The sequence below is a fragment of the Algoriphagus sp. 10J20-15 genome, assembly GCF_055809615.1.
Genome location: NZ_JBVVUG010000014.1, coordinates 1 through 57,671 on the forward strand (window position 1 = coordinate 1; position 57,671 = coordinate 57,671).

Consider the following 57,671-nt stretch of genomic DNA (forward strand, 5'->3'; position numbering starts at 1 on the left):
TGCTGAGTAGGCAATAGACTGACGAATCTGATCGTAAACACGACCGGTAGAGAAGTTGGCGAAAGTACCTGTGAAAGGAATTTTGCCATTGATAGTCATACCTGCGGCGATGCCCATCATATTTGCTTCTGCGATACCTGTTTGGAAGAATCTTTCCGGGAATTCCTTCTGGAATGCACCCATTTTTAATGATCCGATCAAATCAGCACAAAGGCCCACCACATTAGGGTTTCTACGACCAGCTTCCACGGAAGCCGTCGCCGAATCCGGAACGTGTATCTTTTTTTTCTGTATAGTTGAATTTTAAATCCAATGTCTTTTCCATGTTTTCTTTTCGTTGAATGGTCTAAAAATCGCCTTAATTAAAAATCACCAATTGTTTCTGGCAACTGTCCTAAAGCGTTTGCTAATTGCTCATCACTAGGAGCAATTCCATGCCATTTGTGTGTACCTACCATAAAATCAACTCCAAAGCCCATTTCGGTGTGAAGCAAATTCATAACTGGCTTTCCTTTTCCACTTAGGCTTTTTGCTTTTTCCAGTCCTTCCACTACAGACTTCATGTCATTTCCCTGAAGGGTGTCGATAACTTCCCATCCGAAAGATTCATATTTAGCTCTTAAATCGATTAAGTCCATAATCTCAGCTGTAGGTCCATCGATCTGCTGCCTATTAAGGTCAATAGTAGCGATTAGATTGTCTACTTTCCAGTGAGCAGCATACATAGCCGCTTCCCAAACTTGGCCTTCTTCCTGCTCTCCATCACCCATCAATACAAAGACAGTGCTGTCATCACCATCAATTTTCTTAGCCTGAGCTGCTCCGATTGCTACTGACAATCCTTGTCCCAAAGACCCAGATGCAATTCTGATTCCCGGAAGACCTTCTTCAGTCGCTGGGTGACCTTGAAGTCTTGAATTCAGTTTTCTGAACGTGTCCATTTCCTCAGGAGAAAAATAGCCTGATCGGGAAAGTACAGAATACCATACTGGTGAGATATGTCCATTGGAAAGGAAAAATAGGTCTTCACCTTTGCCTTCCATTTTGAAATTAGGATCGTGATTGAGTTGGTTGAAATAAAGAGCTACAAAGAACTCAGTGCAACCAAGAGATGCTCCTGGGTGCCCGGATTGAACCGCATGAACCATGCGGAGAATGTCTCTACGTACCTGAGATGCGGTACTTTCGAGCTGCTCGATTGTTTGTTTTTCCATTAGGGATATAGGTTTAATTTAGGATTTGTGCTGTGTGATCTTTTGTGTTTACTTTTTCTATGATTTCGGATATCTCTTCCTTCCTCATCTATTACAAAAGTGGTTCGGACAGTACCCATGTAGGTTTTGCCAAAAATATTTTTTTCTTTCCATGTTCCATAAGCTTCGTGTACTTTCAAATCAGTATCGGCGATTAAAGAAAATGGAAGTTCTTGTTTTTCTTTGAATTTAACGTGTGACTTTTCAGCATCTGAGCTTACCCCGAAAACCACATAGCCGGCTTTTTGCAAGGCTTCGTAATTATCTCTTAGGTTGCATGCCTGAGCTGTACATCCTGAGTAGCATCTTTAGGATAGAGAGTACCACTTTTTTTCCTTGATAGTCAGAAAGCTTGATAGTTTCTCCTGTTTCAATTTTAGCTTCAAAATCTGGGGCCATTTGGCCTTTTTCTAAGTTCATATGCTAGTGTTTAGGGCTGAATTTAACCAATTGTTCCTTTCCATTCAGCAGTATTGCCAGCTTTATCGGTAACTTTTAATAAAACTTCCCCCTTGAAGGGTAGATTTTCAAGTTTTTTCTGACCAAATGACCGCTTGTTTGTATTCATACCTCATTAGTACCCATTTGCCATTCACATAGGCTTCATAGGTGTCATCTGACAAATCATCGCGAATGATATATCGAAGTTCGGTGGAATTCACCCTTACCACCTTAATTGTTGGTTTGGTGTTGTCCTGTAAAACAGAGATTTCCCCTAGAGATCTGGAGTTGACACTCAAAGTATCCCCAGTCCAAGTTCCTCCCAAAAATGACTTAGAACCGCCTGAAGTATAGTAGGCATGTGAGCGGTCCTTATTTCCGGATATCTATGAAGATTCCAGTTTATATTCATAGAATTCCAAAGATATTCCCGGCTGTCATTGATTACCAAACGTGGCGAATTGGAAGATCCACTTTGAGAAATTCTCAAAAGAAATCGTCCAAAACTGTTTCGGGACTGAAGTTCACCTGTAAGTTTTGCTCTGAATAGGAGGTCTGCTTTCCGGCAGGAATTATTGCTTTGATCCCCGGTGTAAGAACTTCTGTGCAAATATCAATTTCTTCAGGAATACCAAAATTCATGTCCCAGAGATAGGTTCTACTGTTTTCATCTTGGTATGCTGGAAGCATTTCAAATGAATGTGCACCCACCTGAAATTTAGCCAAACCGCCTTTTGGAGAGATTGGAGCTTTGATTTTCAAGATATTATTAATGTAATCTAGGTGATGCTTTGGAAGGCGCAACTCCATCATTGATGTTTGATTCCCTATCTTGACCGAGCAGGGTGAAATTAATCTGACGCTCATTGCCATAGGCATCCCGAAGCTTGAGTTGATAAGCTTTCTTTACTCCAGGGTCAAGCTCTTAGGTGACCTGTTGAGGAGGATTCAGGTGTAATAAATTTAAATTTTAAATTCTCCTGAAAATATAGCTTGGTATAGCGATTCTGATAAGTATGTTGAAGAAATTGTCTGGTATAGTTGAAATCAACCTTATCTACAGTCAAATTTAAAACGGTTCCTGTGCCATCTGTCAACTCAAAAGTTGGAAAACCATTTCTATTACTTGCACCATCAAGCTGATCATAACTACGGATTTCTATACCTACTTTACCCGTGATCTTTATATCATTTGGTAAACGATAATTAGAACCGCTGGCTACAGGCGTCACTTCCAGCCTGGCAAATTTCCCATTCACTCTAGAGTCTATAGCTAAGGGAACAATGGCTATACTTTGCGGTACTGGTGCCGTATTATCGACTATTTCAGGAAAGCCAAAAGGGAGTGGGTCCATGGCCCTGTCCCAGGCATCTGAATCTCAAAGTGCAGATGTGGACCTCCAGAACCACCTGTGTTTCCGCTATCCGCTATCTTTTGCCCCTGTTTTACAGGAAGTTCTCCCGGCTCAGGATATACTTCTAAGTCAATTGCTTTTGCTTCATACATCTTCTTACGCATGTAATCGCTAAGCTCCTTGTTGAAATTTCGTAAGTGACCGTAAAGTGTGATTTTGCCATTTGGGTGCTTGAGGTAAATCACATTACCATACCCAAATGAAGAGATTTTAATGCGGTGAACCCACCCATCAGCAGCAGCCAAAATAGGAAGACCTTCTTGTCCTCCTGTTTTGAAATCCAAGCCGGTATGGAAGTGATTAGGTCTTAGTTCAGCAAAATTCCCTGATAAGTAATTTCTTGTACCAGGCTTAATGGGGTTTTTGAAATAGCCCTTATCAACTTCCTGAGCATCAAGCTTGAAAGAGGCGGTTAATCCAAGAAATATAAGTGCGTAGCCTAGTTTACTTAACTTCAAAATCCAGCAGCTTTTCTGTCCCTATAAATCCTTCCAATTTGTCTCCGATATGAACAGGCCCGACTCCTGCCGGAGTACCTGTATAGATCAGGTCTCCTGTCTTAAGCATAAAGAATTGAGACACGTATTCTATGATTGTTCCAAAGTCAAACAGCATCAAAGAAGTGTTGCCTTTTTGACGTGTTTCTCCATTGATATTTAGATGAAAATCTATGTTTTTCAAATCTGTAAATTCATTCACTGATTTGAATCCGCCTATAGGTGCCGCGCCATTAAACCCTTTGGCAATCTCCCAAGGCAAACCTTTGGCTTTACATTGATCCTGCAAGTCTCGTGCTGTGAAGTCAATTCCAAAACCAATCTCATTGAAATAACGATGAGCAAATTTCTTCTGGATGAATTTTCCCTGCTTGGAAATCTTCAGAACCAGTTCAGCTTCATGATGGATGTTTTTGGAGAAATCAGGGTAGAAAAAAGGTGCCCCATCCTTTAATAGGGCAGTGTCTGGTTTTAGAAAAACAACTGGATCGCCAGGGGTTTCATTTTTCAATTCCTCTATATGAGCCGCATAATTTCGGCCTATGCAAATGATCTTCATATATAATTAATCTATAGCTTGGAAAGTCATCAAGGTTTGACCGAATTCATTCAACAAGTAAAGTTGGTTGTTTTCCAGTTTATATCCGCGAGTATCTGTCAATGCCTTGGAAATAGCATGTTCAGCACTCATCTCGGGGCAAGCCATTCTCGTAGCCGCGCCGGGACCAAGTAGAAGTTTTTCTCCATCATTTTCCTTGATCTCACCACGTACAGAATTGCAGCCCATGTTTCCTACATAGGTTTTCTCAAGCATTAAACTCAAAGGTTAAAGCTTCTTTGTTTTTGAAACCTGTTGGGTTTTCTATTTCGCCCACTTGAATAATTTTCCAGATGTTAGTCAGGCGCAAAGCGGGGTCAGGATTTTTACTTAATATCTCCACAAGCTCATAAATTTTAGATGAAGCATCCGCGGGAACTGGTGCCTCCCTATCTGTGATTTTTACTTTGATCTGGTAAATATTGCCTGGCTCATAGACCGAACCCTTGAATAGAACTATAGAAAAACTCCCAGGACTCACCCGCGTTAATCTCAGCTCCTTTTTGAATTTGAAAGACAAGACATAGGACCAACTCCAACGCAATCCATTTTAGAAGAATTTATCCACCAAAGTTTCTGTGTTTTCTTCCGCCTGACGCTCACATGCAACTGCTGCCAGAATAGTGCTGATGAATAGAAATAGGATAGTTTTCATGGCTTAAAAGTTTAAATGTATTAGTCTTTGTTTGCAGTCAAAGATTTTCATGCGACAGATTATGTCTTTATTCTTTATTCTTGCTTCTAGCATCTAAAATCTTGATTCTTATGTCTAGATACTTATGTCTAGATACTTATTTCTAATCAACCATAAATAATTCTCTAGTAAATTGAAACTAGCTGTTCAAATAGTTTTTCTGTCCAAAGGCTATACATTTTAGCGCTGGGATGAAGGCCATCTGCAGGAGTATCTCCTGGCTTTCTAAAGCACGATATTGCTCGGTAATGTCAATAGGATACTTCTTCTCCGGCAGATTTTAGCTTTAATGCTATTGTAGGAGTCAATTTCCTGAGCGATCTTACTTTGATCTCTACCACTTTTTTTTGCAAATGGGGTAATTCCCCAATCTGGTATAGACAAAACCACCACATGCTTGGTATTCACAGCCGCAAAACTTATTGCCTTTAAAAGCATGGTTTCAAACTCCTCTTCAAATTTACTTATAGGAAGACCTCGATATTGATTATTTACTCCTATAGAAAGCGTTACCAAATCGTAGGTATTTCCGTCGATATTCTCTGCCTTGATGCCTTTTTCAAGTTCGTCAACTGTCCAGCCTGTGCGGGCGATGACCTTTGGTGAAGCCCACTTCTTGTCAGTTTCGGTATTTAGTTTGGCGATCAATTGGCTTGGATATCGCCCTGTATCGCTTACACCTTCACCTATCGTATAGCTATCGCCCAGCGCCAAATAAGTGAGTTGATCAGAGTTGTCTGTGAGATTTTCAGTCATAGGTTTTTCAGAATCTTCTGGAAGCATATTATTGGAGCTTTTGCAGGAAAATATCCCCAGAATGATAATTGTAAGTAATGTAAACTTCATAGTAAGTCTTCTAATTCTTACTCAAATACGGATTCAAGCAGCGAAATGGTTCCCTTATCTGCATCCATGGCAACTTTTCCGCCTACAGGAATAGTTGCAACTGCTTAGATATGACCAATCATCGCGCCAGTGTAAGCGGGAATGTTCAAAGGTAAGATGTAATCATCCATGACTTGATCTAAGGTAAGAGACCCATAACCACCGCCAGGTCGCAGTCTGAACATTGCCCAAACACAAAACCTTTGAGTTGGTCAGGATACAGTTTGTGAGTTTCAATGTACTCATCATACGGTCCATTTTGTATGGGTCTTCTCCTATATCTTCGATGAAAAGAATTGCGTCTTTGAAATCAGGATAATAAGGAGAGCCCCGAGGTTGCTGTCAAAACAGTAAGATTTCCACCCAGGATTTTTCCTTCTGGAATCCCACCTTTAAGTGTTTGAATTCTATTTGATTTGACCACCAGATCATCACTTTCCCCAGTGGATATGTTTCGAATATTACTTTTTCTTTTTCTATAAATACTTTCTCAAACTGCTCCACGTTGAAGCTATTCCAGGGACACTCGATCCCATGGGGCCATGGAAGGTGATTAAGCCGGTTTGTGCGTGAATCGCACAGTGCAAAGCTGTGATATCTGAATATCCAAGAAGTGGTTTTGGGTTCTTGGCAATTGCTTTATAATCAATCAAAGGCAAAATCCGCGCAGCACCAGAGCCACCACGTATGCAGATAATTGCTTTTACCTCTTTGTCGGCAAACATTTCATTCAAATCTGAAGCTCGTTCTTCATCAGTCCCTGCCAGATGTGGCCGTTTCGGTTTTTGAGGTTTGCTCCGAGTTGCAGCTGAAATCCTAGCGCTTCCAATGCTTCTTCTGCGAAGGTAAACTGCATTCTATCTGCCATAGCAGCAGATGGAGCTATCAAGCCTACTGTATCTCCTTTTTTGATTGCCTTCGGCAAAACCGTTTTGGTGTCATAAGCTGAATGGGCTGAATCCCATGAAACTAATGGGAGTGAGGCTGAAAGTAGTCCTAGGGATTTTAAGAAAGCGCGTTTTTGCATTTGTAAAGGGAGTGTAATTCTGAAACGTGAAAATAAGGCTTTTTTATTTTTAAGTTAAAGTCTCCCGGCCTGGGCACAGAAGCCCAATGAAAATTTAGCAAGTAAAATGGTTGCTGTAATAATTATTGAGGTTATTCTAACCCCGAAGTTTTATTTCTGAGGTAAAATGGATTTAAACCACAGAGTTCACAGAGATTTTCGCAGTGAACGCAATAGATTCAAAAAATCTTTTACCCATCCTTCGTCTATTATTTAAGATCAAGTCTAGAAGCTTTATACTAATTTACGCAAGACAGGTAATTGCTACCTTTTTCCTTGAGTTTGATAATTGTCCATTGTTACTTAATCCCCTTTCCTTTCCAGCATTCCTTTCATCTGCTCAATCATTGGCTTGAGTTCTTTATCGTACTTTTTCACTTTTCTTTTTATTTGCCAATGCATAAAGCCAAGAATGGCTAAAGTTAATGCGAGATGAGAATCCCAATTCGTGTGATGGCATTTTAAGGGTTCCAATAAAATGTAGTAAGAAATATTCAGCGCTAGTATGAGTAGAAAAGTATAGGCATACATGTGCTTTCTTGCTATCTCATAGCGGAAGTTCAGCTTTTTGATCTGGGCCTTCAAATAGTCAGAATTGCTGAATCGTTCGCTGGAGTCATTTTTGCGGACCGTTGACCGGAGAGTCAAGCCCAAAACCCATATCATGGCGAAAGCGATTATATACAAGCTGATTGCTATGCCAATGCTTTCCCTCCATGGCATTGACCAAAAAGAGAACCCCAATTGTGAGAGGTGTGATTAGCATCATGAAAATCATCTCTCTTCTTTGTTTTACTTCAGTTTTTCTCAGCCCTTCCATCAATGAATTGATGTCAAAATCAATAGGCTTCTGAGCCTGCCAAAGCTTTTGTATGTCTTCGAAATTATTTTCCATGGGGATTGAGAAGTTGAGTGAGTGAGGCTTTGATACGGTTTACTTTTACAGCTACATAATTCTCAGTAATTCCTGTGATCTCAGCGATTGTTTTATAGGGTGTGTTCTCCAGTAGCAGCGTTGCAATAACCCGATCAGTTTCGGCCAATGAAGAAATGGCTTCATAGAGTTTTTTGATTTGTAATTCCTGCTCTAGACTGTTGTTTTCTGGTTCGGCAAGATCCATCCCATTTGGTAGCTCAGCTTGTTCGAGCTTCTTTTTCTTTTGCAGAGAAGGTAATGGCAGTATTATAAGCGATTCTAAGAATTCAGGTGCTTAATTCACTTTCCCTTCGAAAGCTATCCAGATGTCTCCAGATCTTGATTAGAATCTCTTGAAATAGGTCGTGAGCCAGTTCTCTATCCTTCACAAAACCCAGGCAAAGACGGAAAATTTTGTCTTTGTGGGTTTTGTAGAGGTTTTCAAATTCCAGATCTTTCCTGTGCTTCATTTGAGGAAATTCTGGATTTCAGCCAAAAACCAATCTGGGTTATCCCACATTATAAAGTGATGAGCAGTTGGAGCCATTTCTATTTGAACATTTTCAGCAAGTTGATATTGCTGTTCAAAATTGGACTTTACTGATTCTGCAGTCATTCCATAATCCTTTCCAGCGTGCCATGCTCCCAAAACAAGAATTGGCGTTTTGAGTGTATTGAGATTCTGTCGGTAATCAGTAATCATCAATTCGTAGATAGCTTGCCCTACAGTAGCCCGGTCACTTTTCATGGACCAATCCACTAGCTGGGGTATTTTAGCTGTAGAGGTAGTCATCATTGCCATACTTGCAGTTTGCTGACTTTCAAAGTCCTCAGGATTGGAGTTCACGATCATAGACTTGGTTTGTTTAGCCATAGGAACCATCATTTCTGCTGTTGCTGCAGGATTCATCGCAGCGGAATAAAAAGGGTAGGAGTCTACTATAATTACTTTTGAAATCAGGTCTGGATGCTCATTTGCAAGTTGAAGGGATAAAAAACCACCCAAACTATGACCTATTAGTTCTACTGGCTGCTCAAGTTGCTGAATGTATTCTGCAATTTCAGATTTTACATTAGGTAAAAAACCATTAGTTAGATTTTCTGCGGGCTGACCAGCGAAACCAGGCAAAGTAAGTACATGACAAGTATTTGTTTTGCTGAGTTCGGCAACTGTTTCCTTCCAAACCTCCCCTGAAGATGCTAGTCCTGGAATTAATATAATAACTGGTCCGGATCCGGATACTTTGCTATCAAAGGAGTTTTGAGAATAGGAGAGGGTTACAAATCCGAAAAAGAGGATGTAAAGAATAAGTGATTTTTTCATGGTGCGAGTTGTTTTATTCTTTAGACCATGGCTTGACTGATTCCTTACAGATTTTGTAAAAAAAAATATGAGCATCCGCAATGATGCCAGTTGCCTTAGATTCTTTGTTTATCTGGTCGGAAGACCGATGACCGAAGACTCCCGTACTAACGGGACAGGCTGAAGTGACCTCAATTATATTTTTGAACAAATTCTAGATTGCTTTTCCCTCTTAACTGGTAGAAAACGAAGCAGAGCAAAAATCCAAAGACAAAAAATGAACTAAACTTTATCCATTATTTGACCTGATACGTTCCATCTCGTAAATCGTAAATCGTAAATCATAAATCCCACATCCCACATCCCAAATCAAATCATATCTCTCAGCATTACCATCACCTTCTCCATTTCCCTTCTCACTTCAGAAGCTTTCCAAGGATAATTGGAATTCATAAAAGCAAAGCAATAAAAACGACCGCTTTTGCCTTTAATAAGTCCTACCAGACTGTGATTATTACTCATCGTACCAGTCTTTGCAAAAACATAGGGCTGCTCAGCTTTGTAACTGTTTTCCAAGGTTCCTGCTTTTCCTCCAGCGGGTAGAAGTTCCAACAGCTGCTGGTCAGGTAGCATTCTATAGATCTTTTCAAAAAGTGCCACCATAGTTCTGGGCGTGAAAAGATCATGACGGCTTAGCCCGGATCCATCTACCCATTGAGGTTGATCGGGAAGATCAAAGAGATAGGTTTTGAGCATGTATTCAATTGCCCTTTCTGTATCCAATCGCTGGAAAAGTCTATCCGAAACCATCAACATGAGTTGCTCTGCAAGAAAATTATCACTTTCCAGCATCATTTCTTTCAGAATAGGGAAAAGAGCAGCCCCACGCAATTCCTGATGGATCAGGGGTAAACTATCCGGCTGATAGACCCATTGTTTTCCAGTTGCATCAGAAGCGAGCTTCATTAATAGCTCAGGAGTGTAAATAAAAGGAATGAATTCCTCTCTAGCCCTGAAATTATTAGGGTTATAGTAGAATTTATTGCTGTGGAAGTCCCGCTCTAATTCCCGAATTGTGCGATTCGTAGGGAATACTTGCTGTTGAAAACTAGGAGGGAAGACGGTAGGGGCATTGCCTACTTTTTTCACCTGAAGCAAATTTCCATAGATCGGCAAAGAACTTCGCTCCGCTGAGTAATTGTAATAATAATCATCCCATTGCCAGCCATAGCCAAAAGCAGGGGACATCATATTTGCATCAGAAAAGATGACTTTATCAAAGGGAGCTATAAGTCTGGCTATTCCGGGATCATCAAACTTTTTGTATTTCCAGCTTGGATCTCCCGAACCCCAAATCTTTATGGTATTCCCTTCAGTTACGTAGCGCAAAGTCTGGGTGCTGTCATTCAGGATAATGAGTGAGGAAAATAAGGTAAAAAGTTTGGTGGTCGAAGCTGGAATAAAGCGTTGATGACTGTTTTTCTCATAAAGCACGACCTGCGAATCCAAATCGTAAAGCATAAATCCGCTGAGATGTCCATTGAAAAAACTGCCTTCTCCTAACGCTGATTCCAATTTTAAATACTGATCGCGGGTGAGCTGCGCAAAAAGACTTGAATTGAATGAAACTATAAGGAGTATTAGAGTAAAGAGTTTACGCATACTTAGTTTTTTGAGGCGGCTACAACTACTAAAATCCATCCACCTATAAATGCAACACCACCGAGTGGGGTAATTGCTCCCAGCCAGGTAATTCCAGTAAGAGAAAGAACATAAAGAGAACCTGAGAAAATAAAAATTCCCACAGCCATTAAGACAGCAGCTAAGCTTAGTTTCTTCCATTCAGGTTTTACCAGAGCTAGTATGCCAATCAGAAAAATAGCGAGCGAGTGATAGAAGTGATATTTTACTGCTGTTTCAAAGGTTTCATTTCTTCCGGTTTCAGCCAGAATTTCTTTCAGCCCATGTGCGCCAAAAGCTCCTATTCCCACAGCTAGCATCCCGAAAATAGCTCCTGTTTGTATGATTTGTTTTCCTGTCATTCTAATTCTTCAAATTCTAAATTCAATGTTCATTATTCGAAATTAAAGCATTACAAGCAAGAATAGAGCATTCCTGAAGTATTTAGAATTAATTACTAAGTCCAGATAAGGTATTTACTGCGTTTATTGAACAACAGAATACTTTAGAGATTTCTAGATTTCATTGAAACCTATTATTTGGATTATGAATCCACATTTGTTCCAGTATGGAGTCAAAAGCAAAAAAGGATATGTTAAACTTTAGAATTCAGGCCGCTTCAGCCTGTCCCGTTAGTGCGGGAGTCTTAGGATACTTGTATTAGGAGTGGCCGAAGTATAGTTTTACCTACCATATAAACAGAGAATTGTGGTGGCTGGCATTATTGCGGATACTAAGGTTGTCCAAATTTATAATTCTATAGTATGTATGATTTGTTACCTTCAAGAAACCAAATAATTATAGTATTTTGCAAACTCAATATTTTGTACGCTCCAGATCCCTATTGGGAATCACGTCAACTGAGCGAAATCGAATTAAAATATGACTATTAATATCGTTACAGATAATCGGGTTTGGTGTTTTAATACTAATCCTCCTGATAGATTATTAACGATTATTACCTTTAATTGGAAGAATGTATTGCGTTGTTAATTCAAACATATTTAAACTACTCAATTAATTGAAGTCTTATTGCGTCACATTAATGTGTTTAATACCTACAAAACTGCTGTAAGATCTAAGATCGAAATTACTGACTAAAGTGATCCTCTTAATATTCGAGGCATTTTTTTTGCCAATGTGTCAAAAAATCAAAGTATTTACGGTTAAATGTTTAAGTTTGCCCAGTTTTTGAGAGAAAAAATTAAAAATGAATATATGAGTAACATCTTCAAGGGTTTGTCATTCTCACTGGTTTTTTTTATGGCCTTTGGCTGTATATCGAATGAGAAAATAATTTACTTGCAGAATTTGGAGAATAATACCCCGATAGAGGATGGGGAATTGATCACGTACGAGATCCCAGACTACAAACTTCAGTACAACGATATTATAGATGTAAATATCCAAACCGTGGATGATTTGCTTCAATTTGGCTATAATAGTAAGCCTCCACAAATGAGTCAACAAATGGGTAATGTCTCTGCGCAAAGCGGAGGGGATATCTACTATATGACGGGTTTTTCAATCGATCAAAATGGCAATATTCGACTTCCGGCAGTTGGAGATGTGCAAGTGAAGGATAAAACTTTAGAAGAAGCCCGAGTGACAATAGAAGAGAATATGCGAAAGTTTGTGAAAAGCGAGCTTTATGTGAAAGTTAAATTGGGAGGTGTGAGATATTCAGCATTGGGCGAATTTAGACGTCCGGGTAAATTCACCGTACTTCAGGACAGAATGACTATTTTTGAAGCGATTGCCAATGCTGGTGATTTAACAACTGTCGCTAAAAGAGATGAGATTTTATTGATTAGACAGTATCCCGAAGGGACTAGATTGCATAGGATTAATCTATTGGATAGACAAATTGTGGCTTCTCCGTTTTATTTTATTCAGCCGAATGATCAGCTCTATGTTGAACCTATGAAGGTAAGAGAAACTGGTACGGGTGAAAACACAGCCCAAACCTTAGCCTTGGTATTTGCAGGGATTTCTTCTGTGGCCTTAATATTAAATTTACTCAAATAAGAATTTATGTACCCGAATACTCCAAATTCTTCCAATTCTGGACAGAATCCTTTTATGGTGCAAAAGGAAGATGAAATTGATTTAAAAGTTTTACTTTTTAATTACCTGCAGTACTGGATTCTGATTTTAGCCTGCATGTTTATTGGTGCAATTGGTGCCTTTTTTTTTAATAAACATGCTACTAATATTTTCAAGGTAGAGTCCAGCATACTTGTAGAGGATGAAGAGCCTGCCTTGGGCATGGATTTATTTGAATCCTCAGGTTTAGGTATGCTTGGAGGCAAGAGTAATATTGAAAATGAAATAGGTATTCTGAAGTCTTTTTCCTTGGCAGAAGAGGCAGTTTCAGAGCTTAACCTCAATGTTCAGTATTATCAGGAAGGATTTGTGACAACAACCCAGATTTATGGGAAATTACCAATTTTAGTTACGGTGGATTGGAAACAGCCACAACTAGTAGGGGGAAGATTTAGATTGGAAGTAATCAATGAGGATTCCTTTGAACTCTCCGTTGAAAATGATGAGTTTAAAATCTATTACCCCAATGATCCTTATTATAAAGTAGTATTAGGAGATCCTGTTTCTTTAGAGAAATCTGTATTCTCATTTGGAGAGGAAATTCAAGGAGAATATTTTTCATTTACAGTTAACCAGATAGCGGCCCTTCCAGGTGATATTATTCAATTTAATTTAGTTGATACACCTTCCCTTGCTCTGTTTTACAGAGAGGAGTTAGCTGTAGCCCCTATTAATAAGCAAGCTTCTATTCTTTCTTTAAGCTTAGAGACTCCAGTTAGACGATTAGGCGAGGATTACATCAATAAGTTGATGGAAATGTACTTGGCGCGGGAGTTAAAGGAAAAGAATAAAGCTTCAGAAAACACTGTAAAATTTATAGATGAGCAACTTTCCGGAATTTCTGATTCTCTGAGGTATTCAGAAAATAAGCTTCAGAAATACAGAACAGAAAATAAGGTTTTTAATCTTTCCGAAGAAGGCTCAGTTGTTTTTGAAAGAATGCAGGAGTTAGAAAAACAAAAGGGGCAAACAGAACTAAGTCTAAAATACTATAATACCCTTCGGGATTATCTTGTCACAAATCAAACAGGTGATATGGTCGCTCCATCGGTAATGGGAGTAACTGACCCCTTATTAAATTCACTTGTGCAAACCTATAGTGAATTGCAGGCTGAGCAGAATAGATTATCTGCAAATTTTACAGAATTAAATCCCACCGTAAGGGAAAATACTGCGAGGATTCAAAATATTAAAAAACAGCTACAGGAAAATGTAAATTCTGCAATTAGCAACACTCAGAATATAATAGCGGATTTGAATTCTCAAATTCGCATGTTGGAGGTGGATGTGAACTCCCTTCCTGAAACAGAGCGTAATCTAATAGGAATTCAACGACAGTTTACCATAAATGAGAATATTTACATTTACCTTCTTGAGAAAAAAGCGGAGGCAGAAATTACCAAAGCTGCTAATATGCCGAAGAATAGTATATTAGATTATGCTAAATCAGGACAAGAACCTGTTGCTCCAAAGCGTTCTCTTAATTTGTTAATTGGCTTAATTTTAGGCTTAATTCTTCCAATTGGCTTTATTACAATTAAGGACTTTTTAAATACAAAGATTGAGGATCCTAAGGAATTGGAAAATCAAATAAAGGTACCTTTGATCGGGATGATCGGGAGAAATAGTTCTGAGGATAACATTCCTGTAATGAATAATCCTAGATCAACTGTTACAGAGTCTTTCCGTTCCTTAAGGGCAGATATGTCCTATTTAAGTCCTCATAGAGATAATTTGACAATTCTATTCACCTCATCGATCTCAGGTGAGGGGAAAACCTTCGTATCCATCAATGTTGCTTCAGTATATGCCTTAATGGGCAAGAAGACTTTATTAATTGGTTTGGATCTTAGAAAACCAAAAATTGCTGAGGATTTTGGATTGGCAAATGATAAAGGGATGAGTACCTGTCTTAGCTCTGATATATCTTGGAGAGATGTAGTCAAGCCTACAGGTCATAAGGATATGTATGTAATTCTATCTGGACCTATACCACCAAATCCAGCGGAATTACTGCTTCAAGATAAGTTTGGGGAAATTATCAAGGAGATTAAAGCCGAGTATGATGTAGTTATTTTTGACTGTCCTCCTGTTGGGCTAGTTTCTGAAACTAAAGAACTCTTTGGCTTTGCTGATATTAGCTTCTATGTGTTCCGTCAAGGGTATTCAATGAAAGGAAATACCCAGATTTTGAATAATCTAGTGGAAAAAGGCGGGGTATCAAAGATTTATGGCATCTTGAATGACATGCATATTGATAAGGGCTACGGTTATGGATATGGTTATGGCTATGGATATGGTTATGGAAATAATTCCTATGGTTACCATGAGGAAGTTCAGCTTCCTTGGTGGAAGCGGGCATTGAAAAGGAAATAATCCTAATTCAAAATTTATAATCTAAAAATCGCAAGCTTTCGTCTGCGATTTTTTTTTAGCGGTTGTTGAGAAATTGCGATATTAGCAGTTACTACAGAGCGAAGTCGAAGTAAAGGTCTCCTGAACGAGTAGGCAATAAATTTTACGATACAGGCAAGATTGCTGATAATCGCCTAAGGCCGGCGCATGGGAATTCAGTAGTTCCTCTGTAAGTGAAGAGATAAACAGGAAAATTAATATTTCCGCTAAAGATTGCTAAAATATATTTCGCCTTTCTAATGTTATCAATGTCTCTATGATTTGGATTCTTTAAATACCCAAGCCATAGAGTGCTGAGATGGGAAGTTGTCCCATTTCTCCTCCCTGTCTTCTTTCTTTATCTTATGATAAGGATGTACTCCCAAAGTATTCTTCGAATAATTTTATTGATAGGACAATGTTTTTTTATTCACTTTGCTTGATTTTTTGTTTAGAAATTTTTGACTATTCATAATGCTGCTCCTAATGAGAAACAGAAGTTATCCTTAGTCTAGTGAATAGCTATTCGCCGAAACACCTTCTATTGAGTAGATTTGGAGATGTTTTTTAATTATGTGACAAATCCCCAGAAGAAATTTAGGTGAAACACATTAAAAATGAAGCCTTTACATATGTGTAGTCAAAAGTAAACTAATTCGACTAAATTAGGGAACTAGTTGGCAGAAGCTGTTAATTAATATTTGACAGGTGCAAAATATTGTAGAATCATTTTGTAATAAATCAATATCAATAGTGTTTTTTTACCTTATTATTTCTCCGTTATAATTTACTGTACCATTCTCAGGATTTTTCAGATGTATAAGAAGTTACATGGCAAAGATAGGTGAGAGTAAATTAAAAAGATTGGGATGAAGATGCCTTCGACAGATTGAAAGCAAAAATGTATCTTTAACTTTCTTAGGTGGGATAAATAGTTATTGATTGGATTATTAGTTCTGTATATTATTGAGAGTAAGGAAGTAATGAATACAATTTCATTTACTGTCTTAAATATCATAATTGTTTTGTAAATGCAGAATATAGGAACTGCAACCCTCTAAGTAGCAATCATGTATGAATTTGATTGGTATTTCGTCTATTGGAGATTGCTGATATTACACCTGATAATGATTGAAATTTTATTCCGAAAAGTTTACTGTATTTATTAGTATTCTGCATAGATTGGATAGAGAGTAATTTAATGGTTTTTATAAGATGTTGATAATTAAAGAGATATGGCTTGGCTAATTTAGACTTGTGAATAAGATAGATTAACATTTTGCCATGTTGGATATTTCTTGCTTATTATAAAATCCTTAATACCTCTGTGGTATGTTATTGCGATATTAAATATAGACTATAATTTTCCTTCCATATGATTAATTTGGATATTCTTCTAAGCACTACAAGTAAGGCATTATCCATTCTCAGCAACTCTAGTGACTTTGAACCTACCGTTGCAAAATTGTTAAAGGAGATTGGTCAGAGTTTGAATCTTGATTGCGCATATGTAATCAGGTATCTCGATGCTTACCAGAACGGCAGGATGTGTTACGATTATGAGTGGTGTAATGCGGGCATTGATTCCCGGCTAGAGGGTGTTAATTCTAAGGTTTTTCTAAGTGGCAAATCAGGCTTAATCAAAGAAAGATTGCTAGCAGATGGATATTTTCATTCTAAAGTTGATCCTAAGTATGATTTTTTTGCTGAAGTACCGGGTGTTAGGAGTATGAATGCTTGTTTATTTATACCCATATTCGTCAATCAGGGGGTTTGGGGTGTACTAGGTTTTGAATATAGCTTTTCGTTTCCTTTCTTTTCTGATAATTCTATCGTGCAACTAAGAGCTTTGGGTGTAAGTTTAGGGTTTTTGATACTGAGTCGCGACAGTAATAAACAACAGTTAGAATGTGAACACAAATATCAGCGAATTATTGAAAATATTAGAGATGTTGTTTTTGTGCTTGATTTGGATTTTAAGATTATCTATCTGAATGGAGGATGGGAAAGGCTGTATGGCTATAGAAAGGAGCATTCCATAGGAAAGTCTATTTTTTTCTATATAGAAAAGACATATATGGATTATTTCCTCAATGAGCTTGAAGTACTTTCCAGAGGGGTAACACTCATGATATCTCTAGACATACCAATTATAACAGCAAATGGAGGATTACGCTGGGTAAGAATTTCTGTCAAAGGCCTAGAAGAGGGGGAAGAAGGACTTTTTGGAACTATACTCGATATTCACCAGAATAAACTTAATACTGAAAAATTGAAGGACAGCAAATCTGCTTTTAATTCACTTTTTCATACTGTTGAAGATGTTATATATATCGGAAATCCGTCTACAAGATCATATAGTTTAGTGTCAAATAAAATTTCAAATTTTGGGTTGAGCCAAGATGATTTTATAAATAATCCTTCCTATTGGTTGCAAATTGTGCATCCGGATGACCGTCCACAAGTAGAGGGATTTATCCGTGATTCTTGGGCCAAAGACAGCCAAAAGTTAGAGTATAGGATAATTAGCACTTTTGGATTAACTCTTTGGATAAATAATAAAACATGGCTGGAATATGATGTGGTCGGTAAGCCATTCCGTTTGCATGGACACCTATCCGATATTACTGTGTCAAAATCAAAAGAATTGGAATTGTTGGAAAGCGAAGCCCGTTTTAAGATTATTTCGGAGAATCTTCCGTTTTCACTTATTATGTGTTCATTGGATAAGCTGGAAGTACTTTATTTCAATGAGTTTTTTCTTAATATGATCTCACAAGGCAACTCCGCCATTCGAAGGGATTTTAATATTGATGATTACCTCTTTCGTCCAGATTCTTCTATTTCCGTGAGGGAGTATATATTGAATCAAGTGGAGATAGATAATCTGGAAGTTCTGGTTCGTGAAGCAAAAGGTGACCACTGGCATACCCTCTCATCCCAAAAACTCCCTTATAAAGGAGAATATGTAGTGACTATAGTACTCCATAATATCCATAAACGAAAGCTTGCTGAAATGGAAAGGATAAGGCTTGAGGAGTTGCTGATTGCATTAGATCAGACACAAATCAACTTTTCTATGGAGATGGAAGTGAGAGAGACATACTCCAAACTTCTATCTACCCTGATTTTTTTCACAAAAAGTGAATATGGATTTTTAGGAGAAATACTTTATGATGAGCAGGGAACCCCATATCTACAATCAAATGCCATTAGAAATTCGGATTGTAATGAGGAAACCCAACGTTTTATAGACAGCCATATTGAAAAAGGTTTTGTCTTTAGAGAGCTTGATAATTTAATAGGTCAGGTGCTGCTTTCTGGCTCACCACTGATTTTAAATGAGGTCGGACACCAGGGTCACTCCAATGCCAAACTTCCAAAGGGGCACCCACAGCTCAAAAGATTTTTAGGAATACCTATTTACAAAGCAGACAAGTTCATAGGTATGGTAGGACTCGCAAATAAGCAGAAATTATACTCTCAGGAGGATATCGATTTCTTGCAGCCATTTATGTCAAGCTACGCAAATTTAATCAGTCTTGTAAATGAAAATAAAAAACGAATTAAAGCTGAAAGCCTTCATAAAAAATCAGAAAACCTTTATAAAATATTATCGGACAATGTAGATGATGTTGTTTCACTACATGACCTTAAGATGAAAACAAGATACGTTTCACCTTCCATTGAAAGAGTCACAGGTTTCCTTCCTCAGGATTTTTTGGATAAAGATTTCTTCAAATACATTAATTTTACTATTCCTAATTCAATTGATTTTGAGAATTATCCAAAATTTGTAATTCCTATTACACATAAAAAAACAGGGAAAACCATTCAGATAGAGATGATGTGGAAACCGCTTTATAATAATCAAGGAAATCTCTATTCATTTTTAGCTACTTCCCGGGATGTCACAGACCGAGAAATGATCCTAGCAAAGCTGAATAATACGCTAGATAAAGAGAAAGAGCTCAGCCAACTTAAATCTAGGTTTATAGCGATGACATCGCACGAATTTAGAACACCATTAGCAACTATTTTCAGTAGTAATGACCTACTTCGGGTTATTCTTAGTCAATTTGATGAGCATGATATTAAAAGCAAAGCCCTAAGACACGTCGATAAAATAAATTCTCAACTTCTTAGGCTTAATCAAATGGTAACTGACGTATTGTTAATGGAGCAGAATTCAGATGGGAGGCTAAACGTCAATTTGAGTTTTTTAAATTTAAATGATATCATCTTAGAAATATTGCGTGAGAATTTTTCATTTGACGAAGGTAAGCCATGTGTCAATTTAGACCTTCCAATTTTATCAGTATTCTTGAAATCTGATCGAACATGGCTATCCTATATCATCAAAAACATTGTGGAGAATGCTCTTAAGTACTCCAAACCAAAAGATAGAATACCTGATCTTAGATTGAAAAAAAAGAGGGATACTTTAGTTTTATTAGTGCAGGATTATGGTATTGGCGTGCCAAAAAAGGAACAGAAATTTATCTTTGATCCTTTTTATAGGTCTTCAAATGCCAGTAGCATCAAGGGAACAGGGCTAGGTCTCAGCATAGTTTATGAATTGGTGCTGAAGTTAGGAGGTAAAATTTACTTCAAAAGTAGAGAAAATTTTGGCACATCTATTTCTATAGTATTTCCCTATGAAAAACAAAATTCTTCTTCTTGACGACGGTAAAAAATTATACGAATCCTATAATAAAATACTTAATAAAAATGGGTTCGAATGCTTCCAACTAAATTATGGTATCAGCATAGCAAAAATGTTACTTGAAAATGCTATAGATATAGTCCTTATTGACTCATCATGCGTTCTTGAAAATCCTCATTTACAAGAAGTTGTGGAGTTTTGTTTGTCTGAGAACCAAAATATTCCTTTTATATTTCTTGGTAGGGATATCAATTCTAGTGAAAAGTTGGACTTCAGTTTCCAACTTGTTTTAAGCTTGCCCATTAAATCGGAACTGCTAGTAAATACTATTCAAAATGTTCTAAACGAAAAGATTAGAAGAGATAAATGGAACAATTATGTTGAAAAAGGATTTATTAATTATACCTGAAAAGCAGTAGTGATCTACACATAAAAAATCGAATGAAGGCTACAGTATGTGGAGAGAATCCACAGAATGGGAGCGAGGACCACAGTTTTCTACTATAACGATAATTTGATTTATGGTATGTGCTTAAATATTTTTGGTTAAATATTAAGCTTTCATTTGTACCAACTTACCAGTGGGAATATCAGTCAAGTTGATTGGAATGGCTTTTTTTTACGAGGCAATTTTTTACTGCATTCATTCTTTGTGTTTCATGGCTTGGAAAACTTTTAAATTAAAATATCCGCAATGATGCCAGTTGCCTTAGATTCTTTGCTTATCTGGTCGGAAGACCGATGACCGAAGACTCCCGCATGTACTTCCCTAAATAGCGTTGACCGTTTGGTTCAACATTTATTTAATTCCATCGGGCAATTATGAGCCAGAGGTTCTTCTCTTGGGTAAACTTCTAAGGGGCTCGATGCCCCTTGGAAGTTTTGTCTTCCTTCGGTATAAATATTCACCGTCGGTCTTTCTTGGGTAGGTAAATCTATCAGTTTTTTGTAAAACTCCATTGGGGTATAGTCCATTTTAAAAGCCCGATGGAGTCTTTTTTCATTGTAATGGTTGACCGCTTTTGTCACTTTTCTCTTCAGGTCATTGACCTCACGGATTACCCACACTTTCAGGTATTCATTTTTGATGATTCCATTGACCCGTTCTGCATAGGGGTTTTCCCAGGCAACTAATCCCATACTGATGTGAATACGTTGTTTGGTCAACAACTTGGTATAGGCATGACTTCCATACTGAGATCCTCGATCTGAGTGGTGAATAGTATTCCAAGGGTGACAGTTCATAATCTGAAAAGCCATCTTCAATGCGCTGATATTCGCTTCAGTGCGCATGTGGTCGCTCACCGCGTATCCGACTATCAATCGGGTGTAAACATCAATAATAAATACTAGATAATAATGCTCACCGTTGAGGTGGAAGTAAGTGATATCACTCTGAATCACCTGGAAAGGGCGATTGACACTCATTCCTTCAATTAGATTGGGATAATATAAGTCTCCACTATAAGTGGTCCGATGGTAGTTTCTGACCCGTTTGACACCATAGCCCAGCTCCAAAAAAAGCTCACAAAATTTATCCCTGCCCATCCAATTGGGGGTTAGGGTACGATTCATCTTTTCAACCCCACACCCGGGGTGCTCTTCCTTGAGCTGGTCGGCTAACACGACCAATTCGGCCAGCTCCAGGTCAAAAGCATCCTGACGCTTTCTAGCCTGCTGGACTGCTTGTTTGCTGACTCCGACAGTCCGATAAAGTTCATTGAGGGAATAGCTCATGACTTCTCGGTTGTCTTGGAACCACCAGAGGGTGGGGTGTTGGAGTTTTTTTTGATGTCGATCGAATACGTTTCTTTGGCCAGATCAATCATCTTTTCCAAGTAATCAATTTTGATTTGCTTCTGGCCTACAGCTCGTTCCAGCTCCTTGACTTTTTCTTCGAGTGCTTTAAGCTTATGGGTTTGACTGTCTTTCATCTCCACGATTCTGATATTTTTCTCATTATAAGTAGAATACTTGTAGATCCACTTGTAAATGGATCTGTTTGAAATACCATTATGCCGCTCCATCTGGGGAACCGACAGCACTCCTTTTTCAAAATCATCTACTATTTTACGCTTGAATTCTTCTGAAAATTCGCGCCTTGAATTGATCCTTTTTCCCGTTTTTAACATTTTTCAAGTAGCTTTAAAACGGTCAACCTATATCAGGGAATGACACTTGTAAAGCTCTTGACTATCCTTCCATTACTTGCAAAATATCATTATGCAAGTGATCAAGAGAAAATGGTTTTACGAGACAGTGATCAAAGTTGTAGCCTTGCAGTTCTTCTTCGGGAAGTAAATCAAATGCGGAGATTGCAATTACCGGAACCTGACTTGTTTTTTTATTTTCCCTAATTATTTTCAGAAATTGATATCCATCCATATAAGGCATTCTGAGGTCAGTCACAATGATATCTGGTAGACCTTGGGTGTTAATCTGATCAATTGCATCAATGCCATTGCTTGCTACCTGCACTTGAAAGTCGTTCACTTCAAGAAACCGTTGGAGCATTAGACGGTTGACCATACTGTCTTCTACAACTAGTATTTTTTTCTTCATGGTTTTATATAGGTTCGAAATAGGTGAAATTTTTATGCTAATTAAAGAAGGCTGGTACGGTCAATAAAAAAGTAAAAAACCCGAATTCCATTCTAGTCTCAGGGATGACACATGTTTCAATTATAATTTGCGTATAGTGACGATTTAAAAAATAGTTGTCCTTTGTATTCATCTCTTCTTACGAACAGGAATTCCTAGGTTGTGTAAACGAAAAGGAAGTACCCTTTAAATGAATAAACCTAAAGATTTAGAGAAAAAATTAAATCATGGTTTAATATTTCAAAAAAAGTGATACTAACACCGCGGTTATATGGGGTAAAACTTAGACATATTTTATAATGAGTGAATTTATCTTTTATTTACTCTTTGAACAACTAAAGTTGAAAAAAATCCAAGTTTTATATTCAATACAACAATCACCCTTTCACGCAGTAATGCTTTGTCGTTCTTAGGGAAATCCTATTCCATCCCAAAAGCAGACATTTCATTTACAAACTGCTTCAAAAACTAAAAATCTATACTTTACAGCTGTTGATACTGACTAAAATGTACTTCTTTTAAGCTTGAATTGCTCTTTATAGAAACTAGTAATTTTTGTTTCTATGGATTAGTATTAATAGCACTTAGGCGATCTGTCCTAATTACTTAATTAGTTCCTCAAGAGTTTCAAGTGCTCATTGATGCGATGGATTGCTTTTCCTTACGAGGTTTGAAATTGGGTTTTTCGAATATGTATAGATTATAGAAATTTATGATTAATTACTTCAGAAAGGTACTTACGGGCTACAAGCGCGTTGAAAAAGTTGTGGATGGAATGGCTGCCACATTTTACTATATGGGACATTTAGTAAGCTTCAGTCCGATTACTATGATTAAGGAACTTCGGATTAAGCAAGTCACAGAGAGATTTATTCAGGTTAATACCAAAGTTTCTATCAAGGAGATTTTAGAACGAATCAAACCTGATTCTGGTCTAGAAGAGGCAAAGATCAAAGTCTACATAAATGAAGGAAGTGATTTTCTTAAAGTTTACAGGTATGTCACTAAATCCGGAAAATTTAATACAAGCTATTATGAATTTTTTATTGACGATGAGCTAGCGGCCGTCTTTTTCAGAAAATATGATTATGGAAGGAGTTTTTCATTTACTATAAATAATATCCAACCAAATATCAAAGTAAATTCAGTAAATCCGAATGAAAAATATCTTATTATAAAAGAAGAGGAGGGTAATTTCGTACTTATAGAATTTTTTGGACACACGCAAGGGTGGGTAATTGTTAAAGAAGATAAAATGAATAGATTGATAGACAATTGGGAGCTGAATTATTCACATAAAGGGGAGCCGGCTTAATCTTTCAACTTTTTCCAGTGCGGATACCTATTTGTAGGTTTTGATTAAAAAATTGTAAATTTCAATACCTTTAAATTGATAACCTGACAATTGGTTGATTTAAACATATTCCGAGGAGCAAAGTTTTGATTTATCTATGGCAAGATCTGGAGGATTCTAATCTAGCAAATAGGACTCAAAGGGATGCTAATTTTAGAGTCACTTTCACTTTTAGATTAGAAGATCATTTAAGAATAAAATAGAGCAAAAAAAAACTGTCCGTCTATGGGTCGCTTTAAGAGTTCTTCTTTATATCTTGTTAGATAACGAGAGACCATGTAAATATTTTGAAACTTACTTAATAAATTTAATTAGAGTTCTCTTTAAAATCAATAATCTTAGCTTTTAGTTCTTTATATATACCTCTTCTAAGTGGGATGGCTGTATTTTCTACGATTAATTCTTTAGAGTTTATTGAATTGGCGTAGGATAAATTGATAATATAGGATTTGTGAACCCGTATAAAACGCTTCTTAGATAAATGGTTCATCACATCTTTCATTATGTCCCGAATAGTAAACTGCTTTTCTATTGTATAAATTTTCGTATATAGACCATCTGCCTTAAGGAATGTAATCTCATCTTCCAATAAGGAAATGATGTGTCCCCTGTCCCGAATTTGTAAGGTGCGCTTTTTGGGGTAAGAAGATTTGTTTTCAAATGATTTGAATGCTAAGTAAAGATTTGACCTCAACCTTTCCTTAGAAAATGGTTTTAAAATATATCCTTCATTGGGAACATTGGCAACCCTTTCTAGAAAATTCAAATCTGAATACGCCGTGATAAATACAGTCGGAATATCCATTGACTTCCTTATTTGCTCAGTCAAATCTATTCCATCCATGCTACCTTCCAATAGAATATCCATTAATATTAAATCGGGCTTATTATATTTAAGGAAATCTATTACTTCAGTGGCACTTTTTAATATATGGACGGTTTCATATCCCAAATGACTAAGAAGATCTTGGATGTTTTCTGCTAATTCATCCTCATTTTCTACAATTAGAATCTTTTTCATTAAATCTACTTTTTAATCCTCATTCGAAGGTATCATGAAAAATTTAAAAATGGGCAGGTATTTACATGAGAAATTAATAAAAATGCAATTACTATAACAATTTGTTAAATTTAACATCATAAATTATTTACTTTCATTTTTAACCGCATATTTATCAACTAAATAAGATTTATATCATGGTTCTTTTTATTTACAAAAATATACGAATTATTGTTTTATGGTTGTATGTTTGATTTTTTTTTGCATATATGTTTATTAGTTAATAATTTGAATAGATTGCTTATGGTAAGTTACAGGGGGCGTTAGATTACTTTAACCTAGACTAATACACTACCTCTTTTATCCAACCTTATATATGGTTGGATTTAGTAATCATTTTGTAATACTGCCGCTCTTTGTAGGCTTGAGTCTTTGTTTGATAGGTGCATTTTTTATCAGACTTTTTATTACTTGGATTCTTTTAGTTTACAATATTTCGCATATTATATACTATATCCTATCATTTAGTTTCGTTTTTCATTTGAATGGCGTAATTGCTGTACGATTTAATTAAAAATCAAAGCTTTTAATGATGTTTAGTGATTGATATGCAGGATCTAACTTAAAGTTATGGGTAATTGATCGTTGAGCTGGTGTATTTTGTTGAAATCAAGACCTCGCATTGAGGCTCTGGGTTTTACTGATCGATAACCAGCTCGCTGTTCAGGTAATTAAATTTTCTGGATTTGCTTTTTCGACCATTCTATGAAGTACTTCTTTTTCTTCTTTAATTTTATAGTAATTATGAATTTTAACTTACTTTTTGTAAAGCCACTATTATTTGAAAAAAGATCAGGAAAAGTGATTTCACTTAAAAAATCAGAAATCTTACCTCCTTGGCGATCTAATTTAATAAACGGTCCCATCTATAATAAACATGATAAGCAGGTTAATACTTGTAATATTCCTTTATACAATGAGAATTTAACAGATACTACATTTTCCATTTCCCCATTGAAGGAAAGAAATTCCAAAATCATGCAATCAAATTTTAGGTATGAAGGTAAACCCATTTGGAGTACAGCAGTTGGTACAAAATTATTCGACACTGGGGGGGGGGCTAATCACAGAACAGATTCGGTAGGTACAATGGATATGCCATACACTTTTTATGATTTCGTAGGTAATGGTTCAAAAGCAGCATCTGGATATATGTGCATTCCGAAGTGTTTTATTCCTATTAGGGATAAGGCAGATTTAGATATTCGCCTACGACCCTTGCCTCTTAACGTGACGTTAGTTTTGACTAGGACCTGGGCTATTGAATATATGAGAACTCTTACTGAATCGGATTACCGCTCACTTGACAATCTAATTGAGATTCTCCATCAAAATCCAGAGGTTCGGGTTGATTTAAAAATTCACACAGATTCTAAACGTGGACACTACTATAATAAGCGAGTGTCTGAGAAAAGGGCTAAACTAATTATTACCTATTTGATCCGAATGGGAATAGATCCTGATAGAATCTATTCCGTTTCGTATGGAGATTCTTATCCTTTAATGCCCTGTGAGCCTATTTGTACGGAAAGGCAATACATTGAAAATAGTAGAACAGAAGTTGTGTTTTTTATAGGAGAATTTCAATATAAACCATACGAATATCCGGATTTTGATATTGGAATGCAGAAAGTAATACACACCGGCTCTAAGGTAACTTTACTAAAAACTGAGAAGCCAATACCTGAATGGGCTTCACTTATAAATCCTTTGAATCGCTCACCACGGCATTTGTTACCTGGGCAGATCCTGAAATTTGTAATAAAGATATTAATGGTGGCCATTTTTATTATTTGGTGACTGGAAGTTTTCCAAATTTGGAAGCTGCCTATGCATGGGCCAATTACCTTAGAGATGATTTTACCAAGGAAGTATATGTACTTCCACCTTCTTCCAAACAACAAAATTTTTTGGTAGCCCTTGATAGGTTTGTTAAACTTGACCAGGCTCTGACAGAAATTAAAGAATTTGGAGAAGTTGCCCCTCATCTAAAAGTTTGGTTGTATTATTTGGAATAGATTTAACTGGTCATATTTAGATAATAGCATTACTTGTTATAGATTTAGTTAGGTGTTTTTATTGCATGTTATTAACATGTTTTGTGTTTGCATTGTTGTTGTTTTTCCCTTTGTTATACTGTTTGTCTTTTGAATATATTTAATATGGAGTTTAAAATGTCCGAAATTCTTATCATTGACGATGATGACACTATTAGGCTGCTGGAAATTAATGCGTTAAGAAGAATGAAGTTCCATGAACCAATCCGCTGCTTTAAAAATGGAAAAGAGGGTTTGGACTTTCTCAAATCTCACCCATTGGATCCGTTTATTGATATCCAACGACTCATTTTATTGGATCTCCATATGCCTATCATGGATGGCTGGGAGTTTCTGGAAGAATTTGATAAATTAAACGATGAGATAAAGTCTTCTTATGATGTTATCATCAGGACTAGTTCTTTCAATGTTGAGGATAGAAATAGAGCACTAAAATCTTTCTATATAAAGGATTTTATGGTTAAGCCCTTAAAATATGAGCTACTCTTACTTACACTAGTCAAACATGGATTTGTTAGATTTTCCCCACTAAATTAATTTTATAGTATATTCATATAGTTAGGAAATGGGTTTGTGTATATTTTTACTGGAGTGACCATCGCTAAAAATTTTTGTGCATGCTGCATTCTTTCTCGATTTAGAAATTTTTATTTTAACTCAATCATATGGGATCTACGCTTATTATTGAGCTTAGCAATTAATTTGTTCTTTATGACTTGTTTAAATATTAACAAAGTCAAATATTAATTATTTATATAGCAATTTATTTACAATTAAATGCTTTTACTCGCTTATTGGGTTTGTATTAATAATATTTAGATATGAGAAATTATGTGTTAGTACAACCTTTTGCTACTATAGCAGAATTCGAAGGTATAGATGTTGAATTTATTCATGCTGGGAAAGTATGTAGATTTAATCCTTTCTTGGTAGTCGAAGATTTTATTACTTCCTTTTATTCTCTGAAAATGAAAGAACGTCTTTTACAGCCATTTCCCCTCGACGTCATGCCCAGGTTTAAGCATCATTTCTTTACTTCAAATGCCAAAATCCAGTGTATTGCCACTTTTTCCCAAAGGGAGATTGTATATAATTCCCAGTTGTTTACTGGGCATACCATATTCACTCCTTTCGAGCAGGTTAACTATTTAAGAGATGGAAGTTTACTTTTCGAGCATTTCAGGTTTAGCAATGAAACACTTCCTTACGAACGGTGTGTTCAGCATTTGGCTTATCTTTCTGAGCTTCGGCTTCCGCGTTCTCAAGAGAGAGTTCTGCTGCAGAATCATATGGGGCAGACTTGCCTTATCGAAAATGGTGATACAATTAAGATCTGGATAATACATAGCTGGCAGGCGATTATGGACATTATTTACTAACATATTCACTAGTTGCTCATTCGTCGTTCTATATACTCTATTAATTCCCTGATCTTTGTGATGGGAATTTCTTACTTTATACTTTTCCCACAACCAAGTTGTTGGGTCGATTCTAGAAAAAGCGTTTCTAGAATAGAATATTAGGCTATTGTTTTCTGACAGGGGTTTTCATAAAGACTGACTATCCGCATAAATGTGGATATTGATATAGGATAAGCTACTGAAACAACTCATGTAATTATCATGTAGAAATAATGCTACCTTGGTTACTATATGCCTTACAGAGAAAATAAATTACTTCCTCCTTTTCAATCTAATTACATTACTCCATTTTTCATTTTATTTACAATTCTCTACAAAAACGAAATAGATTAGGCTCTACTAAGTATGTCCTTTCTCCTAATATCATTAATTTCATCCATTATAATAAAAAGCACATAAGCCCGGTGTAATACCCTAAATAAGACGATGAAGGAACCTGTTTTGCAAAAAAAATAATACCATTGTTTGGCTACAATTTTACTATGAACATATTGAACCATCTGAGTAGGCTTATAGCGGGTTATCATTTCCAATCCCTTAGAGTATCAGGTATAGATGTGAAGTTTAAATTTTACTGTAAAACTGTTCCTTTTGACCCAATTGCTATGCTTAAGGAACTTTATTTCCTGTCTCAATCCTTAGCCTGTTCCAAATTAAGATTGGAAGAGGATTTTCTGGATTTTGCTTTGCATGAACTTGATATTGATCAGGATTTATCAGTTTTTGTAATAGCTTCGTTTCAGGTAGATAGGCAGAAATATAAAATAGTGAAGGCAGGCAAACATGGAGAAGATCCTTGTTGTAGTAAGTATATTTTCTATGCTTCGGACAAAATGATGGCTGTATATCAGTGCACCCATGATTTTGGCAAATCTTTTGATACTCTCTCGTTGAAATTTCTTAGGCAATTCGAAACGATAAATCGGCCAAATCAACGTCTTATCAAAGTTGTTGGTGATTCAGAAAAATGGGTTCTTATCGAGGGAATGGTGAATTCTCAGTTATGGTATATAGTCGATCCTGATTGCATGGAAGATGTGTTACATAGGGTGATATCTACAAATAAGCCTACTATTGACCATAAACACATTCATTAAGGTTGAATACATCTCTATGAAATGATTGTGCTAGACATCTTAGTTCAAGCAACATTTAGGTGAGATGACCGTATTTCGCTGACAATTATGAAAAGTTTAAATCTTACCTTATTAAAAGTAGTAATCATTGAATTTTATTGTGATAAAATTAAAGAATAGTGACAGCCAGTTTTTCCATGCAAATACTTCCTATGCATTATGAAATAAGTTTAAATAGCATAAAAAATTGGAAAATACTAGTCCTTACTGTGTTGATAGAAAGATTCGTAAGTTCATTTTCTCAACTAAAAATCCCTAATTGGCTAGGAGTAGGTTATAGGAAATATCAAACATAAATAATTAAAATTAATATCGAAATTAAGGGTAAAAAGTGAGTACAAAAATTACTCACTTTCTTATCTTTACAGCATGAAACGGGTAAACAAGCCTCATAAACAACTCATAGGCACTTTTTATGTCTTAATATCCAAGAAACCTGGTTTAAATCCGTTTCAGTTTTTCACCAAGCAGCAAGTAATAGCTAAGTCTATTGTAATCGTATAAGTTAGGATATAATATTCTGAGAAACAGATTGATGCCTGTTTCATTTGAAGAATATTAACTTCCTTCATATTACAATTTGGGACTGAAGGGGCGAAGCTGTGTCCGATATGTAATATTTGTCTTTTTTAAATATTCAAATTAATATATGAATCAATTATGAAAATTGCAGTTGTAGGTACAGGCTATGTAGGCTTGGTATCAGGAGCATGTTTTGCAGATGTAGGTATCGAAGTGACCTGCGTAGACATCGATCAGAAAAAAATAGACAACCTTAAGAAAGGCATCATGCCGATCTATGAGCCAGGTTTGGAAGAGGTTGTTGTTAGAAATTTCAAAAGCGGAAGACTTAAATTCAGCACGGATTTGGGCGAAGCCATCCAAGGAGCATCGGTAGCTTTTATAGCTGTGGGTACACCTCCGGGAGAGGATGGATCTGCGGATTTGAAATACGTATTGGCCGTAGCTGATGAGATCGGTTCAAAAATGACTGATTACATAGTTGTAGCTACGAAAAGTACCGTTCCGGTGACTACAGGAGAGAAAGTTCGTGGAGCAATTAAAGGAGCTTTGGATAAAAGAGGTTCTGATTTACCATTTGCGGTAGCTTCCAATCCTGAATTCCTGAAAGAAGGAGCTGCAGTGGAAGACTTTCTTAAGCCGGATAGAATTGTAATTGGAGTGGATGACGAAAGAGCTGAAGAGATTATGAAGCGTTTATACAAGCCATTCCAGCTGAGTGGGGAGAGAATCATCTACATGGATATCCCTTCTGCAGAAATGACCAAGTATGCCGCCAACGCCATGCTGGCTACCAAAATTTCTTTTATGAATGACGTAGCAAATTTATGTGAATTGGTAGGTGCTGACGCAAACATGGTTAGAAAAGGTATTGGATCTGACCCAAGAATCGGCAATAAGTTCATCTACCCAGGAGTAGGATATGGTGGGTCTTGTTTTCCGAAGGATGTGAAAGCAATCATCAAAACGGCCAAGCAGTACGGCTACGACCTAAGAGTGCTACAGGCTGTAGAAGATGTCAATGACGATCAGAAATATGTGCTATCCAAAAAAGTAAAAGCTCACTTCGGAGAGGATTTATCAGGAATGACCTTTGCGATGTGGGGACTAAGCTTCAAGCCAAATACGGACGACATGCGAGAAGCTCCCGCCGGAGTGATCATCGATGAATTGAGAGCAGCCGGAGCAACGGTGAAGGCATACGACCCAGTGGCTATGGAAGAAGCCAAAGAACATTATATCTTTGACAAGGTGACTTATTGCAAAGATGCATATGAAGCTTTGGTGGATGCTGATGCACTTCTTTTGGTTACTGAATGGTCAGAATTCAGAATTCCAAGTTGGGATGTAGTAGGTAGACTATTGAAGAACAAAGTGATATTCGATGGCCGAAATATCTACGACAAAAAGTATCTGAAATCCCTTGGTTTTGAATCTTACGGAATCGGTAGCTAAATAACTGATAACTGACAACTGACAACTGACAACCGACAACCGACAACTGATAACCGACAAATCTTGAAAACATTTAACGTCATCCTTTCCGGCGGAGTTGGCTCCAGACTATGGCCTCTCTCCCGCAAATCCCAACCCAAGCAATATTTGCCAATTTTTGAAGGGAATACGCTTTTTCAAAAGACCATAAGCAGAAATTCCCATTTTTGTGATGAGGTAATGGTGGTAGGTAATTGTGATAATTTCGAATTGTCAAGAAAAGACCTCACTTCCGCTGGGTTATCTACTTATGTAGAGATTATCGAGGCCTGTCCTAGGAATACAGCAGCAGCTATTGCTTTTGCAGCCTTTGCAGCTCAGCCAGAGGATATTCTGTTTGTTACACCTTCTGATCATCTGATAGAGTCTGGAAATAACTACCAGCTGGCAGTAGATAGAGCTATTCAACTGGCCAAAGATGGTTTTATAGTCACCTTTGGATTGAAGCCAACCAAACCTGAAACTGGTTTTGGCTATATAGAGGCAGAAGGAGAAGAGGTAAAGGGATTTCGTGAAAAACCGAATTTGGAAACAGCTGAGGGATTTTTGAAAAGTGGAAACTTCTATTGGAATTCAGGAATGTTCTGTTTTCAGGCAGGAGTATACCTAGAGGAATTGAAAGCCTTTGAACCTGAAGTCTATACTTCTTCAAAAATAGCATTTGATGGAGCGACGGAAGGTAAACTAGATTTTGAACTATCCATGAAGATCCCTTCCATTTCAGTGGATTATGCTGTGATGGAAAATACTAAAAAAATCAAAGTTGTTCCCTCAGAATTTGCTTGGTCAGATATGGGTTCTTTTGAATCTATTTATGATCACTTCAAAAAGCAGGGACATACTGTTGACTCCAAAGGCAATATGGTAATAGGAACGAAGCTTCACACGGAGTTTCTGGGCATGAAAAATACCATGTTGATTCAAACAGCAGATGCTATTTTAGTTCTCAAGAAGGATAATGCACAGGATGTGAAGAAGGTGTTTGAGAGATTGGAGAGGGAGAATCCGGACTTAGTGTGAAAGGTGAAAGCTCAAAGGAAAAAGTTCTTAAATAATGAGTAATGATTTTGCTTTTAAGGAGTTGAAAGTTTGGCAAAAGTCCATTGAGTTTGCTGACTCAATTTTAGATATTATTGAAAATTTAAATTCATCACAAAAGCATTATAGATTAATAGAGCAAATTGAAGCTAGTTCAGTTTCTATCTCTTCAAATATTGCTGAAGGGAAAGGAAGAGACTCAAAAAAAGAATACATAAGGTTTCTTTACATAGCGCGTGGTTCATTATATGAGACTGTTTCTATTCTCACCTTATTTGAAAAAAGGAATTGGATTGCTAAAGAGGTATTAATCAAACTAGAAAATCTGGGAGTAGAGATTGCTTCAATGTTAAAAGGCTTAATAAATGCAATCGCTAAAACCTTTTAACCTTTCACCTTTGACCTCTCATCTTAGGTTTTTTTAAATAATCAAAACAAAGGAAAGTGAACAAAAACACAAAAATATACATCGCTGGACATAGAGGAATGGTCGGTTCGGCTATTTGGAGAGCGTTGGAGGCAAAAGGATTCAGCAATTTGATTGGTAAAACTTCTGCCGAACTAGACCTTAGAAGTCAGACTGCAGTCGCGGATTTTTTTGATATTGAAAAGCCTGAAGTAGTAATTGATGCAGCAGCAAGGGTAGGAGGGATATTGGCAAATAATAATTACCCCTATCAGTTTCTAATGGAGAATATGCAGATTCAGAATAATCTGATTGATTATTCTCTGAAAGCGGATGTACAGAAATTTATATTCTTAGGGTCTTCCTGTATATATCCTAAGATGGCTCAACAGCCACTTAAGGAGGAATATTTACTTTCTGGCCCATTGGAGCCTACAAATGAGTGGTATGCAATTGCAAAAATTACAGGAGTAAAGGCTTGTGAGGCAATTAGAAAGCAATTTGGTAAGGATTATATTTCCCTAATGCCTACCAACCTTTATGGAACGCATGATAATTTTGATTTAACTACATCCCATGTACTTCCAGCAATGATTAGAAAGTTCCATGAGGCTAAACAGTTGCCAGTTGGCTGTGATCAGGTGACAGTTGGCATGAATAGAAAAAGCAATTTAAGTGGGGATTTGCCAGTTACGTTATGGGGAAGTGGAACACCGATGCGTGAATTCTTATTTGTAGAAGATTTGGCCGATGCGGTAGTTTTTGCTTTAGAAAACAAGTTCCAGCGAGAATTTGTACAACGTAGGGACTGGAGTAGATCTGACGATTAAAGAATTAGCAGAATTAATACAAAAAACGGTAGGCCATACTGGAGAAATCATCTGGGATTCAAGCAAACCTGATGGAACACCTAGGAAGCTAATGGATGTATCTAAAATTACTGATGCTGGCTGGAAAGCCAAGGTAGGATTGGAGGAAGGAATCAAGAGAACCTACGAGTGGTTCCTGAGAGTCAAGAGACGTTTAAGCAAGTGAAATTATAGTTAAAAGTTATTCTGACTTCATTTAACAATTAACGCGTAACAATTAACTCTTAACCCTTAACATTTCAACTCTTCTTGAAACTCGCCGTTTTAATCACCTGTCATAATAGAAAAGAAAAGACCAGAAAATGTCTTGAAAATCTATTTACACAAAATCTTCCTTTGGATACTGAGATGCAGGTATTTGTATGTGATGACGGATCAACTGATGGTACAGCTGAGATTATTAAAGCTAATTTTCCAGAAGTAAAAGTTATTTCAGGAACAGGGAATTTATACTGGAATGGGGGAATGAACTTAGCCTGGGAAAAAGCAAGAGAAACTGATGAGTTTGATTTCTTCTTTTGGCTAAATGATGACACCTTCTTATTGCCTGATGCATTTATAAAAATGTTTACATATTCTCAAGAATTAAATCATAAAGCCATTATTTCAGCTGCTTGTGCCAAACCAGGTACAAATGAATATTCCTATGGGGGTCATGGAGATCCCAGTCCTGTAAAACCTAATGGTAACTTGCAAAAACTTAAGTTTATCAACGGGAATTTTGTATTGATACCTAAGATTATTGTAGATCAAATAGGGACTCTTTCCAGCGCATTTACACAGAATTTAGGGGACTTCGATTATGGCTTAAGAGCCCAAAAAGCTGGGTTTTCTTGTTTTTTGTCCAAGGAGTTTATAGCCGAATGTGAATACAATCAAGGAAGGAACTGGGCAGATCCCAAAATAAAACTGGCAGATCGCTGGAAAATTGCCCATAGTATCAAGGGATTAAATATGAGAGAATTTATTTATTTTAAATCCTATCATGAAGGGAATATTATTGGAATAAAAAGTGCAGTTGATACTTATTTAAAACTCCTGGCTCCCCATCAATATGTCTTGCTCAGAAACTTTCTTAGAAAAAAAGTGCTTAAAAGACATTTGTAAAAGCAAATGCTCTTAAATTTTGTATTGCTTAATAATTTAACGAAGAAAAAAGAATCTCCTCAGTGATCTCTGAGTCTTTCAATGATCATTTTGATAAAAATAAATTCATGAAAACTGCATTAATAACTGGTGTCACCGGACAGGATGGGTCTTACTTAGCCGAACTCTTAGTGCAGCAGGGTTATGTGGTCCATGGTATTAAACGTAGAGCATCCTCCTTTAATACCCAAAGAATAGACCACCTTTATCAAGACCAGCACGAGCAGGAAATTAATTTTAAGCTTCATTACGGCGACTTGACGGATTCAATGAATATCATCCGAATCATTCAGGAAGTGCAGCCAGATGAGATTTATAACCTGGGAGCCATGTCTCATGTAAAGGTGTCTTTTGATTCCCCTGAATATGTAGCCAATGTAGATGGTATAGGCGCACTTAGAATTCTGGAAGCAGTGCGTATACTTGGTTTGGAAAAGAAAACCAGAATTTATCAGGCTTCTACCTCGGAATTATATGGAGGAATGCCAGATAATAAAAATTCAGCAGGATTCTATGATGAGAATTCTCCTTTTTACCCTCGCTCACCTTATGGTGTAGCTAAAATTTATGGGTTCTGGATCACAAAAAATTACCGAGAAGCTTATGGTATGTTTGCATGCAATGGAATCCTTTTCAATCATGAGTCGCCTAGAAGAGGAGAGACATTTGTCACTAGAAAAATCACTATGGCTACGGCTGCAATCGCCATAGGTTTACAGGATTGCTTGTACCTAGGTAATTTGGATGCTCTTCGTGACTGGGGGCATGCTAAAGATTATGTAAAAGCTATGTGGTTGATACTTCAGCAAGAGAAGCCGGAAGATTTTGTGATTGCCACCGGAGTAACTACAAAGGTTCGTGACTTTGTTCAAATGTCTTTCGAACATGTAGGTTTCAAAATCCGCTGGGAAGGAGAAGGAGTTAACGAGGTAGGGATACTTGACGCTATTGATGAACAGAAATATTTTTATTCTACTGGACAAAAGTTGACTGTTAATGGTTCAGAATTAAATGTTAAAAGTCCAGGGTCCGATTTAACTTTTAACAAATTAACATTTAACGTTGGTGATACTTTGATAAAAGTGGATCCGACCTACTTCCGCCCTACCGAAGTCGATGTACTCATCGGTGATCCCACAAAATCTAAAACCCAATTAGGCTGGAGGCCTGAATATGATTTGGCAGGCTTGGTAGAAGATATGATGCGCTCTGATATTAAATTAATGCAAAATGATTTACATTTTGTTGTAGGAGGTCACGAGGTATTTAGACAGGCTGAATAACATTTATGTCATTTGAGATATTTTTTACTTCTGCAGTTATAGTTTTACTTGTAGTAGTTTTATACAAAAATTGGATTAGAGCATCACTTGCATTCTTAGCTTCAGTTTTTATACTAATAGTTGCAGGTATTATCCAAATTGAACATTTCCTAGAAGGCTTGGCGAATAAGCAAATCATAATAATTTTTTTACTTATTATTTTGACTGCAGGAATCCAGAAAAATCTTGGAAAAGACTTCTTTTATCGACTGTTCAGTCAAAAACTCAGTGCTCATCAATTTAGAATTCGAATGATGGTCCTAGTTTCAGGACTTTCTAGTGTTTTAAATAACACTCCAGTTGTGGCCTTTATGATCCCTTTTGTTAAAGATTGGGCAGATTCGAATGGGGTTTCTACTTCTAAATTTCTGATACCACTTTCTTTCGCAACAATTTTAGGAGGGATGATTACACTGATCGGTACTTCCACAAATCTGGTTTTAAATGGCTTGATTGTGCAGTCAGGTCTGGAAAGCTTGGAATATCAGGATTTTCTTTTTCTCGGTCTAATTGTAGCGGTGGTAGGACTTCTCTATTTATCCCTATTCTCAGAAGCCTTACTTCCTAGTCATAAGGGGAGTAAAGAGGAAATGATCGGGCATCTAAATGAGTACTTAGTTGAAACAAGGGTTAATAGTACATCCCCTCTTATAGGTAAAACCATTGAAGAAGCAGGATTAAGACATTTGAAAGAATTATTTTTGGTTGAAATAAAAAGAGGAGAAAGAAGTATTTCAGCAGTTTCATCTGATAGAATTATTCATGCTGAGGATATTCTGTTTTTTGCAGGAAATACAAAAGCAATATTGAATTTGATCAATGAGAAGAACGGCCTAGAACTTCCTGAAGAAAGCCATATATATTCCAATGGGTTTAGTGCCCTATCCGAAGCAGTTATCCCTTCCGGTAGTGATTTAATAGGGCAATCAATCAAAACATCAGGCTTTCGAGATAAGTTTAAAGCCTCAATATTGTCTGTTTATAGAAAAGGAGAGAAGGTTACCGGGAATTTGGGGCAGATTCAGTTCAAAGCCGGGGATTTATTATTATTGCTGGGATCTAAAGATATTGATGTCAATTTATCAAATAGGGATATTCTACTACTCTCAAAAACTGGTGAAATTTCAGAACAAGTCACCTTTAGAAGTACGCTCCCTAGTTTTCTATCTGGATTAATATTGCTATTGGGAGTATTTGGAATTATTGATCTTTTCCTCGCTGCATTTATTGGAATCATAATAATGGTAATTATGAAAGTACTTTCAGTGAAAAACATTAAAAGCGCGGTAGATTTGGATTTATTGGTAATTCTAATTTCTGCTTTAGCCGTTGGAGTAGCAATTCAGACCTCAGGTACGGCTAATTATGTAGTAGAATATATAAATAGTATTCTTATAGGAACTTCACCTATAATTTCAATTTCAGTTCTATTTATTCTTACATTAGCGCTTACTTCTTTGATAACTAATGCTGCTGCAGTATCTATTATGTTTCCGATTGCCTATGAAATGGGCATGCAATCAGGACTTCCTTTAACCCCATTCTTTGTAGTGATTGCTTTTGCTGCCTCAGCTGATTTTATGACTCCAATAGGCTATCAAACCAATTTAATGGTAATGGGACCAGGGAATTACAGATTTAAGGATTATACTAGAATCGGTTTCCCCTTAACAATTTTATATTCTATTACCACCTTAGTATTTATTAACTACTATTATTTATAAGATGGAAAATCATATACATCCCACAGTATTTAAAGTATCTGGAATTCAGCGGAAAAAACGTTTAAACCAAACTCCTAAGTTAATCTGGTTCACTGGGCTTTCAGGTTCAGGAAAATCAACCCTAGCAAATGCTGTTGAGTCACAGCTTTTTGAAGATGGGTTTATGACCTATTTGCTTGATGGGGATAATATTAGAACTGGGTTAAACAAAGATTTGGCTTTTTCCGACAAAGACAGGGTTGAAAATATCCGCCGAATCGCAGAAGTCTCAAAATTGATGATGGATGCTGGCTTGTTGGTTGTATCTGCCTTTATTTCACCCTTTCGAGAGGAAAGGGAGATGATAGCAGAATTAGTAGGTAATGAAAATTTCCTTGAGGTATTTGTGGATTGTCCATTAGAAGTTTGCGAAAAAAGAGATGTAAAAGGTCTATATGCCAAAGCTAGGAAGGGAATTATTAAGAATTTTACAGGTATTGATTCTCCTTATGAGCATCCTATAAATCCTGCTGTTCATATTCACTCTGATAAGGAAGAACTTGCTGACTCAGTTAAAAAAGTAATTAAAACAATTTCGGCTAACATTTGCCATTAATTTTATAACCCCGAAAACGAAATTATGGGACAATATTATTTATCACATTTAAAAGAACTAGAGGCTGAGGCCATTTTTATCATTCGGGAAGTGGTTTCGCAATTTGAGAAACCTGCACTTTTATTTTCCGGTGGAAAAGATAGCATTCTCCTTGCTCATTTGGCTAAAAAGGCCTTTTACCCGGCAAAGATTCCTTTTCCTTTGATCCATATTGATACAGGTCATAATTTCCCTGAAACACTGGAGTTTAGGGATGCATTAGTGGAGGCACTAGGAGTGCAACTTGTAGTTGGATCAGTCCAGGAAAGTATTGATAAAGGAAGGGTTAGAGAAGAAACAGGAGTGAATGCAAGTAGAAATGCATTACAGACTGTAACACTCTTAGATACTTTGGAATCTCTAAAGATAGATGCAGCTATGGGTGGTGCCAGAAGAGATGAAGAAAAGGCCAGAGCAAAGGAAAGATTTTTCTCACACCGAGATGAATTCGGTCAGTGGGATCCTAAAAACCAAAGACCTGAACTTTGGAATCTATTCAATGGTAGAAAACATCATGGAGAGCACTTCCGAATCTTTCCTATCTCAAACTGGACTGAAATGGATGTTTGGCAGTATATGAAGGCAGAAAATATAGATTTGCCGTCTTTGTATTTTTCTCATGAAAGAGAATGTGTAGTTAGAGATGAGGTGATTTTGGCAAAGTCAGATTACCTACCTTTAAAGCCAGGTGAAGTAATCCAGAAATTAATAGTTCGCTATAGAACTTGTGGTGACATGCCTATTACAGGAGCAGTACTTTCAGAAGCAAATACGCTAGATCTTATTATTGAGGAAGTTGCAGCTACCCGAACTACTGAGCGTGGTACCAGAGCTGATGATAAAAGAGGCGAAACGGCCATGGAAGATAGAAAGAAGGCGGGGTATTTTTGATCTATTGTACCAAGTACAGTGTACAAAGTACCAAGTATTCAGATTTCTATAAAGAATTAATTCAACCTTTAACTTTTTAACCTTTCACATTCAACAAATTAAAATGTCCATACAAGAAAACAATCAATTACTAAGATTTACCACTGCAGGTTCTGTAGATGATGGAAAAAGTACTTTAATAGGAAGATTATTGTACGATTCAAAGTCAATATTTGAAGATCAAATTGAGGCAGTAAAAACTTCCTCTGAAAAGAAAGGCTTTGACTATGTTGATTTGTCCTTATTGACCGATGGTCTAAAATCTGAAAGAGAACAAGGGATCACCATAGATGTAGCTTATAGATATTTTGCGACTCCAAAGCGGAAATTCATCATTGCCGATACTTCAGGGCATACTCAGTACACTAGAAATATGGTGACTGGAGCTTCTACAGCAAATCTTGCAATAATCCTTGTAGATGCAAGAAAAGGCTTATTGGAGCAGACTTATAGACATTCATTTATTGCTTCCCTATTGAAAATCCCACACGTAGTAGTTTGTGTGAATAAAATGGATTTAGTGGATTATTCAGAGGAAGTGTACAATAAAATCGTGGCTGATTATGAGGCATTCTCAAGTAAGCTAGACATAAAGGATGTTCAATTTGTGCCTATTTCTGCACTTAAAGGAGATAATGTAGTTGATCGATCTGAAAAAATGGATTGGTATGAAGGCTCAACATTATTGTATCATCTTGAGCATGTACATATAGCTTCCGATTTCAATCATATTGATTGCAGGTTCCCTGTTCAGATGGTTATTCGTCCTCATACTTTAGAATTTCAGGATTTTAGAGGATATGCAGGAAGAATTGATGGGGGTATCTTCAAAGCAGGTGATGAGGTAAAAGTTTTGCCATCTGGGTTTACTAGCAAAATCAAATCCATTGAGCTTAATGGAGAGTCTATTGCTGAAGCTTATGCTCCTATGTCTGTGACTATGACATTAGAAGATGAAATAGATATCAGTAGGGGCGATATGATTGTTAGACCAAATAACCAACCAGCTGTTGAGCAGGATTTAGAAGTAATGGTTTGCTGGATGAATCAGAAATCACTTCAAAATAGATCAAAACTAATCGTCAAGCATACCACCAAAGAATGTCAGGCTATGGTAAAAGATATTCAATATAAGGTTGATGTGAATACCTTGCACAGGATTGAGAATATTGAAGAAATAGGCATGAATGAGATTGCCCGAGTATCCATACGTACTGCGCAGCCTATATTTTTTGATTCCTATCGCAAAAACAGAATGACAGGATCTGTAATACTAATCGACCCAAATACCAATGAAACGGTTGGGGCTGGAATGATAATATAAGTAGCAAGATGTTAGACTTAAGTATTAAGTCTATTTCTCATCAAAAATCATAAACTATCTTTCCTAATTTCTCTGTAGTAGGGAGGTATGGAAAGTTTAAATAATACTAAGTGAATACTGAAATCAATATAAAAGAGCTAACTGCTCTGGCAAAAAAAGCTTCTTTAGAAGCTGGAAAAGCCATCCTTGAAATTTATAACTCTGCTGATTTTGGAGTAGAGATGAAAGGAGATAATTCTCCTTTGACTCTTGCGGATCAAGCTGCGCATCAGGTTATTGTTGGTTTTTTGGAGAAAACTGGCTTACCTATTTTATCAGAAGAGGGAAGAGATATTCCCTATGTGGAGCGTAAAAACTGGGAGTATTTCTGGATGGTTGATCCTTTAGATGGTACCAAGGAATTCATAAAGAAAAATGGAGAGTTTACGGTGAATATTGCTTTAATTCACAGTGGTGAGCCAGTTTTAGGGGTAGTATATGCGCCCGTTTTGCAATGGTTGTATTGGGGTAATAGTGAACAAGGGGCCTGGAAGGAAGAAGGCCATAATGAGGCTTTTCAATTAAAGAAGCACGAGTCATCTGAAGTTAAGACTATAGTTGCAAGTAGATCACATTTAAGCCCCGAGACTCAGGAGTTTATTGATAAGTACCCAGGTGTGGAAGTAATCTCTATGGGATCATCTTTAAAATTTTTACTTGTAGCGGAAGGTAAAGCACAAATCTATCCACGTTTTGCCCCTACTATGGAGTGGGATACCGCAGCTGCGCATGGAGTTATTCAAGCTATGAATGGGGTAGTGATGAAATGGCCAGAAAATTCCAGTTTAGAATATAACAAAAAAGACTTGCTTAATCCTTGGTTTATTGTAAAAAGTAAATGAAAAATATATTTAAGGAAGTTGAATTTGGAGTGATTAAAAGTCAGCTTTTTTCTATTTTAATTAAAATAACAAGTGTTTTATTAACCTTTGCATTTATAAAAGTATTTATTTTTGAGTTAGGATCTGAAAATTATGGACAGTATATTTTGTTACACGGATATTTGCTCCTTTTATCCACTGCTTTAGGTACTGGCTTTGGGATGTTAGGTTTAAAAATGAATTCTGTCGGAGTTAAGTTTAATTTAAGCTCTGTAGTTGTATTAATAGTTTCTGTTCTGATTAATGTCTTTATAGCTTGTATAATATTTTTATCTATAAATAGCTTGTTTGATTTATTTAGGGAAGAATTAGTATATTCGATTTTAACTTACACGATTAGTTCCTTTTTTTTTGAAGTAATACGTTCCAAATCTAATGGAAATATTTATATTCTTTTTAAGGATATGAGTAGGTCCATTATCATGATGATATTGATCTGTACTTATCCATCTTATGATGTTATATATTTAATCAATATAAGCTCATTTATCGTAATGGTTTTGGTGATATTTTATTTTATTTTTCAGTTGTACAAATATGGCGCTAATTTTAGTGGTGAGAAGACGTCCTTTTGGAATCAATATAAGCATGGTATATCTCTTTCTTTAAGTAGCAGTATTCAAATCTTGAAGGTATGGATTGAAGTATTTGTTGTAGGAGCATATTTTAATAAATCTGTTGTCGGACTGTATTCCATTCTTCAGAAGTTAGGGCAACTTATAAAGCTCCCTTTGGTAGCCTTGAATGCAGATATTGCCAAAAATATTCTTGTAAGTATATCTTCTAAAAAATTGACTGATACGTTGAAGTCCAAAATAAAAGTCACAAAATATATTGGCTATTTATTTGGTGTAATTGCACTTTGTGTGTTGCCACTATATTTATATCTATATGAATACCAAATTGATTTTCCAAATATAATATTGGGTGTAATTTTAATACTTTCGAATATTGTTAATATCCATTATGGACCAGTTGGGTTGTTTGCACAACTAAGTGACCTTAGAGATTATTATTTGAAGATTACTTTTATTATAGTTTCTTTTTCAATTTTATTGTCTATTTTATTTATTCCTTTAATTGGAATTTACTCTGTTGTTATTTCTAATATATTTACCGCAATAGTTTGGAATCATTTAATCTTTAGAAGGATTCAACTAATGTATAACTTTAAATTTTAATGATGAATATAGGGTTTCTAATTTATGATTCCAAGGTCTGGATCTACATTCTTATCTAAAAAACTTCATGAATATGATGATTTAATAGTTTCTCCAGAAAGTGCTTTTATTTCTAGAATTTTAGATTCGCATTTGGATTTTAATAAAATATCTAATAGCGACATAGTTAATTTCTTGTTTAAAGAGCCACATTTTCAGGAGCTTAATATTGATAAACTTTCTTTGGAACTAGAAATTGAAAATTTAAGATCACAGCAAGTATTAACATATCAGTCTTTAATAAATGGAATTATAGGTATGCTTTCGGCTGAATTTCCTGCTAAATGGATTATTATTAAGCATCCACTATTTGACCATATGGATAAAATGGTTGAGTACTTCCCTAATTGCAAATTTATCCATATCAGTGCGTGATCCAAGAGGTGTTCATAATTCAAAATCAAAATCTATAAATTTGCAAGGCAAAGTTTTTAGTGATAATCCTTTTAAAACTTCACTTAAGTATAATTATAAAATTAGTAAAGCGATTTCCTTTGAGAATTTGCATGAAAATAAAATCCTACATATTAGATACGAAGATTTACTACAAGATCAATCTAAGTATTTGGAGTGCTGTTTGTCTTTTCTTGAATGTTCTAATTCAAAAGCATTAAACAAATCATATTCTAAAGAGATAGGGGATCTTCAAAAACATCTTCACAAAAATGTAAATTCTTCTGCTATAAATGATAGAGGCTTTGTTTGGAAAAATGAACTTAGCAAGAATGAAATAAATATAATTTCTTATTTTAGCAAAGCTCATATTGAATTTTTTAAGTATGAATATATCGAAGTTAAAATTTCTCAAATAGCTTTTCCTGTTGTAGTTTTGGGATTTAAGTATATGTATACTTCAATTACAAACTTTATCATTAACTCTGTTAAAAGCCCAGAGCTTATTAATTCTAAGGTAGTTTATTTTAAATCTTTTTTTAAGAATTGATTTTATGTCTTATTTGATTTCATATAAAAACTTTTTATTTAACATTTTTTTAATAATTATTCCGTTTAATTTTATAATTGACTTTTTGTATTATTTTGAAGGTTCGTTATCGATTGTTTCACTTGTTAGAATAGTAATCAATACTCTTTTTATATTTCTCTACTTTATTCTTTATTCTAGGAAATTGAATAATTACTTTTTTATTCTTTATATTAATTTGTTCTATTGGGCTTTTTTGATCTTGTTTTCCTCGGATATTATTTACTCTATTCTCGAATATATCAAAGTTGCATCTGCTATTCTGTTTTTCCCAATAGCATGCTCTTTAATTGATTCAAAGCCTAAGTTTGTTCTCTTTATTCGGTCTAATTATTTAATTTTAATTTTATATGTGATTTTTGTTTTCCTAGCTAATAAATTTGGGATAGGAGATATATCATATTCGAATGAAGATTCTGATGTATTTAAGGTTGCTTTAGGTGATGCTAAACTTTATGCTCCAGCATTTCTTGTGGGGCTAATTCCATTTTTTATTAATAAGGGTATATTGAAAAATAAGTATTTTTGGGCTTTAGTAGGAATTGTTTGCTTGGTTATCCTATTAATTACCATTAGGAGAACGGTAGTTGTAATTGTTTTTTCTTTACCAATCCTTTTTCAACTAATCAAGGGTAAGATTACTAACTTGCTTGGATTTCTATTGAGCGATTTCACTTCTAATTCTAGTGTCATTTCCTTTGATTGAAGAACAATTTGAAGAAAGACTTAATGAGAGGGATTACTTAACAGATTCTTCTTACAGTTATGAGCAAGAAGGTAGATATCTTGAACTATTTCTTGTTCTTAATACATTTAATGAAAAAGGTAGTGTTCTTACTAATTATTTGTTCGGTAGAGAAGCATTTAATACAATTGGTAATTATGGTTTTTTCAGAGACAGACCGATACATGTTGATTATACCTATATTTTCTTTTCCTCTGGAGTTGTTGGGTTATTATTATATTTATATTTTTTTAAGAGAATTTTCAACTATGCTAGGTCTTTTAAAAATTATATAGATTCAGACTATTATACTCAATTTTTTGTTATATTTATTTTAGTCCTTTTTGTTGGTTTGTCTGGAAATGTCTGGGCAATTACATACAAGACTTTTTCATTTACTTTATTGGGTGCATTTTGTGGGTTTTTAAAATCTAATTCTATTACAAATGATTAAGAAATTTATTAAGCTTATTTTACACTTGCCACGTCTACTTACTTCTAGACTTCGCAAATTACCTGAATTTATAATTATTGGTATTGCAAAAAGGAGGGACAACTTCCTTGTTCCATTATTTGAATTTGCATCCTAATATTTCAATGTCTTCCTTAAAAGAAGTACATTATTTTGATAATAATTTCAATAAGGGAATTAATTGGTATAAAAGTTATTTTCCACTTAAGGTTTTGAGTGGCAATACAATTTCTGGAGAAGCTTCTCCTTATTATATCTTCCATCCTCATGCTTTAAAAAGAATTAAAGCTTTATTGCCAAATGTAAAAATTATTATAGTATTTAGAGACCCTATTGAAAGGGCTTATTCTCATTATAAGATGGAATTCCGGAAAGGTAAAGAATCTTTGTCTTTTAAGGATGCTATCGCGAAAGAATCTTCTAGGATCGATTATGATCTTTTAAAAATGCATCAAGATGAAAGTTTTAATAGTTATAATTTTCAGACATTTAGTTATTTAAGTAGAGGATTGTATGGACATCAGTTATCAAATGTTTTCAAATATTTTCAAAAAGAGAATGTCTGTATTCTTCAAAGTGAAGATTTACTTAATTCTCCCGAATCGGAATTAACTAGAGTTTATAATTTTTTAAATGTACCTGTAGTATTACCAGATAAATTTGAAATTTATAATAAAGGGAATTCTAAAAAGCTTGATGATGATACCCTGACATTTCTTAATGATTATTATTTATCAGATAAATCTTTATTTAATCAAATCATTGATACTTATAATGAAAAGTAAGAAATTAATTATTTTAAGCCCTCATTTGCAATTATCTGGTGGTGTTTCATCTTATGTTAAATCTCTTATAGGAAAATGGGACTTAGAGGAAATTTACTATTATAGAGGTGGAGAAGGTAGAAGTATTCTCAAGAAATTGTTTAGTTTGGTCAATGATTATTTATTGTTTTTTAAAGGTGTTTTAACTAATTCTAACTCTAAAGTTTTTATTAATACTTCTTTGAATAAAAAAGCTTATCTTCGAGATAAAGTTTATTGTACTATTTGTAAATTACTTAAAGTAGATTTTTATTTATTTATTCACGGATGGGATTCGAAAGTTCTTTATTGATTTTAAAAATAAGATATCAAGTAGTTCTTTCAGATATGCAAACAAAATTTTTGTTCTTTCAGAGGATTTTAAAAATGATTTAGTTTCTATTGGAATTGATGAAGGTAAAATTGAAGTTGAAGTAACAGTAGTTAACTCAGAGTTTATTGATTTTTTTAATATTAATAAATCACTTTTCAATGGTGGTTCTATTAAGTTGTTATACTTAGCTAGGCTAGAAGAAGATAAAGGGATCTTTCGGCTTCTTGAGGCTTTTAAAATCCTTAGCAATAATATTCCTAATTTGCAACTTAGAATAGCTGGTTCTGGATCAGCTGAAACCGAGGTTATTGATTGGATTTCTTCAAATAGTAAGCTTGATATTTCCTATATTGGGAGAGTTGATGGTACTTTAAAGTATGAGAATTTCGCATGGGCGGACTATTATGTTTTGCCAACTTCTCATGGGGAAGGCTTACCTATTAGTGTCTTAGAAGCTATTACTGCGGGATGTATCGTGATTGTACCACCTGTAGGAGGTTTAAAGTATTTTTTTAAGGAACAGGAGATGGGGTTTCTATTAAATGATCTTTCTCCTTCAAGTATATCTTATGTCATAATTGATTCTTTAAATAATATTGAATTGTTGAATTCAATTAGTAATCAAAATTTTAAACGTGGAAAGTCTCTTTATTCTCCTACTGTGGTAGTAGACCGGCTTAAAAAACATATGTATGGATAAAATAATAGATAGAATTGTAGCTAATTTTAGTGTTAAAGATTTTAGAGGTATAGATCCTTACGATTTTGCTAGCTCAAAGGTTAACTTGCCCTCTCAACTGATATCCAAGCTCTCATTTTTGAATAAAATTTCCCCCATTAATTTTCGTAAGGCACTTGGTATTGGAGATTCTTACAATTCTAAATCTAACGCCCTTTTTTTGCAGGCCTTATGTATTTACGATCCAATAAAATATTCAACTGAAATTGATTATTTAATTAACTGGCTTATAGAAAATCGTAGTAATGAATTCGAAGAGTACTCTGTAGGCTTTGCTTTTGAGATGGCTCTTTCCCGATACCAGTCTGGTCCAGGTAAGACCTCTCTTATAATCTCACTGTTCACTATGTTTGCTTTTTTTGAGAGCATACAGAGTTACAGGCAATAAAAAATTACTGGATTGTATAATATCATTTGAGGAATTACTCAGTTCTAAATGGCTTAAATTTGAGGATGATCATACTTTATGGTATTCCTATCTTCCAAATCAGAAGGATGAGGTTTATAATGCAACTGCCAAAGTGGGCAGATTTTATGCTTTATATTATGAGATCTTTCCTAGTGAAGATCTTAAAACTAAATTGTCAAAAATTTTAAATTATTTGGTATCAGTACAAAATCCTGATGGTTCTTGGGGTTACTCTGTCAAAAACCCATATGTTGATAATTTTCATACTGTCTTTATGTTGGAATCCATCTATCATATGCATGAAGTAGTGAGTACCGATAATTCAAATTTAATGTTTGAATCAGCATTGGCTGATTATAATACAAATTGTTTTATTGGCCCAAGACCACTTCATTTCCACACAATACATTACCCAAAGGATATTAGAAGTAAGCTTATAGATACCGAAATAAGAGATATTGCCAATGCCATAATTCTATTTTCAAAAATAGGGCAAATTGATAGAGCTGAAACAATTCTTAATTGGGCTGTATCGAATTATTATGATTCTAAAGATGGCTATTTTTATTTTTTCCAGAATCGTGTGTACAAATCAAAAATCAACTACGTACGTTGGCAGGCTTGGATGGCGTTAGCAATTGCTGAAATTTCAAAGGCTAAGAATAAATTTTAGATATCAATAATTACATTTAAAGTAATTATAGTAATATTTCGTTCTTGTTATTTTATAAACTCTAAAATCCTATCATAGTTAAATGAAAAAAATATATTTACTATTTTATTATCTTTTTGCATCCAACTTTCCAAGTTATTGGTGGCCGGGAGGACCTTTATTTAACTCACATAAGAGTTTCTCTTTTGAGGAAAGTGATAGTTGTAGGTAACGGCACCAAAATCCAGAAGGGGGTATACGTTGGTGCTGGAAATGGTGTAGTTATAGGTAACAATTGTCAAATTAATGAGTCTGTACGATTGGATAATGTTGAAATAGGAAATAATGTAATGATTGCACGTGAATGCATTGTTTTGGGAAAAACTCATTTGAATAGCGAAGTGGATGTTCCTATGGCGGATCAAGGAAGATCAGAAGCATATACAGCGATTATTGAAGATGATGTCTGGCTTGGGTTGAGGGTAATAGTAATGCCAGGAATAAGGATAGGTAAAGGGAGTATCGTTGGCGCTGGAGCTGTAGTGACAAAGGATATTCCTCCTTTTACGATCTGGGGCGGTGTCCCTGCTAAACTTATTAAGTCTAGAATTTAATTATATGGTCAATAAATTTCTAAAACCTGGCACCACTAGTGAGAGAGATAATCAATTACTTTCGTTTCTTATACTTGGCTTTTGCTAATCATATCGTTAGTAGAATTCCCAGCTATTTTATCCGTGAGTTTTTTTATAGGTATTTATATGGAATGAAGATTGGAAAAAACTCCCATATACAAATGGGGGTCAGAGTCTATGCTCCTTCGAAAATTAAAATTGGTACAAATTGCTCCATAGGACATGGCAGTTTGTTGGATGGTCGAAGAGGTATTGAAATTGGGAATTATGTGGATTTGGCTGGATATGTAAGGATTTTTACGTTAGGTCACGATCTGGATGATCCTGATTATAAATCCATGGGCGCCAAAGTAAAAATTGGGGATAACGCTAGTCTATTTACAGGTGTATATGTATTGCCTGGCAGAACTATAGCTGAAGGCACTGTAGTTGCTTTGGCGTCAGTAGTTACTAAAGATACTTTACCTTGGTCTATTTACGCTGGAAATCCTGCAAAATTGATTCGGAAGAGGAAGATAGATAAACTAACCTATGAGAGAAATTACAAACGATATTTCCATTAATACAAACTTTTAAATGATCAATAATTCAATTCTATTTGATATTAAACATCCTGCACAGTTGAATTTGTTCAGGGGATTAGCTTTTCGATTAAAAGATGAAGGGTGGAACGTGTTAGTCTGCTATTTAGATCGAGGGAAGTTGCCTTCAATTATAAAAAGAGAGTACAAAGGAATAACACTCGTACCTGTTGGAAGTAGCAGGGGAACGAAATGGTCTATCTTTTGGGATGGAAATATCAAGCGTACCGGTGAATTTCTTAAACTTATCAGGCAATACAATTTTGCTATTTGTGTAGCTGCAAGTAGTGCCCCTTTAGCATTGGCGTGCCGAATTTCTGGTACGCCTATCATACAGTTTTATGACGATCCTGAAAGAAAGCGTATAAATCAAATAAATGCATTTTTATCTGATAGAATTTTCTTCCCCCCTCTTGTGCCTGAAAATAGAAATACAGGAATATTTAATTGTTTAAAAGAATGGAGCTACCTAAGTCCAGTTTACTTTAATCCATCTATTAAAGTTTTGAAAAGATATAACCTATTGCCTTATAGCTACATTTTTGTGAGAGAGGTCAGTAACAAATCTTTCAATTATATGGATCAGGAAGATGCTATCGTTTGCAGCTTTTCGCACAAGATGGATACTAGTGTGCCAGTATTATTGTCCCTAGAAGATAAGTCCATTAAAGATAAGTTTCCTTCACATTGGATTATTTTAGAGGAGCCAATTGAAGATATTCGCTCTTTAATCTTTTACAGCAGATTAATGCTTTCTTCCGGTGACAGTATGGCTAGGGAAGGGGCAATGCTAGGTGTTCCTAGTATCTATTGTGGGATTAGGGAAATGAAAGCAAATCATTTGCTTATAGAAAAGGGTTTGTTACAACACATGCCTGGAGACACTGCTATGTTGACGATAAACGAAATATTAGTCAAAGATTTTAATGAGGCGGAACAAAGTGATATTAGGAACTCCCTGAGTGCGCAATGGGATGACATGCAGGAATTTATGTTAAAAATGATCAACTATTATAAAAAAAAATAGACTATGAAAATTTCAATTTTTGGGTTAGGGTATGTAGGCTGTGTGAGTTTAGGGTGTCTTGCAAAAAATGGGCACCAAGTGGTAGGTGTTGATATCAATGAAACTAAAGTTGGTATGATTAACCGAGGTATACCAACTATAGTAGAAAAGGATATAGACCTGATTATTAAAGAAGAGTTTGATAATAAAAAAATAAGCGCAACTACCAGTGCAAATCAGGCCATTTTAGAAACAGAACTGAGTATTATTTGTGTAGGTACTCCATCTTCACCGCAGGGCCATCTGAACTTGTCATATATTTACAAAACAGCGGAACAAATAGGCGAGGCTTTAAAAAACAAAACGGATTTTCATACTGTGGTAATTAGAAGTACTGTTTTACCTGGTACTAATAAAAAAATAGGGGAAATTATATCCCAATTTTCTGGTAAGAAAAAGAGGAGAAGGTTTTTCTGTTGTCTCTAATCCGGAATTTCTAAGAGAAGGTACTGCTGTTAAAGATTACTATAGTCCCGCTATTACGGTAATAGGAGGTGATCATGATTTAGCTCTAGCCAAAGTTTCCTCTCTATATGAAGAACTTGAAGCACCGATTGAAATAACTGCAATTGAAGTTGCCGAAATGATTAAATATGTTAACAATAGTTTTCATGCATTGAAAATTACGTTTGCAAATGAAGTAGGTAACATAGCGAAATCGATGGGAATTGATTCACATAAGGTATTGGAGCTTTTTTGTAAAGATACACATCTTAATATTTCTCCAGCTTATTTCAAGCCTGGATTTGCTTATGGCGGATCTTGCCTCCCAAAAGATCTAAAAGGTCTGGTAACCTTAGGTCATGATCAATATGTTGCCACTCCGGTTTTAAGTGGAGTGCATGAATCCAATGAGTACCAAAAGCGTTTGGCGTTTGAATTAATCGCCAGGACAGGAAAAAAGAAAATTTGCTTTGTAGGACTATCATTTAAAGAAGGTACGGATGATTTACGGTACAGTCCATCAGTTGATTTAGCCGAGAAACTAATTGGTAAAGGATATCAACTTTCAATCTATGATCCGAATGTTCATTTGTCAAAGTTGATGGGAGCTAATCTTTCATTTATAGATGAGCACATGCCCCATTTATCTGAGTTGATAGAGGAAGATGCTAGTAATGCCATTGAAGCCGCTGATGTGATTCTCATTAACCACAGAAATTTCGATCCAACTCCTTACCTAGATAAATTAAAGGAAAAAGCATCAATTATTGATTTGGTTCGAGTTTCTTCCTTAGAAAATTTACCTAACTATGAAGGACTCTGCTGGTAGACGTTAGTTATAAAATTCTGTTCAACTTAAAATGCATGATTTATTCAGTGTTTATTTGAATTAACTATACTATTATATGATTATCCGCAATGATGCCAGTCACCTTAGATTCTTTGCTTATCAGGTTGGAAGACCGATGACCGAAGACCGAAGTGGCCCCAAATCTTAAGTTTAACAGATCTTACATTGCTTTTGCCACCTTACTGGTAGAAAAGCGGATATACATAACTATTAAATAATATAATGTAATAAACTCCTATTATTTGTTGTAGGTAATAATATTACTTTAACCCTAATAACCTAGATTGCTACACTGAGCATCCCGCTAGAATAATTTTCTTCGAACAATTATTCCGGCTTAGATAGATGCTTTTTGTAGCAATTTTTTTTTATTTTAACCGTATGTCAAAATATACTAGAATATTTCTAATTCTTTACCTATCAATTATTGCGTATGTTGGCCAAACATCTATGACCTTTCAAACGTTGGCTTCAGATTCATTCTCCTCATTGAATTTACCTAACGTAGTTTATTATAGTGATTTCGATGCAAAAGGCGATGGAATCACAGACGATATGGAAGCAATTGTTAAAGCCCATGAATTTGCCAATAGACATGGAATAGATGTAAAGGCGGACCAGGGTGCAACGTATTATTTGGGTGGTAAGGATCTTACTGCAATTATCCAAACTGACACGGATTTTGGCACAGCGTCCTTTATAATTGACGATACAGATGTTCAAAATAGAACATCTCCGATTTTTCTGATAAGGTCAAAACTATCATCTTATAAACTCACAGATGTAACATCACTAACAAAAAATCAAAATAAGCTTAACATTCTGGTACCCCAATTGACTTTGATTGAAGCTACAGATAATACTAGGAAGCAATACATTCGTTTAGGGTCAAAACAAAATTTAGGAGCTCCACAAACTGATGTTTTCATTGTAGATAGGGATGGAACAGTAGATCCGAATACACCGATTATATGGAATTTTGATAAAATCACTAATTTAACTGCATATCCTATTGATGAAAAAAACTTAGTAATCCATGGAGGCCGTTTTACAACAATTGCCAATACTGAAAAAAAAAATGTTAGCCGTTTCAGTAGAAATCTAACGGTTAATAGATCCAATGTAATAATAGATGGGATGGAGCATCGTATTATTGGAGAAGGTAATCATGGAGCCCCTTATGAAGGATTTATTACCATAACTAATTCTTCTTATGTGACAGTAAAAAATTCCATATTAACTGGTCACAAAACTTATTATAAAATTGGAGATTCAGGCAAACCCTCCGCAATGGGCAGCTATGATATTACAGTGAGTCGTTCAATAAATGTTTCTTTTATCAATTGTAGACAATTTAACAGTATCACTGACAATAAATATTGGGGCATAATGGTATCAAATTATTGTAAAAATCTTCTTTTTGATACCTGTGAATTGTCTCGGTTTGATGCCCATATGGGGGTAAGCAATGCCTCCATTAGAAATTCTACTTTGGGACAAATTAATGCTATTGGAAATGGTACTCTGAGTGTTGAGAATACTGAAGTAAGAGGGAAAAGCTTCATAAATCTTCGTCCTGACTATGGTAGTTGCTGGGAAGGTGAGCTGATTTTACGTAATTGTACCTTTTTTCCAGCTAATGGTAAATCAATAAGTGCTTCTTTGATCTCAGGTTATAATTCAGGAAAGCATGATTTTGGCTATCCTTGCTTTATGCCAGAGCTTATTACGATTGAAAATCTTCATATTGAGGATTCTAATCATCCCGACAAATACTTTGGCCCCTATTTATTTGGAGATTTTAATCCTAGGTATACTCCTGATTCTACCGGACTAGCTCCATTTGTAACTACAAAAGAAGTAAAGATGAGAAATATCACTACTTCTAGTGGTCAAAAGCTGAATATTAGTAGAAATAATTTAATGTTTGATGACTTAAGAGTAATATCTTATTAAAGGTTTGTAAATCTCATTTTTGTTTACAAATTGTATATACTAACTGCTCTCAATCAATGTAAGCAGTTAGTTGAACTATTACCTCTAATTTAAGTAGTTTGCAGAATTTACTTTTTTCTTGAATGTTACTTTCAATATCTATTAGGTCATTACAAGCAAGAATATTATCCCTAATAATATTCTATAATATCCAAAATATTGAAAACCATAATCTTGTATTATTCTTAAAAATAGCTTCACAGCGAACCATGCACTTATAAAAGCACATCCAAATCCTAATGAAAGCATTAAGTATCTCATGAAAATTAAAATGAATGGGGGTCTTATACAAGTCATATCCTGTAGCTGCAAACATTGTAGGGATCGCCAACAAAAACGAAAACTCAGTTGCTTGCTTTTTATTTAATCTATTGATTTCTCCCCCAATAATCGTAGCTGCAGCTCTGGAGGTTCCCGGAATCATAGCTAAGCATTGCATTAAGCCAATGTAAAATGCGTTTAAATAAGGGATGTTTTCAAGTTCATCGATTTGTGTTTCTTTGCCAAAAACCTTATTATCAGTCCATATCAGCACAATTCCCCCGATTATAAGAGAAATTGAAACGGTAATTGGATTAAATAGATTAGCTATAATAAAGTCGTAAGCTATAAATCCAATTATAGCTGTAGGTACAAAGGCCACAAATAATTTAAAGTAGATTTTTAGTCCTTTTAGGAACCTTTCGATATACATTAAAGCAATTGCTATTATTGCTCCCAATTGTATAAAAATTTCAAAAGATTTTACAAATTCTTTTTCATGGATTTTCATTGCTGAAGAGGCTAGGATCATATGCCCCGTTGAAGAAACAGGAAGAAATTCCGTAATACCCTCTATTATAGCTAGTATAATTGCTTGTATAATGTTCATCAAATGTTATTGAAATTACGTTGATATGTGATCATTAATCTTATGATTTTTGTATATAAATAGCCGTAATTTCGTCGAAATACTCCTACTAAACTTCCTGTAAGTTAGTAATAAGTAACTAATTTTTTTTAAATTATATAAGCTGTTTATTTACAAAATATAGAAGTTTATTGTAATGATTACTTTGCACGAAATACCAGACTCGGTCCCCCCAGTGTTGTACTATGGGTGACAACCAAAATCAGCTAAGGTCAACTTAATAGGTAGATTAGGTATAACCTTTTGACTTTATGTGTTTTCCATTTTTTGGATAGGGAAAGTGAGTTAAGAATTTTACTTAGGATAGATTTAATTGATAAGTGACTAGTTAATGACAAATCAGAACTTTTTATCGTCCTAAAATCATTTATTGAGCTAAAAATTCTAATCTCCGCTAATAATGTAGATCGATACCTAATTGAATTGATGTATCGATATAGGGCAAATTTGAAGAATGATGAATTATCTTATTTGATTGAATTTCCATATACAGGGGGGGTAGATCCTGCTAGCATTAATGGATTTACCTCCAATCACTTTCTGATTATATTGATTAGTAAATGACCTACTCATCCAACCTCTTCAATGGTGCTTCAGCAGCCACACACCAAAAAGCAAAAGAGCTGAGGAACAAATTAACACTGTTGAAAGCAATAAGTTAAAATCTATATGTCAATCTATTTTTAATAATTTAATCGAATCATCTTTTGGAGGTGGGTGGGAATGTCGCGCCAGCGAGCCCAGCGGGGGATTCAGGGCTGAAGCTTTGGCGGCGACAAAGGCTTTTGCCAACTTTTGGCCTTCAAAAGTTGGGATAGATTAAGTAAACCATTTAGTGATTTAGAATTAGCATAAAGTCATTTTAAAGAAAAAGATCTTAACAGAGATCAAGTGATCCAGGAATTTGGAATCCAGATCCTAAGGTTCAAGAATGAAGAGGTAATAGATGATATAGGAGAGGTGATAAGGAAGATAAAAGGATATCTGCTCTGAATTACCCCACCCTAACTCCCGATACGCTGCGCTATCGGGACAGGCACTCTCCTTTAGAGCCTGTCCCGAACACTTGCGGGAAGAGGGCATTTGATTCGTTTTCGAAGGAAAATATTCTCCATTCAGCAGAATCGTGATGGGGAGCTACCCATTTGGGACCAGATCATATCACTTTCAGCAGAATCGATCGCCCTCTCCTAAAAGCCTGCCCCGCAGAATTGCGGGGAGCCTGTCCCGATGTTTTAATCCCGAAAACGAAGTGTATCGGGAAGCAACGCGATATCGGGAAGAGGGAGGGGTGAGGTCAAAAAATACCCTGTATAGGGTATGTTCCCATATCTATTTTTTCCTTTTATTGCACAAGCCTTTTAGTTTATTGAAAGCGCCCAACCTACTTCTTATCCTTTATTCCATCTGGAGCAGAGCCGATCAACCTCTCTCTTCAGAGCCTGTCCCGAGAATCGGGAAGAGGGCAGGGGGTGAGGTAGAACAGCCAACTTTTATCATCCTTCCGGGCATAAATCCGGAACCATCAAACACCTTTTGATTCTGGAATCCCGATGATAGCAGAGCCAATCGCCCTTTCTTCAAGGAGAGGGAGGTGAAAGGTGGGAAAGCCTATTACAAATTAGTTTTGATATCAACGAGGAATTACAAACCCTCCAATATCTTGCTACTTCAAGCGCAGGCGTAAAATTATATTTTAGTTGTAAAAAAAATACCTTCTAGATCTAACAAAAAATGTACATCGAAAAAATAAGTGTTGAAAACTTCAAGGGATTTAAATCTTTTGAAAACCTTGATTTTTTGTATCCCAGTATTTCCAACGATAGATTGGTTAAGGTATTTAAAACAGAAAATATTCGATACAAGAATATTAATGTAGTCCTAGGTAATAATTCATTTGGGAAGACTGCCTTTCTCAAAGCGATTGCCTTATCTAGTTTAGGGCCAAGTGTAAATGATATTGCTTTTCCAAAGCGGATGTGGCTGAGAAGATCAAGTAATGAAGAAATTAGCCAGGGTACAATTTCAGCCAAATTTGTGGCGAATGAACAGGATGATGTTTTATACAGTAGGATAGAAGGAAAAATACTGATTACACAAAAGGAAGGTAATAATGATAGTATTTATTGGAATCATGAACAGTCGAAAGAATGGCATCCGGTTTATGAAGAAAACCCCTCTGCCTTATTTCTTGTCGGCTATGGTGCTAATCGAACTGTCGAATTGCCTGAGTATTTTAAGCCAGCTGAAAGAAAATCCGGCCCTAAAGACAGGCAGATTAAAATTCAAAGTTTGTTTGAGGATACCTATCAACTGATTCCTCTGAATGCTTGGCTTCCTGCAATGCGTGAAAACAATCGGGGGCGTTATGTTCAATTCATTAATCTTCTGGCAAGAATTACTGGTGACAATAATTTCAGAATTACAGAATTTCTTGATGGTGATCAGTTTATTTTTGAAAAAAATGGCGTCAGAATACCATTTGATGCACTTTCAGATGGCTATAGAGCCTTTGTCGGTTGGGTAGGTGATTTATTATACCATATCGAAAAGAGTGCCCCCAGTGGTAAAAAGCTTGTGGAAAATGAGGGAATTGTATTGATAGATGAAATTGATCTTCATCTTCACCCGGCATGGCAAATGAAAATTTTACCACTACTCGCAAATGCGTTACCTAAGATCCAGTTTATTGTAACCACCCATAGTCCACTTATAGTTGGCAGCATACAATGGCAAAACATAATTTACCTAAAACAGGGTAAGGATGGATGGATAGTTCCTGAAAGAGAAGAAAGAAACACTTTTGGACTGGATGCTGATCAAATTCTCGTTTCGGATTTATTTGGACTTCAAACTACCCGCAATAATGAAACTGCGGATCAATTAAGGAACCTATCTCTTAAAGCAGCTACCGGAAATTCAGAAGCTAGAAGTGAGCTTATGGAATTATTGACAAAAGGATCAGCAGAGTCATCAGGTCTAG

The 57,671-nt window shown here is 35.7% G+C and carries 60 protein-coding genes and 5 pseudogenes (1 of these 65 running past the window's edge); 38 read left to right on the top strand and 27 right to left on the bottom strand.

Features of this window, described 5'->3' with window-relative positions; translation table 11 throughout:
- The 21 genes and pseudogenes from AC0L6R_RS06900 to AC0L6R_RS07000 form a co-directional block, all read right to left on the bottom strand.
- Nucleotides 1-325: pseudogene (locus tag AC0L6R_RS06900) on the bottom strand (transketolase family protein); the annotation flags it as partial.
- 37 nt (nt 326-362) lie between these two features.
- Nucleotides 363-1,214 carry a transketolase gene (locus AC0L6R_RS06905; RefSeq protein WP_283414391.1) on the bottom strand — a complete coding sequence of 284 codons (852 nt, stop codon included), beginning with the start codon at nt 1,212-1,214 and terminating at the stop codon, nt 363-365.
- A gap of 13 nt (nt 1,215-1,227) precedes the next feature.
- Nucleotides 1,228-1,673, bottom strand: a pseudogene (bcp, locus tag AC0L6R_RS06910) (thioredoxin-dependent thiol peroxidase).
- Nucleotides 1,674-1,780: 107 nt separating this feature from the next.
- Nucleotides 1,781-2,020: a hypothetical protein gene (locus AC0L6R_RS06915; protein ID WP_473270533.1), complete on the bottom strand. Its 240-nt coding sequence runs from the start codon at nt 2,018-2,020 to the stop codon at nt 1,781-1,783.
- A 160-nt stretch (nt 2,021-2,180) separates the two neighbouring features.
- Complete coding sequence (locus AC0L6R_RS06920; RefSeq protein WP_473270534.1) at nt 2,181-2,507, bottom strand: hypothetical protein; 327 nt, start codon at nt 2,505-2,507, stop codon at nt 2,181-2,183.
- Nucleotides 2,508-2,611: 104 nt separating this feature from the next.
- The gene (locus AC0L6R_RS06925; RefSeq protein ID WP_473270535.1) at nt 2,612-3,049 is read right to left on the bottom strand and encodes a hypothetical protein; all 438 of its coding nucleotides are present in this window, start codon (nt 3,047-3,049) and stop codon (nt 2,612-2,614) included.
- The gene (locus AC0L6R_RS06930) at nt 3,016-3,567 is read right to left on the bottom strand and encodes a M23 family metallopeptidase (protein ID WP_473270536.1); all 552 of its coding nucleotides are present in this window, start codon (nt 3,565-3,567) and stop codon (nt 3,016-3,018) included. Before AC0L6R_RS06930 ends, AC0L6R_RS06925 begins: the two co-directional genes overlap by 34 nt.
- Nucleotides 3,554-4,165, bottom strand: coding sequence for a fumarylacetoacetate hydrolase family protein (locus AC0L6R_RS06935; RefSeq protein ID WP_473270537.1), 612 nt, complete (start codon nt 4,163-4,165; stop codon nt 3,554-3,556). The genes AC0L6R_RS06930 and AC0L6R_RS06935 overlap by 14 nt, the downstream gene beginning before the upstream one ends.
- A 6-nt stretch (nt 4,166-4,171) precedes the next feature.
- Nucleotides 4,172-4,420 carry an META domain-containing protein gene (locus tag AC0L6R_RS06940; RefSeq protein WP_473270538.1) on the bottom strand — a complete coding sequence of 83 codons (249 nt, stop codon included), beginning with the start codon at nt 4,418-4,420 and terminating at the stop codon, nt 4,172-4,174.
- Nucleotides 4,413-4,748: a DUF4377 domain-containing protein gene (locus AC0L6R_RS06945; RefSeq protein WP_473270539.1), complete on the bottom strand. Its 336-nt coding sequence runs from the start codon at nt 4,746-4,748 to the stop codon at nt 4,413-4,415. Before AC0L6R_RS06945 ends, AC0L6R_RS06940 begins: the two co-directional genes overlap by 8 nt.
- Before the next feature lie 375 nt (nt 4,749-5,123).
- Nucleotides 5,124-5,744, bottom strand: coding sequence for a GDSL-type esterase/lipase family protein (locus tag AC0L6R_RS06950; RefSeq protein ID WP_473270540.1), 621 nt, complete (start codon nt 5,742-5,744; stop codon nt 5,124-5,126).
- 162 nt (nt 5,745-5,906) lie between these two features.
- A complete protein-coding gene (locus tag AC0L6R_RS06955; protein ID WP_473270607.1) occupies nt 5,907-6,080 on the bottom strand; it encodes a hypothetical protein in 174 nt (57 codons plus the stop codon).
- A 179-nt stretch (nt 6,081-6,259) separates the two neighbouring features.
- Nucleotides 6,260-6,508, bottom strand: a complete 249-nt coding sequence (locus tag AC0L6R_RS06960) for an LD-carboxypeptidase (RefSeq protein ID WP_473270541.1) — start codon at nt 6,506-6,508, stop codon at nt 6,260-6,262.
- Nucleotides 6,509-6,513: 5 nt separating this feature from the next.
- The gene (locus AC0L6R_RS06965) at nt 6,514-6,810 is read right to left on the bottom strand and encodes a hypothetical protein (protein ID WP_473270542.1); all 297 of its coding nucleotides are present in this window, start codon (nt 6,808-6,810) and stop codon (nt 6,514-6,516) included.
- Between the two features lie 342 nt (nt 6,811-7,152).
- Nucleotides 7,153-7,434 carry a hypothetical protein gene (locus AC0L6R_RS06970; RefSeq protein WP_473270543.1) on the bottom strand — a complete coding sequence of 94 codons (282 nt, stop codon included), beginning with the start codon at nt 7,432-7,434 and terminating at the stop codon, nt 7,153-7,155.
- A gap of 31 nt (nt 7,435-7,465) precedes the next feature.
- On the bottom strand, nt 7,466-7,744 hold the full coding sequence (locus AC0L6R_RS06975; protein WP_473270544.1) for a hypothetical protein: 279 nt from the start codon (nt 7,742-7,744) through the stop codon (nt 7,466-7,468).
- Entirely contained in the window at nt 7,734-7,970 is a 237-nt protein-coding gene (locus AC0L6R_RS06980) for an RNA polymerase sigma factor (protein WP_473270545.1), read from the bottom strand. The genes AC0L6R_RS06975 and AC0L6R_RS06980 overlap by 11 nt, the downstream gene beginning before the upstream one ends.
- A gap of 82 nt (nt 7,971-8,052) precedes the next feature.
- Nucleotides 8,053-8,235, bottom strand: coding sequence for an RNA polymerase sigma factor (locus AC0L6R_RS06985; RefSeq protein ID WP_473270546.1), 183 nt, complete (start codon nt 8,233-8,235; stop codon nt 8,053-8,055).
- Nucleotides 8,232-9,089, bottom strand: coding sequence for an alpha/beta fold hydrolase (locus AC0L6R_RS06990; protein ID WP_473270548.1), 858 nt, complete (start codon nt 9,087-9,089; stop codon nt 8,232-8,234). Before AC0L6R_RS06990 ends, AC0L6R_RS06985 begins: the two co-directional genes overlap by 4 nt.
- A gap of 348 nt (nt 9,090-9,437) precedes the next feature.
- The gene (locus AC0L6R_RS06995; RefSeq protein ID WP_473270549.1) at nt 9,438-10,730 is read right to left on the bottom strand and encodes a D-alanyl-D-alanine carboxypeptidase; all 1,293 of its coding nucleotides are present in this window, start codon (nt 10,728-10,730) and stop codon (nt 9,438-9,440) included.
- A 2-nt stretch (nt 10,731-10,732) separates the two neighbouring features.
- Nucleotides 10,733-11,110, bottom strand: coding sequence for a DUF423 domain-containing protein (locus tag AC0L6R_RS07000; RefSeq protein WP_473270550.1), 378 nt, complete (start codon nt 11,108-11,110; stop codon nt 10,733-10,735).
- An 856-nt stretch (nt 11,111-11,966) separates the two neighbouring features.
- On the opposite strand from AC0L6R_RS07000, the gene AC0L6R_RS07005 reads away from it, so the two are divergent.
- The 4 genes from AC0L6R_RS07005 to AC0L6R_RS07020 all read left to right on the top strand — a co-directional run bounded on the left by AC0L6R_RS07005 (nt 11,967) and on the right by AC0L6R_RS07020 (nt 20,323).
- The gene (locus tag AC0L6R_RS07005) at nt 11,967-12,776 is read left to right on the top strand and encodes a polysaccharide biosynthesis/export family protein (RefSeq protein ID WP_473270551.1); all 810 of its coding nucleotides are present in this window, start codon (nt 11,967-11,969) and stop codon (nt 12,774-12,776) included.
- 6 nt (nt 12,777-12,782) lie between these two features.
- Nucleotides 12,783-15,230, top strand: coding sequence for a GumC family protein (locus tag AC0L6R_RS07010; protein WP_473270552.1), 2,448 nt, complete (start codon nt 12,783-12,785; stop codon nt 15,228-15,230).
- Between the two features lie 1,393 nt (nt 15,231-16,623).
- Complete coding sequence (locus AC0L6R_RS07015; protein ID WP_473270553.1) at nt 16,624-19,932, top strand: PAS domain S-box protein; 3,309 nt, start codon at nt 16,624-16,626, stop codon at nt 19,930-19,932.
- The gene (locus AC0L6R_RS07020) at nt 19,907-20,323 is read left to right on the top strand and encodes a PleD family two-component system response regulator (RefSeq protein ID WP_473270554.1); all 417 of its coding nucleotides are present in this window, start codon (nt 19,907-19,909) and stop codon (nt 20,321-20,323) included. Before AC0L6R_RS07015 ends, AC0L6R_RS07020 begins: the two co-directional genes overlap by 26 nt.
- A 383-nt stretch (nt 20,324-20,706) precedes the next feature.
- Here AC0L6R_RS07020 and AC0L6R_RS07025 read toward each other — a convergent pair whose 3' ends face one another.
- From AC0L6R_RS07025 to AC0L6R_RS07035, 3 genes are all read right to left on the bottom strand, one after another.
- Nucleotides 20,707-21,651 carry an IS3 family transposase gene (locus AC0L6R_RS07025; protein ID WP_473270555.1) on the bottom strand — a complete coding sequence of 315 codons (945 nt, stop codon included), beginning with the start codon at nt 21,649-21,651 and terminating at the stop codon, nt 20,707-20,709.
- A complete protein-coding gene (locus AC0L6R_RS07030; RefSeq protein WP_473270556.1) occupies nt 21,648-22,046 on the bottom strand; it encodes a transposase in 399 nt (132 codons plus the stop codon). The genes AC0L6R_RS07025 and AC0L6R_RS07030 overlap by 4 nt, the downstream gene beginning before the upstream one ends.
- A 61-nt stretch (nt 22,047-22,107) precedes the next feature.
- Nucleotides 22,108-22,476, bottom strand: coding sequence for a response regulator (locus tag AC0L6R_RS07035; protein ID WP_473270557.1), 369 nt, complete (start codon nt 22,474-22,476; stop codon nt 22,108-22,110).
- A 751-nt stretch (nt 22,477-23,227) separates the two neighbouring features.
- Here AC0L6R_RS07035 and AC0L6R_RS07040 point away from each other — a divergent pair.
- A complete protein-coding gene (locus AC0L6R_RS07040) occupies nt 23,228-23,830 on the top strand; it encodes a hypothetical protein (RefSeq protein ID WP_473270558.1) in 603 nt (200 codons plus the stop codon).
- Between the two features lie 346 nt (nt 23,831-24,176).
- On the opposite strand, the gene AC0L6R_RS07045 is transcribed toward AC0L6R_RS07040, so the two are convergent.
- Nucleotides 24,177-24,890: a LytR/AlgR family response regulator transcription factor gene (locus tag AC0L6R_RS07045; protein ID WP_473270559.1), complete on the bottom strand. Its 714-nt coding sequence runs from the start codon at nt 24,888-24,890 to the stop codon at nt 24,177-24,179.
- Nucleotides 24,891-25,673: 783 nt separating this feature from the next.
- On the opposite strand from AC0L6R_RS07045, the gene AC0L6R_RS07050 reads away from it, so the two are divergent.
- The 31 genes and pseudogenes from AC0L6R_RS07050 to AC0L6R_RS07200 all read left to right on the top strand — a co-directional run bounded on the left by AC0L6R_RS07050 (nt 25,674) and on the right by AC0L6R_RS07200 (nt 53,739).
- Nucleotides 25,674-26,729, top strand: a complete 1,056-nt coding sequence (locus AC0L6R_RS07050) for an OmpA family protein (RefSeq protein WP_473270560.1) — start codon at nt 25,674-25,676, stop codon at nt 26,727-26,729.
- 374 nt (nt 26,730-27,103) lie between these two features.
- Complete coding sequence (locus AC0L6R_RS07055) at nt 27,104-27,523, top strand: response regulator (protein WP_473270561.1); 420 nt, start codon at nt 27,104-27,106, stop codon at nt 27,521-27,523.
- 296 nt (nt 27,524-27,819) lie between these two features.
- The gene (locus AC0L6R_RS07060) at nt 27,820-28,365 is read left to right on the top strand and encodes a hypothetical protein (protein WP_473270562.1); all 546 of its coding nucleotides are present in this window, start codon (nt 27,820-27,822) and stop codon (nt 28,363-28,365) included.
- A gap of 524 nt (nt 28,366-28,889) precedes the next feature.
- Nucleotides 28,890-29,504, top strand: coding sequence for a hypothetical protein (locus AC0L6R_RS07065; RefSeq protein WP_473270564.1), 615 nt, complete (start codon nt 28,890-28,892; stop codon nt 29,502-29,504).
- A 699-nt stretch (nt 29,505-30,203) separates the two neighbouring features.
- Complete coding sequence (locus AC0L6R_RS07070) at nt 30,204-31,520, top strand: UDP-glucose dehydrogenase family protein (RefSeq protein ID WP_473270565.1); 1,317 nt, start codon at nt 30,204-30,206, stop codon at nt 31,518-31,520.
- Nucleotides 31,521-31,583: 63 nt separating this feature from the next.
- Complete coding sequence (locus AC0L6R_RS07075; protein WP_473270566.1) at nt 31,584-32,579, top strand: mannose-1-phosphate guanylyltransferase; 996 nt, start codon at nt 31,584-31,586, stop codon at nt 32,577-32,579.
- 34 nt (nt 32,580-32,613) lie between these two features.
- Complete coding sequence (locus AC0L6R_RS07080) at nt 32,614-32,985, top strand: four helix bundle protein (RefSeq protein ID WP_473270567.1); 372 nt, start codon at nt 32,614-32,616, stop codon at nt 32,983-32,985.
- 98 nt (nt 32,986-33,083) lie between these two features.
- Nucleotides 33,084-34,046: pseudogene (locus AC0L6R_RS07085) on the top strand (GDP-L-fucose synthase family protein).
- A 75-nt stretch (nt 34,047-34,121) separates the two neighbouring features.
- Nucleotides 34,122-34,979, top strand: a complete 858-nt coding sequence (locus AC0L6R_RS07090) for a glycosyltransferase family 2 protein (RefSeq protein ID WP_473270568.1) — start codon at nt 34,122-34,124, stop codon at nt 34,977-34,979.
- Between the two features lie 107 nt (nt 34,980-35,086).
- Nucleotides 35,087-36,301 carry a GDP-mannose 4,6-dehydratase gene (gene gmd, locus AC0L6R_RS07095; protein WP_473270569.1) on the top strand — a complete coding sequence of 405 codons (1,215 nt, stop codon included), beginning with the start codon at nt 35,087-35,089 and terminating at the stop codon, nt 36,299-36,301.
- Nucleotides 36,302-36,306: 5 nt separating this feature from the next.
- Nucleotides 36,307-38,064 carry an SLC13 family permease gene (locus AC0L6R_RS07100; protein ID WP_473270570.1) on the top strand — a complete coding sequence of 586 codons (1,758 nt, stop codon included), beginning with the start codon at nt 36,307-36,309 and terminating at the stop codon, nt 38,062-38,064.
- A gap of 1 nt (nt 38,065) precedes the next feature.
- A complete protein-coding gene (gene cysC / locus AC0L6R_RS07105; RefSeq protein WP_473270571.1) occupies nt 38,066-38,659 on the top strand; it encodes an adenylyl-sulfate kinase in 594 nt (197 codons plus the stop codon).
- Between the two features lie 24 nt (nt 38,660-38,683).
- The gene (gene cysD / locus AC0L6R_RS07110) at nt 38,684-39,589 is read left to right on the top strand and encodes a sulfate adenylyltransferase subunit CysD (protein ID WP_473270572.1); all 906 of its coding nucleotides are present in this window, start codon (nt 38,684-38,686) and stop codon (nt 39,587-39,589) included.
- Between the two features lie 103 nt (nt 39,590-39,692).
- Nucleotides 39,693-40,952 carry a sulfate adenylyltransferase subunit CysN gene (gene cysN, locus AC0L6R_RS07115; RefSeq protein WP_473270573.1) on the top strand — a complete coding sequence of 420 codons (1,260 nt, stop codon included), beginning with the start codon at nt 39,693-39,695 and terminating at the stop codon, nt 40,950-40,952.
- 110 nt (nt 40,953-41,062) lie between these two features.
- Nucleotides 41,063-41,833, top strand: a complete 771-nt coding sequence (gene cysQ / locus AC0L6R_RS07120; RefSeq protein ID WP_473270574.1) for a 3'(2'),5'-bisphosphate nucleotidase CysQ — start codon at nt 41,063-41,065, stop codon at nt 41,831-41,833.
- Nucleotides 41,830-43,053: a polysaccharide biosynthesis protein gene (locus tag AC0L6R_RS07125; protein ID WP_473270575.1), complete on the top strand. Its 1,224-nt coding sequence runs from the start codon at nt 41,830-41,832 to the stop codon at nt 43,051-43,053. The genes cysQ and AC0L6R_RS07125 overlap by 4 nt, the downstream gene beginning before the upstream one ends.
- Nucleotides 43,054-43,077: 24 nt before the next feature.
- Nucleotides 43,078-43,467, top strand: coding sequence for a sulfotransferase (locus tag AC0L6R_RS07130; protein ID WP_473270576.1), 390 nt, complete (start codon nt 43,078-43,080; stop codon nt 43,465-43,467).
- Entirely contained in the window at nt 43,460-44,035 is a 576-nt protein-coding gene (locus AC0L6R_RS07135) for a hypothetical protein (RefSeq protein ID WP_473270577.1), read from the top strand. Before AC0L6R_RS07130 ends, AC0L6R_RS07135 begins: the two co-directional genes overlap by 8 nt.
- 241 nt (nt 44,036-44,276) lie before the next feature.
- Nucleotides 44,277-44,780, top strand: a complete 504-nt coding sequence (locus tag AC0L6R_RS07140; RefSeq protein WP_473270578.1) for a hypothetical protein — start codon at nt 44,277-44,279, stop codon at nt 44,778-44,780.
- A complete protein-coding gene (locus AC0L6R_RS07145) occupies nt 44,773-45,252 on the top strand; it encodes a hypothetical protein (RefSeq protein ID WP_473270579.1) in 480 nt (159 codons plus the stop codon). Before AC0L6R_RS07140 ends, AC0L6R_RS07145 begins: the two co-directional genes overlap by 8 nt.
- A gap of 83 nt (nt 45,253-45,335) precedes the next feature.
- Complete coding sequence (locus tag AC0L6R_RS07150) at nt 45,336-46,055, top strand: sulfotransferase family protein (RefSeq protein WP_473270580.1); 720 nt, start codon at nt 45,336-45,338, stop codon at nt 46,053-46,055.
- A complete protein-coding gene (locus AC0L6R_RS07155; RefSeq protein WP_473270581.1) occupies nt 46,045-46,386 on the top strand; it encodes a hypothetical protein in 342 nt (113 codons plus the stop codon). Before AC0L6R_RS07150 ends, AC0L6R_RS07155 begins: the two co-directional genes overlap by 11 nt.
- A 160-nt stretch (nt 46,387-46,546) precedes the next feature.
- Nucleotides 46,547-47,107: a glycosyltransferase family 4 protein gene (locus AC0L6R_RS07160; protein WP_473270608.1), complete on the top strand. Its 561-nt coding sequence runs from the start codon at nt 46,547-46,549 to the stop codon at nt 47,105-47,107.
- Nucleotides 47,100-47,534 (top strand): hypothetical protein, encoded by a 435-nt coding sequence (locus AC0L6R_RS07165; protein ID WP_473270582.1) that lies wholly within the window; start codon nt 47,100-47,102, stop codon nt 47,532-47,534. The genes AC0L6R_RS07160 and AC0L6R_RS07165 overlap by 8 nt, the downstream gene beginning before the upstream one ends.
- Nucleotides 47,506-48,228, top strand: coding sequence for a hypothetical protein (locus tag AC0L6R_RS07170; protein ID WP_473270583.1), 723 nt, complete (start codon nt 47,506-47,508; stop codon nt 48,226-48,228). The genes AC0L6R_RS07165 and AC0L6R_RS07170 overlap by 29 nt, the downstream gene beginning before the upstream one ends.
- 194 nt (nt 48,229-48,422) lie before the next feature.
- Nucleotides 48,423-48,821 (top strand): acyltransferase, encoded by a 399-nt coding sequence (locus AC0L6R_RS07175; protein WP_473270609.1) that lies wholly within the window; start codon nt 48,423-48,425, stop codon nt 48,819-48,821.
- 38 nt (nt 48,822-48,859) lie between these two features.
- Complete coding sequence (locus tag AC0L6R_RS07180; protein WP_473270584.1) at nt 48,860-49,405, top strand: acyltransferase; 546 nt, start codon at nt 48,860-48,862, stop codon at nt 49,403-49,405.
- 13 nt (nt 49,406-49,418) lie between these two features.
- Nucleotides 49,419-50,450, top strand: coding sequence for a DUF354 domain-containing protein (locus tag AC0L6R_RS07185; protein WP_473270585.1), 1,032 nt, complete (start codon nt 49,419-49,421; stop codon nt 50,448-50,450).
- Nucleotides 50,451-50,453: 3 nt separating this feature from the next.
- Nucleotides 50,454-50,915 (top strand): hypothetical protein, encoded by a 462-nt coding sequence (locus AC0L6R_RS07190; RefSeq protein ID WP_473270586.1) that lies wholly within the window; start codon nt 50,454-50,456, stop codon nt 50,913-50,915.
- Nucleotides 50,875-51,762, top strand: a complete 888-nt coding sequence (locus AC0L6R_RS07195; protein ID WP_473270610.1) for a nucleotide sugar dehydrogenase — start codon at nt 50,875-50,877, stop codon at nt 51,760-51,762. The genes AC0L6R_RS07190 and AC0L6R_RS07195 overlap by 41 nt, the downstream gene beginning before the upstream one ends.
- Nucleotides 51,763-52,164: 402 nt before the next feature.
- Complete coding sequence (locus AC0L6R_RS07200; protein WP_473270587.1) at nt 52,165-53,739, top strand: hypothetical protein; 1,575 nt, start codon at nt 52,165-52,167, stop codon at nt 53,737-53,739.
- A 141-nt stretch (nt 53,740-53,880) separates the two neighbouring features.
- On the opposite strand, the gene AC0L6R_RS07205 is transcribed toward AC0L6R_RS07200, so the two are convergent.
- Nucleotides 53,881-54,075 carry an undecaprenyl-diphosphate phosphatase gene (locus AC0L6R_RS07205; RefSeq protein ID WP_473270588.1) on the bottom strand — a complete coding sequence of 65 codons (195 nt, stop codon included), beginning with the start codon at nt 54,073-54,075 and terminating at the stop codon, nt 53,881-53,883.
- Nucleotides 53,987-54,649 (bottom strand): annotated as a pseudogene (locus AC0L6R_RS07210) (undecaprenyl-diphosphate phosphatase); the annotation flags it as partial. The gene AC0L6R_RS07205 and the pseudogene AC0L6R_RS07210, both read right to left, overlap by 89 nt.
- Nucleotides 54,650-55,564: 915 nt before the next feature.
- Between AC0L6R_RS07210 and AC0L6R_RS07215 the strand changes: the two are divergent.
- Nucleotides 55,565-55,681: pseudogene (locus tag AC0L6R_RS07215) on the top strand (DUF559 domain-containing protein); the annotation flags it as partial.
- A 741-nt stretch (nt 55,682-56,422) separates the two neighbouring features.
- On the top strand, nt 56,423-57,671 hold the 5' portion of the coding sequence (locus AC0L6R_RS07220; protein ID WP_473270590.1) for an AAA family ATPase. It continues 11 nt past the right edge of the window; 1,249 of the gene's 1,260 nt are visible here — the first part of the coding sequence; its start codon is at nt 56,423-56,425; its stop codon lies beyond the right edge, outside the window.

Bases quoted from the DNA above. Each gene is read 5' to 3' on its own strand.
- AC0L6R_RS06905 (WP_283414391.1), bottom strand. From the start codon at position 1,214: ATGGAAAAACAAACAATCGAGCAGCTCGAAAGTACCGCATCTCAGGTA.
- AC0L6R_RS06920 (WP_473270534.1), bottom strand. From the start codon at position 2,507: ATGATGGAGTTGCGCCTTCCAAAGCATCACCTAGATTACATTAATAAT.
- AC0L6R_RS06925 (WP_473270535.1), bottom strand. From the start codon at position 3,049: ATGGACCCACTCCCTTTTGGCTTTCCTGAAATAGTCGATAATACGGCA.
- AC0L6R_RS06935 (WP_473270537.1), bottom strand. From the start codon at position 4,165: ATGAAGATCATTTGCATAGGCCGAAATTATGCGGCTCATATAGAGGAA.
- AC0L6R_RS06940 (WP_473270538.1), bottom strand. From the start codon at position 4,420: ATGCTTGAGAAAACCTATGTAGGAAACATGGGCTGCAATTCTGTACGT.
- AC0L6R_RS06950 (WP_473270540.1), bottom strand. From the start codon at position 5,744: ATGAAGTTTACATTACTTACAATTATCATTCTGGGGATATTTTCCTGC.
- AC0L6R_RS06960 (WP_473270541.1), bottom strand. From the start codon at position 6,508: ATGTTTGCCGACAAAGAGGTAAAAGCAATTATCTGCATACGTGGTGGC.
- AC0L6R_RS06965 (WP_473270542.1), bottom strand. From the start codon at position 6,810: ATGCAAAAACGCGCTTTCTTAAAATCCCTAGGACTACTTTCAGCCTCA.
- AC0L6R_RS06975 (WP_473270544.1), bottom strand. From the start codon at position 7,744: ATGGAAAATAATTTCGAAGACATACAAAAGCTTTGGCAGGCTCAGAAG.
- AC0L6R_RS06980 (WP_473270545.1), bottom strand. From the start codon at position 7,970: ATGGATCTTGCCGAACCAGAAAACAACAGTCTAGAGCAGGAATTACAA.
- AC0L6R_RS06985 (WP_473270546.1), bottom strand. From the start codon at position 8,235: ATGAAGCACAGGAAAGATCTGGAATTTGAAAACCTCTACAAAACCCAC.
- AC0L6R_RS06990 (WP_473270548.1), bottom strand. From the start codon at position 9,089: ATGAAAAAATCACTTATTCTTTACATCCTCTTTTTCGGATTTGTAACC.
- AC0L6R_RS06995 (WP_473270549.1), bottom strand. From the start codon at position 10,730: ATGCGTAAACTCTTTACTCTAATACTCCTTATAGTTTCATTCAATTCA.
- AC0L6R_RS07000 (WP_473270550.1), bottom strand. From the start codon at position 11,110: ATGACAGGAAAACAAATCATACAAACAGGAGCTATTTTCGGGATGCTA.
- AC0L6R_RS07005 (WP_473270551.1), top strand. From the start codon at position 11,967: ATGAGTAACATCTTCAAGGGTTTGTCATTCTCACTGGTTTTTTTTATG.
- AC0L6R_RS07010 (WP_473270552.1), top strand. From the start codon at position 12,783: ATGTACCCGAATACTCCAAATTCTTCCAATTCTGGACAGAATCCTTTT.
- AC0L6R_RS07015 (WP_473270553.1), top strand. From the start codon at position 16,624: ATGATTAATTTGGATATTCTTCTAAGCACTACAAGTAAGGCATTATCC.
- AC0L6R_RS07020 (WP_473270554.1), top strand. From the start codon at position 19,907: ATGAAAAACAAAATTCTTCTTCTTGACGACGGTAAAAAATTATACGAA.
- AC0L6R_RS07025 (WP_473270555.1), bottom strand. From the start codon at position 21,651: ATGAGCTATTCCCTCAATGAACTTTATCGGACTGTCGGAGTCAGCAAA.
- AC0L6R_RS07030 (WP_473270556.1), bottom strand. From the start codon at position 22,046: ATGTTAAAAACGGGAAAAAGGATCAATTCAAGGCGCGAATTTTCAGAA.
- AC0L6R_RS07035 (WP_473270557.1), bottom strand. From the start codon at position 22,476: ATGAAGAAAAAAATACTAGTTGTAGAAGACAGTATGGTCAACCGTCTA.
- AC0L6R_RS07040 (WP_473270558.1), top strand. From the start codon at position 23,228: ATGATTAATTACTTCAGAAAGGTACTTACGGGCTACAAGCGCGTTGAA.
- AC0L6R_RS07045 (WP_473270559.1), bottom strand. From the start codon at position 24,890: ATGAAAAAGATTCTAATTGTAGAAAATGAGGATGAATTAGCAGAAAAC.
- AC0L6R_RS07050 (WP_473270560.1), top strand. From the start codon at position 25,674: ATGAATTTTAACTTACTTTTTGTAAAGCCACTATTATTTGAAAAAAGA.
- AC0L6R_RS07055 (WP_473270561.1), top strand. From the start codon at position 27,104: ATGTCCGAAATTCTTATCATTGACGATGATGACACTATTAGGCTGCTG.
- AC0L6R_RS07065 (WP_473270564.1), top strand. From the start codon at position 28,890: ATGAACATATTGAACCATCTGAGTAGGCTTATAGCGGGTTATCATTTC.
- AC0L6R_RS07070 (WP_473270565.1), top strand. From the start codon at position 30,204: ATGAAAATTGCAGTTGTAGGTACAGGCTATGTAGGCTTGGTATCAGGA.
- AC0L6R_RS07080 (WP_473270567.1), top strand. From the start codon at position 32,614: ATGAGTAATGATTTTGCTTTTAAGGAGTTGAAAGTTTGGCAAAAGTCC.
- gmd (WP_473270569.1), top strand. From the start codon at position 35,087: ATGAAAACTGCATTAATAACTGGTGTCACCGGACAGGATGGGTCTTAC.
- AC0L6R_RS07100 (WP_473270570.1), top strand. From the start codon at position 36,307: ATGTCATTTGAGATATTTTTTACTTCTGCAGTTATAGTTTTACTTGTA.
- cysC (WP_473270571.1), top strand. From the start codon at position 38,066: ATGGAAAATCATATACATCCCACAGTATTTAAAGTATCTGGAATTCAG.
- cysD (WP_473270572.1), top strand. From the start codon at position 38,684: ATGGGACAATATTATTTATCACATTTAAAAGAACTAGAGGCTGAGGCC.
- cysN (WP_473270573.1), top strand. From the start codon at position 39,693: ATGTCCATACAAGAAAACAATCAATTACTAAGATTTACCACTGCAGGT.
- AC0L6R_RS07125 (WP_473270575.1), top strand. From the start codon at position 41,830: ATGAAAAATATATTTAAGGAAGTTGAATTTGGAGTGATTAAAAGTCAG.
- AC0L6R_RS07130 (WP_473270576.1), top strand. From the start codon at position 43,078: ATGATTCCAAGGTCTGGATCTACATTCTTATCTAAAAAACTTCATGAA.
- AC0L6R_RS07155 (WP_473270581.1), top strand. From the start codon at position 46,045: ATGAAAAGTAAGAAATTAATTATTTTAAGCCCTCATTTGCAATTATCT.
- AC0L6R_RS07165 (WP_473270582.1), top strand. From the start codon at position 47,100: ATGGATAAAATAATAGATAGAATTGTAGCTAATTTTAGTGTTAAAGAT.
- AC0L6R_RS07185 (WP_473270585.1), top strand. From the start codon at position 49,419: ATGATCAATAATTCAATTCTATTTGATATTAAACATCCTGCACAGTTG.
- AC0L6R_RS07190 (WP_473270586.1), top strand. From the start codon at position 50,454: ATGAAAATTTCAATTTTTGGGTTAGGGTATGTAGGCTGTGTGAGTTTA.
- AC0L6R_RS07200 (WP_473270587.1), top strand. From the start codon at position 52,165: ATGTCAAAATATACTAGAATATTTCTAATTCTTTACCTATCAATTATT.
- AC0L6R_RS07205 (WP_473270588.1), bottom strand. From the start codon at position 54,075: ATGACTTGTATAAGACCCCCATTCATTTTAATTTTCATGAGATACTTA.